Source organism: Streptomyces sp. NPDC050759, assembly GCF_044456945.1.
In the GTDB taxonomy this organism is placed as follows: Bacteria; Actinomycetota; Actinomycetes; order Streptomycetales; family Streptomycetaceae; genus Streptomyces.
This window is the reverse complement of the sequence record NZ_JBITGI010000001.1, coordinates 170,954-227,269: the sequence shown is the minus strand read 5'-3', so window position 1 is coordinate 227,269 and position 56,316 is coordinate 170,954. Positions and strand designations below refer to the sequence as shown.

General features: G+C 70.6%; 54 protein-coding genes and 1 riboswitch (2 of these 55 only partly in view). Of the genes, 31 read left to right on the top strand and 23 right to left on the bottom strand.

Annotated elements, in window-relative coordinates; genetic code table 11:
* Positions 1–425, bottom strand: partial view of a lipid II:glycine glycyltransferase FemX gene (locus tag ACIBJB_RS01030; RefSeq protein WP_398925181.1) — the beginning only. The gene continues 703 nt to the left of window position 1, outside the view; the window shows 425 of its 1,128 coding nt (coding positions 1–425); its start codon is at positions 423–425; its stop codon lies beyond the left edge, outside the window.
* A 159-nt stretch (positions 426–584) separates the two neighbouring features.
* Between ACIBJB_RS01030 and ACIBJB_RS01025 the strand changes: the two genes are divergently transcribed.
* The gene (locus ACIBJB_RS01025; RefSeq protein ID WP_398925179.1) at positions 585–830 is read left to right on the top strand and encodes a hypothetical protein; all 246 of its coding nucleotides are present in this window, start codon (positions 585–587) and stop codon (positions 828–830) included.
* A gap of 35 nt (positions 831–865) precedes the next feature.
* On the opposite strand, the gene ACIBJB_RS01020 is transcribed toward ACIBJB_RS01025, so the two are convergent.
* The 4 genes from ACIBJB_RS01020 to ACIBJB_RS01005 all read right to left on the bottom strand — a co-directional run bounded on the left by ACIBJB_RS01020 (position 866) and on the right by ACIBJB_RS01005 (position 6,208).
* Positions 866–1,384, bottom strand: a complete 519-nt coding sequence (locus tag ACIBJB_RS01020) for a DUF4240 domain-containing protein (protein ID WP_391053213.1) — start codon at positions 1,382–1,384, stop codon at positions 866–868.
* A gap of 56 nt (positions 1,385–1,440) precedes the next feature.
* Positions 1,441–2,439 (bottom strand): helix-turn-helix transcriptional regulator, encoded by a 999-nt coding sequence (locus tag ACIBJB_RS01015; protein WP_398925177.1) that lies wholly within the window; start codon positions 2,437–2,439, stop codon positions 1,441–1,443.
* Positions 2,440–2,620: 181 nt separating this feature from the next.
* Positions 2,621–5,323, bottom strand: a complete 2,703-nt coding sequence (aceE, locus tag ACIBJB_RS01010; protein WP_398925176.1) for a pyruvate dehydrogenase (acetyl-transferring), homodimeric type — start codon at positions 5,321–5,323, stop codon at positions 2,621–2,623.
* A gap of 261 nt (positions 5,324–5,584) precedes the next feature.
* Positions 5,585–6,208 (bottom strand): GntR family transcriptional regulator, encoded by a 624-nt coding sequence (locus ACIBJB_RS01005; RefSeq protein ID WP_398925174.1) that lies wholly within the window; start codon positions 6,206–6,208, stop codon positions 5,585–5,587.
* Positions 6,209–6,421: 213 nt separating this feature from the next.
* On the opposite strand from ACIBJB_RS01005, the gene ACIBJB_RS01000 reads away from it, so the two are divergent.
* Complete coding sequence (locus ACIBJB_RS01000; protein ID WP_398925172.1) at positions 6,422–7,129, top strand: hypothetical protein; 708 nt, start codon at positions 6,422–6,424, stop codon at positions 7,127–7,129.
* Positions 7,130–7,188: 59 nt separating this feature from the next.
* On the opposite strand, the gene sucB is transcribed toward ACIBJB_RS01000, so the two are convergent.
* The 3 genes from sucB to ACIBJB_RS00985 all read right to left on the bottom strand — a co-directional run bounded on the left by sucB (position 7,189) and on the right by ACIBJB_RS00985 (position 12,285).
* Positions 7,189–8,976: a 2-oxoglutarate dehydrogenase, E2 component, dihydrolipoamide succinyltransferase gene (gene sucB, locus ACIBJB_RS00995; RefSeq protein ID WP_398925170.1), complete on the bottom strand. Its 1,788-nt coding sequence runs from the start codon at positions 8,974–8,976 to the stop codon at positions 7,189–7,191.
* Positions 8,977–9,037: 61 nt separating this feature from the next.
* Positions 9,038–10,426 carry a dihydrolipoyl dehydrogenase gene (gene lpdA, locus ACIBJB_RS00990; RefSeq protein ID WP_398925168.1) on the bottom strand — a complete coding sequence of 463 codons (1,389 nt, stop codon included), beginning with the start codon at positions 10,424–10,426 and terminating at the stop codon, positions 9,038–9,040.
* Positions 10,427–10,737: 311 nt separating this feature from the next.
* Positions 10,738–12,285 (bottom strand): leucyl aminopeptidase, encoded by a 1,548-nt coding sequence (locus ACIBJB_RS00985; protein ID WP_398925166.1) that lies wholly within the window; start codon positions 12,283–12,285, stop codon positions 10,738–10,740.
* Between the two features lie 230 nt (positions 12,286–12,515).
* Between ACIBJB_RS00985 and ACIBJB_RS00980 the strand changes: the two genes are divergently transcribed.
* Positions 12,516–13,307 carry an endo alpha-1,4 polygalactosaminidase gene (locus tag ACIBJB_RS00980; protein ID WP_398925164.1) on the top strand — a complete coding sequence of 264 codons (792 nt, stop codon included), beginning with the start codon at positions 12,516–12,518 and terminating at the stop codon, positions 13,305–13,307.
* Here the strand turns inward: ACIBJB_RS00980 and cobS are convergent.
* Entirely contained in the window at positions 13,304–14,086 is a 783-nt protein-coding gene (cobS, locus tag ACIBJB_RS00975) for an adenosylcobinamide-GDP ribazoletransferase (RefSeq protein WP_398926787.1), read from the bottom strand. The genes ACIBJB_RS00980 and cobS overlap by 4 nt on opposite strands.
* Before the next feature lie 73 nt (positions 14,087–14,159).
* On the opposite strand from cobS, the gene ACIBJB_RS00970 reads away from it, so the two are divergent.
* The gene (locus ACIBJB_RS00970) at positions 14,160–14,918 is read left to right on the top strand and encodes a hypothetical protein (RefSeq protein WP_398925162.1); all 759 of its coding nucleotides are present in this window, start codon (positions 14,160–14,162) and stop codon (positions 14,916–14,918) included.
* A gap of 99 nt (positions 14,919–15,017) precedes the next feature.
* Here the strand turns inward: ACIBJB_RS00970 and ACIBJB_RS00965 are convergent, their stop codons facing one another.
* The 3 genes from ACIBJB_RS00965 to cobT form a co-directional block, all read right to left on the bottom strand.
* Positions 15,018–15,710, bottom strand: coding sequence for a hypothetical protein (locus ACIBJB_RS00965; RefSeq protein ID WP_398925160.1), 693 nt, complete (start codon positions 15,708–15,710; stop codon positions 15,018–15,020).
* A gap of 24 nt (positions 15,711–15,734) precedes the next feature.
* Positions 15,735–17,501 carry a phosphatidylglycerol lysyltransferase domain-containing protein gene (locus ACIBJB_RS00960; RefSeq protein ID WP_398925158.1) on the bottom strand — a complete coding sequence of 589 codons (1,767 nt, stop codon included), beginning with the start codon at positions 17,499–17,501 and terminating at the stop codon, positions 15,735–15,737.
* A 61-nt stretch (positions 17,502–17,562) separates the two neighbouring features.
* The gene (cobT, locus tag ACIBJB_RS00955; protein ID WP_398925157.1) at positions 17,563–18,651 is read right to left on the bottom strand and encodes a nicotinate-nucleotide--dimethylbenzimidazole phosphoribosyltransferase; all 1,089 of its coding nucleotides are present in this window, start codon (positions 18,649–18,651) and stop codon (positions 17,563–17,565) included.
* A gap of 126 nt (positions 18,652–18,777) precedes the next feature.
* Here cobT and ACIBJB_RS00950 point away from each other — a divergent pair, with 126 nt between their 5' ends.
* Positions 18,778–19,380 (top strand): MarR family transcriptional regulator, encoded by a 603-nt coding sequence (locus tag ACIBJB_RS00950; protein WP_398925154.1) that lies wholly within the window; start codon positions 18,778–18,780, stop codon positions 19,378–19,380.
* Here ACIBJB_RS00950 and ACIBJB_RS00945 read toward each other — a convergent pair.
* Positions 19,369–20,571, bottom strand: a complete 1,203-nt coding sequence (locus ACIBJB_RS00945) for a bifunctional adenosylcobinamide kinase/adenosylcobinamide-phosphate guanylyltransferase (protein ID WP_398925151.1) — start codon at positions 20,569–20,571, stop codon at positions 19,369–19,371. The genes ACIBJB_RS00950 and ACIBJB_RS00945 overlap by 12 nt on opposite strands.
* A gap of 183 nt (positions 20,572–20,754) precedes the next feature.
* Here ACIBJB_RS00945 and ACIBJB_RS00940 point away from each other — a divergent pair, with 183 nt between their 5' ends.
* Positions 20,755–20,970: a hypothetical protein gene (locus tag ACIBJB_RS00940; RefSeq protein WP_398925149.1), complete on the top strand. Its 216-nt coding sequence runs from the start codon at positions 20,755–20,757 to the stop codon at positions 20,968–20,970.
* A gap of 39 nt (positions 20,971–21,009) precedes the next feature.
* Here the strand turns inward: ACIBJB_RS00940 and ACIBJB_RS00935 are convergent, their stop codons facing one another.
* The 3 genes from ACIBJB_RS00935 to ACIBJB_RS00925 form a co-directional block, all read right to left on the bottom strand.
* Positions 21,010–22,089, bottom strand: coding sequence for a S1C family serine protease (locus tag ACIBJB_RS00935; protein ID WP_398925147.1), 1,080 nt, complete (start codon positions 22,087–22,089; stop codon positions 21,010–21,012).
* A 57-nt stretch (positions 22,090–22,146) separates the two neighbouring features.
* Positions 22,147–22,848 carry a methyltransferase domain-containing protein gene (locus ACIBJB_RS00930; RefSeq protein WP_398925145.1) on the bottom strand — a complete coding sequence of 234 codons (702 nt, stop codon included), beginning with the start codon at positions 22,846–22,848 and terminating at the stop codon, positions 22,147–22,149.
* An 83-nt stretch (positions 22,849–22,931) separates the two neighbouring features.
* Positions 22,932–23,609: a DUF3043 domain-containing protein gene (locus ACIBJB_RS00925; RefSeq protein ID WP_398925143.1), complete on the bottom strand. Its 678-nt coding sequence runs from the start codon at positions 23,607–23,609 to the stop codon at positions 22,932–22,934.
* 218 nt (positions 23,610–23,827) lie between these two features.
* On the opposite strand from ACIBJB_RS00925, the gene ACIBJB_RS00920 reads away from it, so the two are divergent.
* The 7 genes from ACIBJB_RS00920 to ACIBJB_RS00890 all read left to right on the top strand — a co-directional run bounded on the left by ACIBJB_RS00920 (position 23,828) and on the right by ACIBJB_RS00890 (position 29,050).
* Positions 23,828–24,610, top strand: coding sequence for a PspA/IM30 family protein (locus ACIBJB_RS00920; RefSeq protein ID WP_242435893.1), 783 nt, complete (start codon positions 23,828–23,830; stop codon positions 24,608–24,610).
* Between the two features lie 22 nt (positions 24,611–24,632).
* Positions 24,633–24,911, top strand: a complete 279-nt coding sequence (locus ACIBJB_RS00915; protein WP_398925141.1) for a hypothetical protein — start codon at positions 24,633–24,635, stop codon at positions 24,909–24,911.
* A gap of 115 nt (positions 24,912–25,026) precedes the next feature.
* On the top strand, positions 25,027–26,256 hold the full coding sequence (locus ACIBJB_RS00910) for a sensor histidine kinase (protein ID WP_398925139.1): 1,230 nt from the start codon (positions 25,027–25,029) through the stop codon (positions 26,254–26,256).
* Positions 26,253–26,930: a response regulator gene (locus ACIBJB_RS00905; RefSeq protein ID WP_398925137.1), complete on the top strand. Its 678-nt coding sequence runs from the start codon at positions 26,253–26,255 to the stop codon at positions 26,928–26,930. The genes ACIBJB_RS00910 and ACIBJB_RS00905 overlap by 4 nt, the downstream gene beginning before the upstream one ends.
* Before the next feature lie 125 nt (positions 26,931–27,055).
* The gene (locus tag ACIBJB_RS00900) at positions 27,056–27,478 is read left to right on the top strand and encodes a YciI family protein (protein ID WP_398925135.1); all 423 of its coding nucleotides are present in this window, start codon (positions 27,056–27,058) and stop codon (positions 27,476–27,478) included.
* Positions 27,471–28,616 carry an RNA polymerase sigma factor gene (locus tag ACIBJB_RS00895; RefSeq protein ID WP_398925133.1) on the top strand — a complete coding sequence of 382 codons (1,146 nt, stop codon included), beginning with the start codon at positions 27,471–27,473 and terminating at the stop codon, positions 28,614–28,616. Before ACIBJB_RS00900 ends, ACIBJB_RS00895 begins: the two co-directional genes overlap by 8 nt.
* Positions 28,617–28,636: 20 nt before the next feature.
* Entirely contained in the window at positions 28,637–29,050 is a 414-nt protein-coding gene (locus ACIBJB_RS00890; RefSeq protein WP_398925131.1) for a PQQ-binding-like beta-propeller repeat protein, read from the top strand.
* Positions 29,051–29,068: 18 nt separating this feature from the next.
* Here the strand turns inward: ACIBJB_RS00890 and nadA are convergent, their stop codons facing one another.
* Positions 29,069–30,253, bottom strand: a complete 1,185-nt coding sequence (nadA, locus tag ACIBJB_RS00885; protein WP_037719710.1) for a quinolinate synthase NadA — start codon at positions 30,251–30,253, stop codon at positions 29,069–29,071.
* 269 nt (positions 30,254–30,522) lie between these two features.
* Here nadA and ACIBJB_RS00880 point away from each other — a divergent pair, with 269 nt between their 5' ends.
* A complete protein-coding gene (locus ACIBJB_RS00880; protein WP_020137379.1) occupies positions 30,523–30,879 on the top strand; it encodes an iron-sulfur cluster assembly accessory protein in 357 nt (118 codons plus the stop codon).
* Positions 30,880–30,977: 98 nt separating this feature from the next.
* Here the strand turns inward: ACIBJB_RS00880 and ACIBJB_RS00875 are convergent, their stop codons facing one another.
* On the bottom strand, positions 30,978–32,978 hold the full coding sequence (locus tag ACIBJB_RS00875) for a hypothetical protein (RefSeq protein WP_398925129.1): 2,001 nt from the start codon (positions 32,976–32,978) through the stop codon (positions 30,978–30,980).
* A 164-nt stretch (positions 32,979–33,142) separates the two neighbouring features.
* Positions 33,143–33,352, bottom strand: coding sequence for a hypothetical protein (locus ACIBJB_RS00870; protein WP_398925127.1), 210 nt, complete (start codon positions 33,350–33,352; stop codon positions 33,143–33,145).
* A gap of 152 nt (positions 33,353–33,504) precedes the next feature.
* On the opposite strand from ACIBJB_RS00870, the gene ACIBJB_RS00865 reads away from it, so the two are divergent.
* Positions 33,505–34,479: a carbohydrate kinase family protein gene (locus tag ACIBJB_RS00865; RefSeq protein WP_398925125.1), complete on the top strand. Its 975-nt coding sequence runs from the start codon at positions 33,505–33,507 to the stop codon at positions 34,477–34,479.
* 4 nt (positions 34,480–34,483) lie between these two features.
* Here ACIBJB_RS00865 and ACIBJB_RS00860 read toward each other — a convergent pair whose 3' ends face one another.
* Positions 34,484–35,845, bottom strand: coding sequence for a cysteine desulfurase/sulfurtransferase TusA family protein (locus ACIBJB_RS00860; protein ID WP_398925123.1), 1,362 nt, complete (start codon positions 35,843–35,845; stop codon positions 34,484–34,486).
* Positions 35,846–36,092: 247 nt separating this feature from the next.
* On the opposite strand from ACIBJB_RS00860, the gene coxB reads away from it, so the two are divergent.
* The 4 genes from coxB to ACIBJB_RS00840 all read left to right on the top strand — a co-directional run bounded on the left by coxB (position 36,093) and on the right by ACIBJB_RS00840 (position 40,577).
* A complete protein-coding gene (gene coxB / locus ACIBJB_RS00855) occupies positions 36,093–37,052 on the top strand; it encodes a cytochrome c oxidase subunit II (protein WP_398925121.1) in 960 nt (319 codons plus the stop codon).
* Positions 37,049–38,791, top strand: coding sequence for a cytochrome c oxidase subunit I (gene ctaD / locus ACIBJB_RS00850; protein ID WP_398925119.1), 1,743 nt, complete (start codon positions 37,049–37,051; stop codon positions 38,789–38,791). Before coxB ends, ctaD begins: the two co-directional genes overlap by 4 nt.
* Positions 38,788–39,186, top strand: coding sequence for a cytochrome c oxidase subunit 4 (locus ACIBJB_RS00845; protein ID WP_355738163.1), 399 nt, complete (start codon positions 38,788–38,790; stop codon positions 39,184–39,186). The genes ctaD and ACIBJB_RS00845 overlap by 4 nt, the downstream gene beginning before the upstream one ends.
* Before the next feature lie 131 nt (positions 39,187–39,317).
* Positions 39,318–40,577, top strand: a complete 1,260-nt coding sequence (locus tag ACIBJB_RS00840; RefSeq protein WP_398925117.1) for an Ig-like domain-containing protein — start codon at positions 39,318–39,320, stop codon at positions 40,575–40,577.
* Between the two features lie 93 nt (positions 40,578–40,670).
* Here ACIBJB_RS00840 and ACIBJB_RS00835 read toward each other — a convergent pair whose 3' ends face one another.
* Complete coding sequence (locus tag ACIBJB_RS00835) at positions 40,671–41,072, bottom strand: hypothetical protein (RefSeq protein WP_398925115.1); 402 nt, start codon at positions 41,070–41,072, stop codon at positions 40,671–40,673.
* A 145-nt stretch (positions 41,073–41,217) separates the two neighbouring features.
* Here ACIBJB_RS00835 and ACIBJB_RS00830 point away from each other — a divergent pair, with 145 nt between their 5' ends.
* The 7 genes from ACIBJB_RS00830 to ACIBJB_RS00800 all read left to right on the top strand — a co-directional run bounded on the left by ACIBJB_RS00830 (position 41,218) and on the right by ACIBJB_RS00800 (position 50,596).
* Positions 41,218–41,838, top strand: coding sequence for a heme-copper oxidase subunit III (locus ACIBJB_RS00830; RefSeq protein ID WP_062037772.1), 621 nt, complete (start codon positions 41,218–41,220; stop codon positions 41,836–41,838).
* A gap of 60 nt (positions 41,839–41,898) precedes the next feature.
* Positions 41,899–42,708 (top strand): c-type cytochrome, encoded by an 810-nt coding sequence (locus ACIBJB_RS00825; protein ID WP_398925113.1) that lies wholly within the window; start codon positions 41,899–41,901, stop codon positions 42,706–42,708.
* On the top strand, positions 42,705–43,757 hold the full coding sequence (locus ACIBJB_RS00820; RefSeq protein ID WP_398925111.1) for a Rieske 2Fe-2S domain-containing protein: 1,053 nt from the start codon (positions 42,705–42,707) through the stop codon (positions 43,755–43,757). The genes ACIBJB_RS00825 and ACIBJB_RS00820 overlap by 4 nt, the downstream gene beginning before the upstream one ends.
* A complete protein-coding gene (locus tag ACIBJB_RS00815; RefSeq protein ID WP_398925109.1) occupies positions 43,754–45,394 on the top strand; it encodes a cytochrome bc complex cytochrome b subunit in 1,641 nt (546 codons plus the stop codon). Before ACIBJB_RS00820 ends, ACIBJB_RS00815 begins: the two co-directional genes overlap by 4 nt.
* A gap of 236 nt (positions 45,395–45,630) precedes the next feature.
* A complete protein-coding gene (trpD, locus tag ACIBJB_RS00810) occupies positions 45,631–46,695 on the top strand; it encodes an anthranilate phosphoribosyltransferase (protein WP_398925107.1) in 1,065 nt (354 codons plus the stop codon).
* Between the two features lie 71 nt (positions 46,696–46,766).
* Positions 46,767–46,883: riboswitch (SAM riboswitch) on the top strand.
* A gap of 120 nt (positions 46,884–47,003) precedes the next feature.
* Positions 47,004–48,365, top strand: coding sequence for an aminotransferase class V-fold PLP-dependent enzyme (locus tag ACIBJB_RS00805; RefSeq protein ID WP_398925105.1), 1,362 nt, complete (start codon positions 47,004–47,006; stop codon positions 48,363–48,365).
* A gap of 68 nt (positions 48,366–48,433) precedes the next feature.
* A complete protein-coding gene (locus tag ACIBJB_RS00800) occupies positions 48,434–50,596 on the top strand; it encodes a PQQ-binding-like beta-propeller repeat protein (protein ID WP_398925103.1) in 2,163 nt (720 codons plus the stop codon).
* Between the two features lie 3 nt (positions 50,597–50,599).
* On the opposite strand, the gene ACIBJB_RS00795 is transcribed toward ACIBJB_RS00800, so the two are convergent.
* Both ACIBJB_RS00795 and ACIBJB_RS00790 read right to left on the bottom strand, forming a co-directional pair.
* Entirely contained in the window at positions 50,600–50,881 is a 282-nt protein-coding gene (locus ACIBJB_RS00795; RefSeq protein WP_057611794.1) for an Lrp/AsnC family transcriptional regulator, read from the bottom strand.
* 42 nt (positions 50,882–50,923) lie between these two features.
* Positions 50,924–51,682, bottom strand: coding sequence for a rhomboid family intramembrane serine protease (locus tag ACIBJB_RS00790; RefSeq protein WP_398925101.1), 759 nt, complete (start codon positions 51,680–51,682; stop codon positions 50,924–50,926).
* Between the two features lie 171 nt (positions 51,683–51,853).
* Here ACIBJB_RS00790 and ACIBJB_RS00785 point away from each other — a divergent pair, with 171 nt between their 5' ends.
* From ACIBJB_RS00785 to ACIBJB_RS00765, 5 genes are all read left to right on the top strand, one after another.
* A complete protein-coding gene (locus ACIBJB_RS00785) occupies positions 51,854–52,093 on the top strand; it encodes a hypothetical protein (RefSeq protein WP_020137397.1) in 240 nt (79 codons plus the stop codon).
* A 35-nt stretch (positions 52,094–52,128) separates the two neighbouring features.
* Positions 52,129–53,472 (top strand): NYN domain-containing protein, encoded by a 1,344-nt coding sequence (locus tag ACIBJB_RS00780; protein ID WP_398925099.1) that lies wholly within the window; start codon positions 52,129–52,131, stop codon positions 53,470–53,472.
* A 400-nt stretch (positions 53,473–53,872) separates the two neighbouring features.
* Positions 53,873–54,907: an NlpC/P60 family protein gene (locus ACIBJB_RS00775; RefSeq protein WP_311714258.1), complete on the top strand. Its 1,035-nt coding sequence runs from the start codon at positions 53,873–53,875 to the stop codon at positions 54,905–54,907.
* 225 nt (positions 54,908–55,132) lie between these two features.
* Positions 55,133–56,143, top strand: coding sequence for an NlpC/P60 family protein (locus tag ACIBJB_RS00770; RefSeq protein WP_398925097.1), 1,011 nt, complete (start codon positions 55,133–55,135; stop codon positions 56,141–56,143).
* A 34-nt stretch (positions 56,144–56,177) separates the two neighbouring features.
* Positions 56,178–56,316, top strand: the 5' portion of a protein-coding gene (locus ACIBJB_RS00765; RefSeq protein WP_398925095.1) for a hypothetical protein. The gene runs 1,055 nt beyond the window's last position; the window shows 139 of its 1,194 coding nt (coding positions 1–139); the start codon lies at positions 56,178–56,180; its stop codon lies off the right edge, out of view.

Here is a 56,316-nt window from a genome sequence, read left to right as displayed (position 1 = left end):
TCGACGCCGGCCGCGGGCACCTCGCGCACATGGCGTACGTCGGGGTCGGCGATGCCCGCCGTCACCGTCTCGGGGTCCCAGTACCGCACGACGACGGGTGGCCCGATGCGCACGGAGAACGCCCCGCGCTTCTCCAGGTGGGCGACCAGCGGATCCAGCAGGCGTTCCGGGCGCGGGTGGCGCCAGTCGATCGCGGGCCCGTCGGGGAGATAGGCGAGACAGCGCCGGGTGCCGGGCAGCGGCCGGTACAGGACGAGTGCCGTCGCCACCATCGCCTCGCCCTCGAACCAACCGACGCTCTCCGCCACCCAGTCGGGCTTCACGTCGGCCCACTCGGGGATCTGGAGATGGCTCGCGTCGGGATGCAGCCGCAGGTGGGCGAGATGGTCCTCGCGCGTGATCTCGCGCACATAAGGGCTGGTCATGGGCGGGGTGCTCCTGTTCGGGGCGGCCACGGTAAGCCGGGAGTCACGGCAGGGGTCAAGAGGCCTGGCCCTCACAGGTTTCTCGTAGGCGGCTCAAGGACCACTCCGAAACAGCCGCCCTATCGTCATGCACACGCACTGACTGGAGGTGGGGAAGAAATGAACAGCAGTCACATGGACACCACGATCACCACGGAGAAGGGCGCCGGCTGGACCCGGACCGCCCGCGGCCCCTGGGCGGTCGTCTGCGCCGTCGCGGCCGTGATCCTCGGCCCGGCCGCCGTCACCGCGTCCGCGCTCGACCAGGCCAACGCCGCCCCGATGCACCACGCGGTGAGAGCCGACCAGACCCAGGCGTACATCCCGACGGACACGACCCGGCGCAGGGCCACGACGGCGGCCTGAACAAAACGCGAGCGGCCTGACCGCGACCAAGGACCCTAACCCCTGAACCGCTCCCACAGCTTGGGATACCGCTCCGCCAGCACCCGGTCGCTCTCCAGGTCGACCGGTGCGCCGAGCGGCTCGGAGGCCCCGGGCGGGATGCCCAGGTCGGGAGCGACGGCACCGGTGAGCTGCTCGTAGGCCTCGTCGGCCGCGTAGCCCAGTTCCTCGCCGTCGCCGTCGATCTCCTCGTCGAAGTCGGCCAGCAGGTCGGCGAGCGAGTCGGGGTCGTGCACGCCGCCCTCGTAGACCTCGCGCCCCTGGCCGATCAGCCAGCACCGGAAGGAGTCGAAGGCGTCGTCGCTCACCCCGTCCAGCAGGATCCAGGCGGCGCCCCACAGGTCCCAGGTGTACGCACGGTTGAAGCGGGCCTCGAAGTGACGGGCGAAGTCGAGGACCATGTCCGGGTCCAGCGCGAGGAGCCGGTCCACGAGCAGGTCGGCCTGCTCCTCGGGGTCGCCCTCGGCGGCCTCGCGGGTGGCGTCCACCAACTCCCAGAACTCCGTCTCGTCCATCACGGGTCCAGCATCGGGCCTGCAAGGGTGGGACGCACGTGGAGTGCGGCGGATTGTTATGTCCCGAACAGGGTCCCATCCCTGCCGTACAGCTCCGCCAGACGTACGGCGTCCCTCGCGAACCGCGTCCGCAGACTCTCCGGGGCCAGCACCTCGGCCTCCGGCCCCAGCGACGCGAGCTGCGCGTGGGCGACCTCCTCGGACTCCACCGGGAGGGTCACCGTCACCCACCCGTCGTCGTCCGGCGGCCCGGCGGCCGCCAGTGCCTCCCGGGCGGGACCGGCGGGATCGACGGCGTACGGCAGTCCGCGCGCCCCCGCTTCGGACAGCCGTACGACGACCTCGGCCCGCAGGATCGAGCGCGCGAACTGTTCGGCGCGCTCCTCCCAGAAGCCGGGCAGGTCGAACTCCTCGTCCCGCTCGAACCGTTCCCCGGCGGCCGTCACCGCCAGGAACCGGTCGATGCGGTAGACCCGGAAGGAGCCGTTCCCCGGGATCCGCGCGCACAGGTACCAGACGCCCGCCTTGAGCACGAGTCCGTACGGCTCCAGCTCCCGCTCCACCTCGCGCTCCCGGCCGCGGTAGCGGGCGGTGACCCGTCTGTCCTCCCACACGGCGTCGGCGACGGCGGGCAGCAGCTCGGGGGACTTCGGCTCGGTGAACCAGTTGGGCGCGTCGAGATGGAACCGCTGCGCGGCCGTACGGGAGGCGTCGCTGAGGGAGGGGAGCAGCGCGGCGGACACCTTCAGCCGGGCGGCGGAGGCGGCGTCCTCGAGCCCCATCTCGCGCAGCGCCCCCGGCACACCGGAGAGGAACAGCGCCTCGGCCTCGCTGCGGGCCAGGCCGGTGAGGCGGGTGCGATAGCCGCCGATGAGGCGGTATCCGCCTGCCCTGCCCCGGTCCGCGTACACCGGAACCCCGGCCTCCGACAACGCCTGCGCATCCCGGGTGACCGTCCGCTCCGACACCTCCAGCTCGCGCGCCAGCTCGGCGGCGGTCATGGAGGGACGGGACTGGAGGAGCAGCACCATTTTGATGAGACGGGCAGCACGCATGGGGCCATGATGCCGGGGGTTCGTGGTCGGGCGCGGCCCGGATGTGGCCGGTCGCGCAGTTCCCCGCGCCCCTTGAAAGACAGGTCCGCTCAGACGCACCTGTCTTTTAGGGGCGCGGGGCTGCGTCCATGTGCGGCTCCGCCGCGGGGCGCGACCAGCCCCCACCGGACCCGCAGCCGAACTACAACCCGTACTTCTCCCGCGCTTCCTTCACCGCGGTCGCCTTCACCTCACCGCGCCGGGCCAGCTGGGCCAGGGCCGCGACCACGACCGACTCCGCGTCGACGCCGAAGTGGCGGCGGGCGCCCTCGCGGGTGTCGGAGAGGCCGAAGCCGTCCGCGCCGAGCGAGGACCAGTCCTGCTCGACCCACTGGGCGATCTGGTCCGGGACCTGGCGCATGTAGTCGGAGACCGCGAGGACCGGGCCCTCGGCACCGTGCAGCGCCTGACGGACGTACGGGACCCGCTCCTCGCCGCGCAGCAGGCCGGCGTCGGCCTCCAGCGCGTCGCGGCGCAGCTCCGTCCAGGACGTCGCGGACCACACGTCGGCCGCCACGCCCCACTCCTCGGCCAGCATCCGCTGCGCCTTCAGTACCCAGTGGATCGCCGTGCCGGAGCCCAGCAGCTGGATGCGGGGGGCGTTCGCGACCGGGGAAAGCCCTGCGGACTCCGCCGTGTTGAAGCGGTACAGGCCCTTGACGATGCCCTCGTCGACACCGAGGCCGGACGGCTTGGCGGGCTGCGGGAGCGGCTCGTTGTAGACCGTCAGGTAGTAGAAGACGTTCGGGTCCTCGCCGGGGGCCGCCTCGCCGTACATGCGGCGGATGCCGTCGCGCACGATCGTGGCGACCTCGTAGGCGAACGCCGGGTCGTACGACAGCGCCGCCGGGTTCGTCGCCGCGATCACCGGCGAGTGCCCGTCCGCGTGCTGCAGGCCCTCGCCCGTCAGCGTGGTACGGCCCGCCGTGGCGCCGACGAGGAAGCCGCGGCCCAGCTGGTCGCCGAGCTGCCACATCTGGTCGGCCGTGCGCTGCCAGCCGAACATCGAGTAGAAGATGTAGAACGGGATCATCGCCTCGCCGTGCGTCGCGTACGACGTCGATGCGGCGATGAAGTCGGCCATCGAACCGGCCTCGGTGATCCCCTCGTTGAGGATCTGGCCGTTGGTGGCCTCCTTGTAGTACATCAGCTGGTCGCGGTCGACCGGCTCGTACGTCTGGCCCTTGGGGGAGTAGATCCCGAGCGACGGGAACAGCGACTCCATACCGAAGGTGCGCGCCTCGTCGGGGACGATCGGCACCCAGCGCTTGCCGGTCTCCTTGTCGCGGACCAGGTCCTTGATCAGGCGGACGAAGGCCATCGTGGTCGCGACGTTCTGCGTGCCCGAGCCCTTGTCGAAGGAGGCGAAGGCCTTTTCGGCAGAGGCGGGCAGCGGGGCCACGGGGTGCACCCGGCGGGCCGGGGCCGGGCCGCCGAGGGCCGCGCGGCGCTCCTGGAGGTAGCGGACCTCGGGGGAGTCGGCGCCGGGGTGGCCGTAGGGGACCACGCCGTCGACGAAGTCGCTGTCCCTGATGGGCAGTTCGAGCAGGTCGCGCATCGTCTTGAACTCGTCCACCGACAACTTCTTCATCTGGTGGTTGGCGTTCTTCGACGCGAAGCCCTCGCCGAGGGTGTGGCCCTTGACCGTCTGGGCCAGGATCACGGTCGGCGCGCCCTTGAACTCGACGGCGGCCTTGTAGGCGGCGTACACCTTGCGCGCCTCGTGGCCACCGCGGGAGAAGTGGAAACACTCGAGGATCTTGTCGTCGGACAGCAGTTTCGCCATCTCGACGAGCGCCGGGTCCTTGCCGAAGAAGTCCTGGCGGATGTAGGCGGCGTCGCGCGTCTGGTACGTCTGCACCTGCGCGTCGGGTACCTCGCGCAGCCGTCGTACGAGCGCGCCCGTGGTGTCGAGCTGGAAGAGCTCGTCCCAGGCGTTGCCCCACAGCGACTTGACGACGTTCCACCCGGCGCCGCGGAACTGGGCCTCCAGCTCCTGCACGATCTTGAAGTTCGCGCGGACCGGGCCGTCGAGGCGCTGCAGGTTGCAGTTGATGACGAAGGTGAGGTTGTCGAGGCCCTCACGGCTCGCGAGCGCGAGAGCCGCCGTGGACTCCGGCTCGTCCATCTCGCCGTCGCCGAGGAAGGCCCAGACGTGGGACTGCGAGACGTCCTTGATGCCGCGGGCCGTCAGGTAGCGGTTGAAGCGTGCCTGGTAGATCGCGGAGAGCGGGCCGAGGCCCATCGACACCGTCGGGAACTCCCACAGCCAGGGCAGGCGGCGAGGGTGGGGGTAGGACGGGAGGCCGTTGCCGCCCGACTCGCGGCGGAAGTTGTCGAGCTGCTGCTCGTCCAGCCGGCCGTCGAGGAAGGCGCGGGCGTAGATGCCGGGGGAGGCGTGGCCCTGGATGTAGAGCTGGTCGCCGGACCCGTCGGCCTCCTTGCCCTTGAAGAAGTGGTTGAAGCCGGTCTCGTAGAGCCAGGCCGCGGAGGCGAAGGTGGCGATGTGGCCGCCGACGCCGTACTTGGAGCCGCGGGTGACCATCGCGGCCGCGTTCCAGCGGTTCCACGCGGTGATGCGGGCCTCCATCGCCGGGTCACCGGGCAGGCCCGGCTCGGCGGCGGTGGGGATGGTGTTGACGTAGTCCGTCTCGAGGAGCTTCGGCAGCGCGATGCCGTTGCCCTCCGCCCTCTCCAGCGTGCGGCGCATCAGGTACGCGGCACGGTGCGGGCCGGCCGCCTTGGCGACCGCGTCCAGGGAGGCCTGCCATTCGGCGGTCTCCTCGGGGTCCCGGTCGGGGAGCTGGTCGAGCTCGCTCGGCTGGATGGCGATGGGGTCGGTCATGTCGCCGCCTTCCTCAGTCGAAGGGGGTTCCCTCAATCAGGCAGGGTTTCGGGGGTGCCCTTTGTCTTTGGCAGGACAGGGCGGAGGGCCCCGGTAAGGGCCCGTCGAGGACTCTAACTCGCTGATCGATGATCGATCAAAGGGTTGAGAGGCAAAACTTCTCGATGACGAGAAAGTAGGCACGGGGTGCCTCGGACGGAGACACCGGGTGCCTTGTTTTCTAAGGGTTTCCGCAGGTGAGCGCCGGTGTGCTCGGCTGCGTCAGGCCCGCGGCGCGCACCCCAGGACATGCGCCTTCACGATCTCCGGGATCCGCGGGTCCCGGCGCTTGAACGCCGCCACCAGCTCGTCGTGCTCCTCCGCGTACGACTGCTGGACCGTCCCCAGCCAGCGGATCGACAGGGCGGTGAAGACCTCGATGCCCAGGCCCTCCCAGGTGTGCAGCAGCACCGAGTTGCCGGCCGCGCGCACCAGCTCGCGGTGGAAACCCACCGTGTGCCGCACCTGCCCCGTGCCGTCCGAGTCGCGGTCGGCCTCGTAGAGCGCGGCGACATGCGGCTCCAGGGCCGAGCAGTCCCGCGCCAGCCGCTCCGCCGCCAGCTCCGCCGCGATGGCCTCCAGACCGGCCCGCACGGGGTAACTCTCCTCCAGGTCGGCCGCCGTCAGATTCCGCACCCGTACGCCCTTGTTCGGCGCGGACTCGATCAGCCGCAGCGACTCCAGCTCGCGCAGCGCCTCCCGCACCGGCGTCTGGCTGACCTCCAGCTCGGTCGCGATACGGCGCTCCACGATCCGCTCGCCCGGCTGCCAGCGCCCGCTGACGATCCCTTCCACGATGTGCTCGCGGATCTGTTCGCGCAGCGAGTGGACGACGGGCGCGGTCATGAGAGCTCCTTAAGGGCGTTTGACGTTTAGACAATAAGGCCGAGTGCCCGTCCGGGAGGGGCGCACGGGGGCGCTTTCCTGCAGGTGAGACGAGGCTTACACGCTCCCAGCCGCACGACTTCTGTCAAGACACGGAACCCCACGGCTGTGAGCAGTGTCGCGTTGGTCAGGGGTTCCCGCGCGGGGCGCCCCTTCGCACCACAGGGGGACGGCATGAACATCGGGGGACAGCGCGGACTTGCGTTCGCGGCCGTGATCGGCGCGATCGTCGCCGTGACGGGCTGCGGTCAGCAGGCCACACGGGCGACGGCCGACGTGCCAGCGAGCAGTACCGGAACGACCGAAGCGATCACCAACATGGCGGGCGCGACCCGGGGCAGCGGCGCCGCCTGCGTCTTCGTCAAGCCCGACGGGGCACAGAAGTTCGGGCACGTCGGCTGGGGCTTCAAGGTCCCGGGCAGCGGACGCTGGGTCTACGGCGCCGTCGAGAACCCCAGCGAGAAGCTGTACACCCCGCCGGGCGGCGACATCGGGGCCTGGCACGCGGAGGGATCGTACGACCGCATGCTCAGCGACATGTCCACCGACGCCATCCCCCACTCTCGGCTGCGCTCGAGCGGGGGGACCACCATCCCCGGCACCTCCGAGCACCCCTACAGCCGCTACCGCTGCACCGGGTCCTCGACGCACGACGTGAACAACGCCCGGGCCATGATCGGCAAGGTCGAGGCCCGTGGCTTCCTCGTCGGGGTCGACCCGAGGACCGGGAAGCTCACCTCGCGGGACTGTCTGGACGCCACCTACGACGTCCTGAAGGCGTACCGGACGAGGCACCTCACGCCCGCACCCAGGCTCTCCATCCCGAACGTCTGGGTGGAGGAGCTGTGGGGCTGGTCGGACAGGACGCTGACGCCGCGGTGAGACGACGGTGCCCCGGCCGGAGAGCTCCGGACGGGGCACCGTACAGGCACTGCTGAGGATTACAGACCGAGCTCGACCTCGAACTCGCCCGCCTCAAGGATCGCCTTGACCGCGGTCAGGTAACGGGCCGCGTCGGCGCCGTCCACCAGACGGTGGTCGTAGGAGAGGGTCAGGTAGGTCATGTCGCGGATGCCGATGACCGTGCCCTCCTCGGTCTCGATGACCGCCGGGCGCTTGACCGTGGCACCGATACCGAGGATCGCGACCTGGCCCGGCGGCACGATGATCGTGTCGAAGAGCGCACCGCGCGAACCGGTGTTGGAGATGGTGAAGGTCGCGCCGGACAGCTCGTCGGGCGTGATCTTGTTCGCGCGGACCTTGCCCGCGAGCTCCGCCGTGGCCTTGGCGATGCCGGCGATGTTGAGGTCGCCCGCGTGCTTGATGACCGGGGTCATCAGGCCCTTCTCGGAGTCCACCGCGATACCGATGTTCTCGGTGTCGAAGTAGGTGATCGTGCCCTCGTCCACGTTGATCCGCGCGTTGACGGGAGCGTGCGCCTTCAGCGCCTGGGCCGCGGCCTTGACGAAGAACGGCATCGGGGAGAGCTTGACGCCCTCACGGGCCGCGAACGTGTCCTTGGCCCGGGCGCGCAGCTTCATCAGGCGGGTGACGTCGACCTCGACGACCGAGGACAGCTGCGCCTGCTCGTGCAGCGCCTTGACCATGTTGTCGCCGATGACCTTGCGGATGCGGGGCATCTTGACGGTCTGGCCACGGAGGGGGGAGGCCTCCAGGGACGGCGCCTTCTTGGCGGCGGCGGGAGCCGGAGCGGCAGCGGCGGGAGCCGGAGCAGCGGCGGCGGCCTTCGCGGCCTCGGCGGCGGCGATGACGTCCTGCTTGCGGACCCGGCCGCCGACGCCGGTGCCCTTGACGGCGGCCAGGTCGACGCCGTTCTCGGCGGCGAGCTTGCGCACCAGCGGGGTCACGTAGGCGCCGTCGTCACCGGAGGGCGCGGCGGGAGCCGGGGCCGGGGTGACCGGGGCGGGCGCCGGAGCCGGAGCGGCGGGCGCCGGGTCGGGAGCCGGAGCCGTCTGCTGCTGCGGGGCCGGAGCCGAGGGCGCCTGCGGGGCCGGAGCCGGAGCGGGAGCGGGCGCCGGGGCGGGGGCCTCGGCGGCGGGGGCCGGGGCCGGAGCGGCGGGGGCCGGGGCAGCGGCCGGAGCCGCGCCCGGGGCGCCGATGACGGCGAGCTTCGCGCCGACCTCGGCCGTCTCGTCCTCGCCGACCACGATCTCAAGGAGCACACCGGCGGCAGGCGACGGGATCTCGGTGTCGACCTTGTCGGTGGAGACCTCGAGCAGGGGCTCGTCCTCCGCTACCTCCTCGCCGACCTCCTTCAGCCACCGGGTGACGGTGCCCTCGGTGACGGACTCGCCCAGCGCGGGCAGGACGACGTCCGTGCCCTCGGCGGAGCCGCCGCCGGAAGCGGCCTCGGCGGTGGGAGCGGGCGCGGGGGCGGCCTGCTCGGTGGACGGGGCGGCCGGAGCCGGCTCCGGGGCGGGCTCGGCGACCGGCTCGGCGGCCGGTGCCGGGGCAGCGGCGGGGGCGCCGGTGCCGTCGTCGATCACGGCCAGCTCGGCGCCGACCTCGACCGTCTCGTCCTCGGCGACCTTGATGGAGGCCAGGACACCGGCGGCGGGGGAGGGGATCTCGGTGTCGACCTTGTCGGTCGACACCTCGAGCAGCGGCTCGTCGGCCTCTACACGCTCACCCTCGGCCTTCAGCCAGCGGGTGACGGTGCCCTCGGTGACGCTCTCGCCGAGCGCCGGAAGGGTTACGGAAACCGCCATGGTTTCGGTTGCTCCTTACGAATTGCGGAAGTCTGTGATCGTCGCTTCGTCGACCGAGGGATCAGTCGTGCGCGTGCAGCGGCTTGCCCGCGAGGGCCAGGTGCGCCTCGCCGAGCGCCTCGTTCTGCGTCGGGTGGGCGTGGATGAGCTGGGCGACCTCGGCCGGCAGCGCCTCCCAGTTGTAGATCAACTGGGCCTCGCCGACCTGCTCGCCCATGCGGTCGCCGACCATGTGGACGCCGACCACGGCACCGTCCTTCACCTGGACGAGCTTGATCTCGCCCGCGGTGTTCAGGATCTTGCTCCTGCCGTTGCCCGCGAGGTTGTACTTCAGAGCGACGACCTTGTCCGCACCGTAGATCTCCTTGGCCTTGGCCTCGGTGATGCCCACGGAGGCGACCTCGGGGTGGCAGTACGTCACCCGCGGGACACCGTCGTAGTCGATCGGAACGGTCTTCAGACCGGCCAGACGCTCCGCGACCAGGATGCCCTCGGCGAAGCCGACGTGCGCGAGCTGGAGCGTGGGGACCAGGTCACCGACGGCGGAGATGGTCGGGACGTTGGTGCGCATGTACTCGTCGACCAGGACGTAGCCGCGGTCCATCGCGACGCCCTGCTCCTCGTAGCCGAGACCGGCGGAGACGGGCCCGCGGCCGACGGCCACCAGCAGCACCTCGGCCTCGAACTCCTTGCCGTCGGCGAGGGTGACCTTGACGCCGTCCTGGGTGTACTCGGCCTTCTGGAAGAAGGTGCCCAGGTTGAACTTGATGCCGCGCTTGCGGAAGGCGCGCTCGAGCAGCTTGGAGGAGTTCTCGTCCTCGAGCGGGGCGAGGTGCTTGAGACCCTCGATGATCGTGATGTCCGACCCGAAGGACTTCCACGCCGAGGCGAACTCGACGCCGATGACACCGCCGCCCAGGATGATCGCGGACTTCGGCACGCGGTCCAGGACGAGGGCGTGGTCCGAGGAGATGATCCGGTTGCCGTCGATCTCCAGGCCCGGCAGCGACTTCGGCACGGAGCCGGTCGCGAGGAGCACGTGGCGGCCCTGGATGCGCTGACCGTTGACATCGACGGAGGTCGGCGACGACAGCCGGCCCTCACCCTCGATGTAGTGGACCTTCCGGGAGGCGACAAGCCCCTGCAGGCCCTTGTACAGGCCGGCGACCACGCCGTCCTTGTACTTGTGCACCCCGGCGATGTCGATGCCCTCGAAGGTGGTCTTCACGCCGAACTGCTCGCTCTCGCGGGCCTGGTCGGCGATCTCGCCCGCGTGCAGCAGGGCCTTGGTGGGGATGCATCCCCGGTGCAGGCAGGTACCGCCGACCTTGTCCTTCTCGATCAGGGCGACGTCAAGCCCCAGCTGAGCCCCGCGCAGGGCCGCGGCGTAACCGCCACTACCACCGCCGAGGATCACTAGGTCGAAAACGGTGCTGGCGTCGTTCGCCACGTCACGTCCTCCATGCATGTGCGCCGTACGCCGGTCTCCAGTGACCGCGCGGCGGCTGGTGTCCGGCCGCTCTTTCTTCGGCCCTGTGTGGGGGCCCTGTCCTGCCGAGCCCCATCTTCGCACTTGTCAGCCCTGAACGAGACGCCGGGCCGGGGTGTGAGACACCACACGCTCACATGTGAAAGGGAGACCCGGTGAGACTTTCAACCAGGGACGCGATGACACACCCAGGGGCGCGGGGAACTGCGCGACCAGCCACAACCGGCCCGCAGCCGCCCACGCCCCGCAGCGTCCGAGCTATTGGGCGACCGTCACCCCAGGTCACCGGAGCCGACAAGCTCCGCCAGCCGCACCAACGTCCGCACCGCAGACCCCGTCCCACCCTTCGGCGTGTACCCGAACGGCCCACCGTCGTTGAACGCCGGCCCCGCGATGTCGAGGTGCGCCCAGGTGATCCCCTCACCCACGAACTCCCGCAGGAAGAGCCCGGCGACAAGGCCACCGCCCATCCGTTCACCCATGTTCGCGATATCGGCGGTGGGAGAGTCCATCCCCTTGCGCAGGTGCTCCGGCAGCGGCATGGGCCAGGCAGGCTCCCCGACCTCCTCCGCGGCCTCGTACACCGCCGTACGGAACGCGTCGTCGTTGGACATGATCCCGAACGTCCGGCTCCCCAGCGCCAGCATCATCGCGCCCGTCAGCGTCGCCACGTCCACGATCGCGTCCGGCTTCTCCGCCGACGCGGCCCACAGGGCGTCGGCGAGCACCAGCCGCCCCTCCGCGTCGGTGTTGAGCACCTCCACGGTCTTGCCGCTGTACATCCGCAGCACGTCGCCGGGGCGCGTGGCCGACCCCGACGGCATGTTCTCGGCGAGCGCCAGCCACCCGGTGACGTTGACCTCGAGACCCAGGCGCGCGGCCGAGACCACGGCCGCGAACACCGCCGCCGCCCCGCTCATGTCGCACTTCATCGTCTCGTTGTGACCCGCCGGCTTCAGCGAGATGCCGCCCGAGTCGTACGTGATCCCCTTGCCGACCAGCGCGAGGTGCTTCTTCGCCTTGGACGAGGTGTACGACAGCTTCACCAGCCGCGGCCCCGAGGCCGACCCCGCGCCGACGCCGAGGATGCCGCCGTAGCCGCCCTTCTCCAGCGCCTTCACGTCGAGCACCTGCACCTTGAGGCCGTGCTCCTTGCCCGCGGTCTGCACGATCGAGGCGAACACCTCGGGGTTCAGGTCGTTCGGCGGCATGTTGACGAGGTCGCGCGCGCGGTTGAGCTCCTCGGCGACCGCGGTGGCCCGGGCCAGCGCGGCCTTGTACGCGGCGTCCCGCGGCTTGCCGCCCAGCAGCGTGGCCTCGGCCAGCGGAGCCTTGCCGTTCTTCGCCTTGGCGTCGTTCTTCGAAGGCGCATTCTCCTTGTAGGCGGTGAAGGAGTACGCCCCGAGCAGCACGCCCTCGGCGACCGCGCCGAGGTCGGCGGCGTCGCCGATCGGCAGTACGAACACGGCCTTCTTCGCGCCGGCCAGTGCGCGGGCGGCGACACCGGCGGCCTTGCGCAGCGCCTCTGGGTCGAAGGAGGAGTCCTTCTCGGGCTCGGCGCCCAGGCCCACGGCCACCACGAGCGGCGACTTGATGCCGGAGGGCGCCGGCAGCTTCGTCACCTCGCCCTCGGCGCCGGAGGCACCGAGGGTCTCCAGGACGCCGGCGAGCCTGCCGTCGTAGGCCTTGTCCACGGATTCGGCGCCCGGCGCCACTACCAGGTCCCCGGACCTGGACGCAGCGCCCTTGGCGACACCGATCACGATCGCGTCGGCCCGCAGGCCGGGCGCCGCGGAGGAGCTGAGAGTGAGAGCAGTCACGGTGGTGAATTCTCGCTTCCGATGTGAAGTTGCCTGGGTCGAAACGGGTGGGTCGACCGGGCCCGACGGCCGACCCTATTTCGTGTCCGAGCACGGGCCCCGATCGGGGCCTTCACCCCTGTCGGCGACCACCCGGGACGAGCCTACGCTCGGGTCGGCCGAGCGTACCTCCGGCTGCGGCACACGAGATCATCCCTGGCATACGCCGTCGTACTGTCTGGAGCCGTCCGTTGAAGCGCCCTCTCCTGCTCGTCACCCTGCTCCTCCTGTTGACGGGATGCTCGGCCACCCCCGACTCCACCCCCGACTCCGCGTCCGGCGACTCCCGTTGGCGGCCCCGCCCCGGCGTCGCCTGGCAGTGGCAGCTGACCGGCCGTGTCGACACGTCCGTGGACGTGCCGGTGTACGACATCGACGGCTTCGACCAGTCCGAGGCAGTGGTGTCGTCCCTGCACCGCGAGGGCCGCAAGGTCATCTGCTACCTCTCCACCGGCGCGTGGGAGGACTGGCGCCCCGACGCCGGCGCGTTCCCCAAGTCGGTGATCGGACGCGGCAACGGCTGGGAGGGGGAGCGCTGGCTCGACATCCGCGCCACGGACGTCCTGGAACCGCTGATGGCGGACCGCCTCGACATGTGCCGGGAGAAGGGCTTCGACGCGGTGGAGCCGGACAACATGGACGGCTACAAGAACCGCACGGGCTTCGGAATGACGGCGGCGGACCAGCTCCGCTACAACCGCCTGATCGCCCGACTGGCCCACGACCGCGGGCTGTCGGTCGGCCTGAAGAACGACCTCGACCAGATCCCGCAGCTGGTGGGGGACTTCGACTTCGCGGTCAACGAGCAGTGCGCGCAGTACGCCGAGTGCGCGGACATGGAGCCGTTCATCAAGGCGGACAAGGCGGTCTTCCACGTCGAGTACGAACTGCCCACCAGCCGCTTCTGCGCCGAGTCCCGGCGGCTGAAGCTGAGTTCGATGCTGAAGAAGTACGAACTCGGGGTGTGGCGCGAGGCCTGTTAGACGTTGATCGACAGGATCACCAGTGCCGTCGTCGCCGCCGTCTCCGCCAGCCCTCCGAACACGTCCCCGGTCACTCCGCCGAAGCGGCGCGTGCAGTGCCGCAGGAGCAGCTCGGCCGCTGCCACGGCGGCGGCGACCGCCAGGACCGTGCGGACGACGTCGTACGACCCGAGGAGCGCCCCCGCTCCGGCCGCCCCGAGCGTCACCGCGACGGCAACCGGTATCGCACTCCGTACGGGGACCACCCCCGCCACCGCGGCCCCCAGGCCCTCCGGCCTGGCCGGCGGGACCCCGGCGCGGGCCGCCAGCGTCAGGGCCAGACGCGCGGCCGTCGCCGAGACCACGGCCGCCGTCGCACCCCGCGCCCACGAGTCGCCGTACAACTGCGACAGCGCGGCCACCTGGGCGAGCAGCACGAGGACGAGGGTGAGCACCCCGAACGGTCCGATGTCCGACTGCTTCATGATCCGCAGGGCGTCCTCGGCGGGCTTGCCGCTGCCCAGCCCGTCGGCGGTGTCCGCGAGGCCGTCGAGGTGCAGGCCCCGCGTGAGGACCGCCGGTACGGCGACCGTGGCGACCGCGGCGAGCGGTGCGGAGGAGCCAAGGGCCAGGAGCAGGAGGCCCAGCGCGGCGGACGCACACCCCAGGACCACCCCGACCAGCGGAGCGCACAGCATTCCGCCGCGTGCCGCCTCCCGGTCCCAGCGGGTCACCTTCACGGGGAGCACGCTGAGCGTGCCGAAGGCGAAGCGGAGACCGTCGAGCGGGGGTGGGGTCATGGACACGTCGGCAGGGTAGCCCGGACGCCGTGGCCGCCGGGCGGCCCACCCCTGCCGGTCGGAGACTGGGGACATGGGTCACTGGCTGGAGCGCAACATCGTGGAACCGGGCAAGCTGCCGTTGCTTCTCACCCTGACCGCGTTCGTCCTGACCTTCCTGATCACGCGGGTCGTCACCCGGCTCATCCGGGCGGGCAAGGGCCCCTTCGGCAACGTCAGCACCGGAGGGGTGCACATCCACCACGTGGTCCCCGGAGTCGTCCTCACCGTCGTCGGCGGCTTCGGCGCGGTCGGGAGCGGGCGGCACGGCTTCGTGGCGGGGCTGTGCGCGGTCGTCTTCGGCATGGGCGCGGGTCTGGTGCTGGACGAGTTCGCGCTGATCCTGCATCTCGACGACGTCTACTGGACCGAGGAGGGCCGCAAGAGCGTCGAGGTCGTCGTCCTCACCGCGGCGCTGGTCGGCCTGATGCTCGCGGGATTCTCGCCGTTCGGCGTCAACGACGTGACACAGGAGGAGGCCCAGGACCGCGGCGGCGTGATCACCAGCGTGGTGGTCAACTTCCTCTTCGCGATGCTCGTCCTGTTCAAGGGCAAGACCCGGATGGCGATCTTCAGCGTGATCGTCCCGCTCGTCGGCCTGATCGGTGCCATGCGCCTGGCCCGCCCGGGTTCCCCCTGGGCCCGGCGCTTCTACCGGCGCCGCCCGCGCGCCCGCGCCCGCGCCACCCTGCGCGCCTACCGCCGCGACAAGCGCTGGTCGGGCCCCCGCCGGAAGTTCCAGGACCTGATCGGCGGCAAACCGGACCCGACCCCGTCACTGGAACGCCGCTGACGCGCGGCGGGGAACTTGGTCAGAGGTACGGAGCGGTCGGCGTCAACGCCGGTTTCCGGGGCCCGAGGGCCGCAGCCCCGACCGGCATCGGGATGAGTCTCAGGGCTCGCCGGGCGGCAGCCCAGACCCCGCCCCTTCCCTCGCGCACCGCCGGCGTGCCGCCGGGATTCCGCACAGGATCAGCATCGCCGCGATCGCCGCCAGGTGCTCCTTGCCGGCGAGGTTCTCCTTCATCAGCACCTCCGCCACCATCGACGCGATGACGGCACCCGCGGTGAGCCGGGCGCCGTAGCGCAGGCCGAGGAAGACGGCGAGACCCACCACGGCCGCCGACGGGCCGGTGTCGACGACGTGCGCGTCCGCGGCGGACAGGCCGAGTGGGCTGTCGGGGCCCAGCCAGACGCCCACGCGCGCGTACAGCGTTCCGGCGAGCGTGGCCGCGTAGGCCAGAGCGAGCGTCCGCCACCGGCCCAGACAGACCTCGGCGATCCCGAACACGAACAGAATCTGCGCCAGCGCGCCCCACACTGGCAGGTCCAGGGCCGGTACGAACAGGGAGAGAGGAGTGCGGAGCAGGGCGAGCCACAGCGGGTCCGCGGCGCGTACGGCACCGACGTCCTGGACGAAGCCGTAGCCCCACGACTGGTTGTGCACGACGTGCAGGGCCGCCGTCAGACACACGGCCGTCAGGGCCAGGGGGACCGCCCGCCACCCCCGCCGGAGCAACGGCCCGCGCACGGTGACGTACAGCGGCCCCCACTCCGCGCGGGCCCAGCGGGCGAGCGTCTTCATCCCACGGCCCTCATCCCCTGGTTCTCATCTGTGCGTACTCAGGTGCTCCCGCCGCCGTAGCCATCCCGGCAGTCCCGGCACCTCCAGGAACCCCTCCGCGCGGGCCGAGGCGATGCCGATGCGCGGCAGGTCCGCGCTCTTCTCGAAGAGCAGGAACCGCGGTTCCCAGATGGGCCGGTACTTGGCGTTGGCCCGGTACAGGGACTCGATCTGCCACCAGCGCGAGAAGAAGCTGAGCAGCGACCGCCACAGCCGCAGCACCGGCCCCGCACCAAGACGCGCACCACGTTCGAAGACCGAACGGAACATGGCGAAGTTGAGCGAAACCTGGGTGATCTGAATCTCCTGGGCCCGGTTCAGCAGCTCGATGACCATGAACTCCATGAGGCCGTTCTCCGCGTCGCGATCCCGGCGCATGAGGTCGAGGGACAGCCCGTGCGGCCCCCACGGCACGAAGGACAGCACCGCCTTCAGCTCACCGTCGCCGGCCCTGCACTCCAGCGCGACGCACCGGCCGTCCGCCGGATCCCCGAGCCGCCCCAGCGCCATGCTGAACCCGCGCTCGGTGGCCCCGTCCCGCCAGTCGTCCGCATGCCGTACGAGAGCCGCCATCTCCTCGGCCGGGATCTCCTCGTGGCGCCGGATCCGCACGGTGTACCCGGCCCGTTTGACCCGGTTGAAGGCCTGCCGGACGGTCCGCATCGCCCGCCCCTCCAGCGTGAACTCGGAGACCTCGACGATCGCCTCGTCACCCAGCTCCAGCGCGTTCAGGCCGTGCCGCGCGTACACCGTCCCCGCGTCCTCCCCCGCGCCCATCACCGCCGGCAGCCACCCGTGCGCCCGCGCCTCGGCGAGCCACGGCCCGATCGCCCCCGGCCAGGCCTCCGGGTCGCCGATCGGATCGCCGGAGGCCAGCGAGACCCCGCTGACGACCCGGTAGGTCACGGCCGCCTTCCCGGTCGGCGACCAGACGACGCTCTTCTCCCTGCGCAGCGCGAAGTACCCGAGCGAGTCCCGCTCCCCGTGCCGCTCCAGCAGTTCCCGCAGGCGCCGCTCGTCGTCCTCGCTGAGCGGGTCGACGGCACGCCGGGAGCGGAAGGCGGCGTAGAGGACGGCGAGGACGAGGATCGTGCTGAGGACGTTGATGACGACGTTGACCCAGTTCGGCGTCAGGATCCCGTCGAAGCGGGAGTCGTCGGCGGCGACGGAGACCAGCCGCAGCGTGCCGTACCACCACCGCTCCGTGAAGGCCGACGACCTGGACGCCTGGTTGGTGACGGTCACCAGCAGCGCGGCCAGCAACGAGGACACGAGCAGTCCGCCCACGGCCACGGCGGCGGCGAGCCGCGGATTGGACCGGTCACCCTTGGCGTAGAACTCCCGCCGGCCGACGAGCAGGGCCACCACGAAGGCGGCGGTGAGGACCAGCGAGATCCAGTTCTGCGCGTACCGCCGGATCTCCGGGAACGCCATCGCGAGGACGAACAGCGCGAGGAACGCCCCCGACAGCACCAGGTTCAGGATCCACGCCGCCCGCTTGCGCCGCCGCATGGTGATGGCGAGGAAGGCCGTGAACACCCCGGAGGCGAAGCCCGCCGTCAGCAGATACGGCGTGAAGAAGTCCTCCTGGTTGTGCCGCCGCACGTCCTGCCCCAGCGAGACCCACACCGCGCTGAGGAAGTTGACGAACGCGACGACCCTCAGGTACCAGACGGCGAAACCGGCGGCCCGCCGCGAGGCGACGGTGGACCGGCGGACATTCCGAACAGGTGCAACTCGGACATCTCCCATGAAGGGCGATCATGCCCCTTGCGCCGGCGATTCTGCCGCAAGGGCACCCACCTGTCCTGGACTACTCCTCGTCGGCCACCTTCTCCGGCTCCTCCTCGGTAACCGCGGGCCTCTCCGGCAGCTCGGCGGCCAGCGCCGCCGCGGCCTGCACCAGCGGCAGCGCCAGCAGTCCGCCCGCACCCTCCCCGACCGTCACACCGTGGTCGAGCAGCGGGTCCAGGGCCATCCGGTCCAGCGCCTTCGTCTGTCCCGGCTCACCGCTGTTCTGCCCGGCCAGCCACCAGTCCGGCGCCCGGAACGCGATCCGCTGACCCACCAGCGCACAGGCGGCCACGACCACCCCGTCCAGCACGACGGGCAGCTTGCGCACCGCGCTCTGCAGGAGAAAGCCCGTGATCGCGGCGAGGTCGGCGCCGCCGACGGTCGCCAGCAGTTGCAACTGGTCCCCGAGCACCGGCCGCGCCCGCCGCAGCGCGTCCCGGATCGCCGCGCACTTGCGCATCCACGCCAGGTCGTCGATCCCGGTCCCGCCCCGCCCGGTCACCACGGAGGCGTCGGTCCCGCACAGTGCCGCGACCAGCACCCCGGCCGCCGTGGTCCCGCCCACGCTCACATCGCCGAGCACCACGAGATCGGTACCGGAGTCGGCCTCCTCGTCGGCCACCGCGACCCCGGCCCGGAACGCGGCCTCCGCCTCCTCGAGGGTCAGCGCGTCCTCGACATCGATACGACCGCTCCCGCGCCGCACCCGATGCCGTACGACCTCCTCCGGCAGCTCGGCCGGATCGCAGTCCAGCGCCATGTCGACGACCCGCACCGGCACACCCAGCCGCCGCGCGAGGATCGACACCGGACGGCCGCCCTCGAGGACCTCCCGCACCAACTCCGAAGCGCTGCCCGCGGCCCGCCCCGAGACGCCCAGTCCGGCGACCCCGTGGTCACCGGCGAACAGCACGACCCGCGGCCGTTCGACCGGCCGTACCGGTACCGCCGACTGTGCCGCCGCCAGCCACTCACCCAGTTCGTCGAGGCGGCCCAGCGCCCCGGGCGGCACGATCTGACGCTCCCGGCGTGCCTCGGCGTCGCGACGCACCCCGCCGTCGGGGCGCTCGATCAGATCGGTGAAGTCGTCGAGATTAAGCGAGCTCATTCGCCGAACAGTACCGGCCCTGATCGAACACGGCGGCGCCACGTGGCCATGACGTCATTGCACCCAGGATCGCGATCCCATACGTTCCGTTTTGCAACGAATTGCCGTACGTCCTCGGGAGGCCGCATGCCCGCACCAACCGCCCCTTCCGTACGGCGTCTTCGCTCCACCGCCCGCGCGATGCTGCCGTTCCCCGAACCGGAGAGCTGGCTGGACGTGGAGACGGGGGACGCGGACTTCCCGGAGGCGGCGAGAGCGTTCTTCCCCTACACGGCCTTCGACGGCCTGGACCTCAGCCACCGCGTCCTGCACGCCCAGGCGGTAGAACGCCTGGAGGAAGGCCACCTCGGCCGGCTGACGGACCCGCAGATCACCGCCCGTCTCCGCGCCCGCTACGACGTGGTCAGCCTGCTGAACCAACGGCCCCGCACCAGGGATGTGCAGGCCGCCCTCGCCGTCCTGCGCCCCGGCGGCCACCTCCTCGTGGAATGCCCGGACGACCCCCGCGCCGAGTTGGAGTCCCAGGGCTGCACGATCGTCACCACGGCCCGCAGATCCGCGCACATCCCGGGCCGCCTGACGACCCGCCTGCCCCCGACGGCGACCGGACCGCTGGCCTCCGCCGCGAGAGCGCTGGACCACGCCCTGGCCCTCCTCCTCGCCGGCACCCGCTTCGCGAAGGCGTACCGGGTGATCGCCCGCAAGAACGCGGCCACCTCAGCCCCGTAGCACCATCGCCTGCCCCGCCACCACCAGCACCACCTGCTCGCACTCGCCCGCGAACGCCGCGTTCAGCCGCCCCAGCTCGTCCCGGTACCGGCGCCCGGACGCGGTGGCCGGCACGATCCCCGACCCCACCTCGTTGGACACGGCCACCACGGTCCGCCGCGCGCCCCGCACCGCCTCCGTCAACTCCCGCACCCGCGCCCGCAGTTCGCGCTCCCCGCCGTCGGCCCACTCCGCGTCGTCCCACGCTCCCACGGCGTCCATCGCGTCCGTCAGCCACAGCGACAGACAGTCGATCAGCAGCGGCGCCCCGTCGTCCTTCAGCAGCGGCACCAGATCGCACGTCTCGGTCGTACGCCACGACCCGGGCCGCCGCTCCCGATGCGCTGAGACCCGCGAGGCCCACTCGGTGTCCCCGTTCCGCGACCCGCCGGTCGCCACGTACAGCACCTCGGGGAAGGCCTCCAGCCGCCGCTCGGCCTCCACCGACTTCCCGGACCGCGCCCCGCCCAGCACCAGCGTCCGCCGCGGCACATCCGGTACGTCCTCGTAGACCCCGGCGAACACCGTCGTCCCGTCGGGCACGGCCCGCGTCCCCGCCGCGGCCAGCCGCCGCCGCAACTCGGCCCCCGGCGGCACGTCGTGATCGATATGTACGGCGACCACATCCGTCGTGGGCCCGACAGCGCCCACGGCCCGCAGCCGGGCCAGCGCGTCCGGCCGCCGTACGACATCGACGAGCACCACGTCGTACGACTCGACGGCCCCTTCCTCCAGCCCGGCGGGAGAACCCCCCGGCGGCAGATACAGCGCCCGCTGCCCGTCGGGCCCGGTGACGGCGTACCCGGTCCCCGGCGCGTCCATCGCCACGGCCCGCACCCGATGCCCCGTCAGCAACGTCAACTCCCGCCCGTCCGGCACCCGCCCCGGCTGTGGAAGCCCGGCGGGCACCTCGACGGGGGGCCCGTCATGGGGGTGCGACAGCAGCACCTGCCGTACGCCACCGAGCGAGTGCCCGGCACGGGCGGCCGCGAAGGCGGCGCCGGGGGTGAGGTCGAGCAGCAGGGTCTCGTCGATGAGCACGGAGGTGGCAGCCCGGGCGTCCGCGCCGAGCGCGGTCGCACAGGCGGCACAGGGGCAGGAGGGCTTGGGCAGGCCCGCAGGGGCACCGGTGCCGAGCAAAGTCAGTTCCACACGACGATTCTCGCCGGTGCCTATTGATCATGCGCGCGCAGAGGCGCCCCGACAGGGGCGCGGGGAACGGCGCGACCAGCCGCCACGCGCCCGCAGCCAACGAACTGGCGCGATCTTGTTCCGTCGCACCCAGCGGAGCGCATAGGCTCGGCCACGGAACGTGCCCACACAAGGGAGGCCTGCATGGCAACGTGGACGTGGCGATTCGAGAAGGCCGACGGCACAGAGGTCCAGCCCGCCGTGGAGCCCGAGGAGTTCACCACGCAGGGCGATGCCGAGTCCTGGCTCGGCGAGTTCTGGAAGGAACTGCTCGCCGGTGGCGCCGAACAGGTGCGGCTCTCCGAGGACTCCACGGAGATCTACGGCCCGATGAGCCTGCGGGCGGCCGAGGAGGCCTGACGTGGAAGGGCGGGGGTGGCACGCCCTCGCCCACCCGCGCTACTGCTCACCCAGCGTCACCCGCACGGTCTTCGCCCTGCCGTCCCGTGTGAAGGTCACGGAGGTCTGCTGACCCGGCCGGTCCGCCGCGAGCGCCTCGGAGAGCGAGGTGATGGTCGTGATCCCGGTGTCCCCCAACTTGGTGATGACGTCCCCGGCCTCGATGCCGGCCTTGTCCGCGGCCCCGCCGTTCTTCACATCCACGACCGCGACCCCGACGGCCCGGAAGCTGTCGTCGACGACCGTGCGGCCGGTGATGCCGAGCGCGGCCCGGCCCGAGTCGGTGACCCTGCCGTTCTCGATGATCTGATCGGCGACCGTCTTCACCATCGACGCGGGGATCGCGAACCCGATCCCGGGCACCGCGCTGTCCCCGAAGTTGGGGTCGATCGCGGCGAGCGTCGGGATGCCGATGACCTGGCCGTCGAGGTTGACGAGGGCGCCACCGCTGTTGCCGGGGTTGATGGCCGCGGAGGTCTGCACCATGTTGGCGATGGTGGCGCCGGCCCCGCCCCCGCCGTCCTCGCTGACGGTCCGTCCGGTCGCCGAGACGATGCCCTGCGTCACGCTCGACGACAGACCGAGCGGCGAGCCCATCGCGAGGACGATCTGACCGACCGCGACCTTCGCGGAATCCCCGAAGGCCGCCGCCCTCAGCCCGTCCGGCACCTTGTCCAGCTCGATGACGGCGAGGTCCTGTTCGGGATAGGCGTACACGAGCGTGGCGGTCAGCTCGTTCTCGCTGTTCGGGATCGTCACTTTGAAGGTCTTCTCGTCGCCCAGGACATGCGCGTTGGTGACGATGTGGCCCTTGTCGTCGTACACCACGCCGGACCCCAGATCACTGCCGGCCTGGATCTGTACGACCGACGGCAGAACGTCCCTGATCACCTTCTGGTAGTCGCTCTGCAGGTCGGTGTCGGCCGCGGGAACGGCAGGCTGGGCGGGCTGTGCGGCCTGTGTGGTCGAGGCCTCCCGCCGGCCGGGGGAGCCGGAATCCGAACAGCCGGACAGGAGCACGACGGAACACACGAGCGTCGCCACCGGCAACCGCAGAGCACGGGTACGCGAAGCATTCATGCCCCGAGTCTCATGTCGGGGCGAATGCCCGGGCCTGCGCTGTTCGCCCGAACGGGCTCAGCCCCGCACGCCGCACAGGTGCAGCAGCGCGGCGACCCCCCGATACGGATCCGTCCGCCCTGCCCGCTCCTCGCAGGCAAGCAGCGCCTCCACATCGGCCGGTGCCTCGGTGTCGTCCGCCGCCGTGTCCGTGAACACCCGCACGCCGTACCAGGCCTGGAGCGGTGCCCCGATGCCGGCGAGCGTCGCGGTCAGCGTGCTCAGCCGGTCGGCCCGCACATCGAGGCCCAGCCGGTTGCGGTAGGCGGTGGTGTCGAAGGCACCCAGCGCGCCGGCCCAGTCCCCGGCCAGCCCCGGCCGCATCGCCAGCGCGTCGGCGTTGCGCACGAGCAGCGACAGCAGTCCGCCCGGTGCCAGCATCCGGGCCAGCCCGGCGAGCAACGGGTCCGGCTCCTCGACGTACATGAGCACACCGTGGCACAGCACCACGTCGAAGCTGCCCGGCAGAAAGTGCACCCCGGTGTCCCGGCCGTCGCCCTCGACGATCCGCATCCGCTCCCGGATGCCCTCGGGCTCGGCGGACAGGGCCTCACGGGCCGCCGCGACCATCCTGGAGTCCTGTTCGAGCCCGGTCACCTGGTGCCCGGCCCGGGCCAGCCGCAGCGCCTGGGTGCCCTGGCCCATGCCCACGTCGAGCACCCGCAGCCGCTGCCCGACGGGGTACCGCCCGACTATCTGCTCGTCGAGCTGCCGGGCCACCAGCTCCTGTCGTACGACATTCCGCAGCCCGCCCAGCTTGTTCAGCCAGGCATCCGCCGCGCCCCCGGAGAAAGACGTCGTACTCAGGGCCGCTCTCCGCGCTTGACCTGCGGCTTCGGCAGCCGGAGGCGACGCATCTGGAGGGAGCGCATCAGGGCGTAGGCGACCGCGCCCTTGCGGTTCTGGTCCGGGAAGCGCTCGGCGAGCCGCTTCTTCAGACGGAAACCGGTGAGGATCGAGTCGAGCACGATGAGCACGATCACGACGAGCCACAGCAACAGCGCGATGCTCTGCAGCGCACCCACCTGCACCAGGCTCAGCACGAGGATGACCACGGCCATCGGCAGGAAGAACTCCGCCACGTTGAACCGCGCGTCGATGGTGTCGCGGGCGAACTTGCGCACCGGGCCCTTGTCCCGCGCGGGCAGATACCGCTCGTCACCGCCGGCCAGCGCCTGGCGCTGCCTCTCCAGCGCGCTGCGGCGCTCCTCGCGCTGGCGCTTGGCGGCGTCCTTGCGCGTCAGCGACGTATTGGCGACGCTGCGGCGCTGGGACTGGGCCTCACTGCGCTTCGGCGTGGGCCTGCCCTTGGGGGCCTGCGGGTCGCGGGGCTGCTTGGAGTCGGTCAGCTGCGCCTTGTCGGCGACGGCGGCCTTCTCTTCCTTGGTGGCACGGCTACGGAACACAAAACCCAAGGGTAAGGGGTGTCCGGGGTTGGACCCCAGCCCGGTGGGGAACGATCCGGCAACGCCAGTCGTCATGTAGGGGGACAGAGGGGACGTCCGGTGACTGGTTGCTCACCCTGAAGGTCACCTACTCCTCACGCGGGAGCAAGGGATTGGTCAGTCGTCCTTGGGGATGAGCGCATCCGTCCCGGAACAGTGCGTCAATGGATGCAGGGCCCGTACTGTGGGTTCTGTCGCAGAGCTGGAGCTGGAAGTCCGTCAGAAGGGGGCGCGCGAAGCCCATGAGCGGTGTCATGAAGCGTATGGGGATGATCTTCCGCGCGAAGGCGAACAAGGCCCTTGACCGGGCCGAGGACCCGCGCGAAACCCTCGATTACTCGTATCAGAAGCAGCTGGAGCTGCTCCAGAAGGTGCGCCGGGGAGTCGCCGATGTGGCGACCAGCCGCAAGCGCCTGGAGCTTCAGCTCAATCAGCTGCAGTCCCAGTCGGGCAAGCTGGAGGACCAGGGCCGCAAGGCCCTCGCACTGGGCCGTGAGGACCTGGCCCGCGAGGCGCTCTCGCGCCGGGCCGCGCTCCAGCAGCAGGTGACCGACCTCGAGACCCAGCACTCCACGCTCCAGGGCGAGGAGGAGAAGCTCACCCTTGCGGCCCAGCGCCTCCAGGCCAAGGTGGACGCCTTCCGTACGAAGAAGGAGACCATCAAGGCGACGTACACCGCGGCCCAGGCCCAGACCCGTATCGGTGAGGCGTTCTCCGGCATCTCCGAGGAGATGGGCGACGTCGGCCTGGCGATTCAGCGGGCCGAGGACAAGACGGCACAGCTCCAGGCCCGGGCCGGCGCGATCGACGAACTGCTCGCCTCCGGCGTCCTGGACGACCAGTCCGGCATGCACAAGGACGACATCCAGGCCGAGCTGGACCGGCTCTCCGGTGGTACGGATGTAGAGCTGGAACTGCAGCGCATGAAGGCGGAGCTGGCGGGAGGCTCGTCGTCGCAGCAGGCCATCGAGGGCGGCACCGGCCAGTCGCAGTCCCAGCAGCAGCCGCAGGACACCCCACGCTTCGACAAGCAGTAGGGCCCACGCCGAGGAGGGCGACATGATCGTACGGATCATGGGGGAGGGGCAGGTGAGGCTGGCCGAGAGCCACCTCGCCGACCTGAACAAGCTGGACGACGAGCTGCTGGCCGAGATGGAGAACGGCGACGGCCCGGGCTTCCGCCGCACCCTCCAAGCCCTCCTCACCAGGGTCCGCGACCTGGGCGAGCCCCTCCCGGACGACTCCCTGGAACCTTCCGAACTGATCCTCCCGTCCCCGGACGCCACCCTGGAGGAGGTCCGGGACCTGCTCAGCGACGACGGCCTCATCCCGGGGTGACCGGGCGGACGGTGCGCTCCCGGGGACGACCGTCACCGCGTCACCGGCCCGGCCGCCCGGGACGTACAGGCAGCCTCCGTTCCGCCCCCGCCAGGGCACCCGTACGGTTGCGGACGTGAGCACTCTCCAGCGCGCCAGACAGCAGCTCAAGGCGCATCCCCTGGCCCTGGACGCCCTCCTCGCGGCGGGCGTCCTCGTCTGCATGATGGCCGGCTCCTTCGTGGCGCCCCATGAGAAGGACGCCGTCAGCTGGAGTCTGCGCACCCCGGCCCCCCTCAGCCTCGTGCTCATGGTCCTCGCGGCTCTGGCCCTGGTTTTCCGTCGCCGTGCCCCGCTCACGGTCCTCGCCCTCACCGGCACCGCCTCCATCATCGAGTGCGTCACCGGTGATCCCCGTGCCCCCGTCGCCATGGCCGCCGTCATCGCCCTGTTCACGGTCGCCTCCGCCACCGACCGCCCCACCACCTTGCGGGCCGGCCTGCTCACCATGACCGTGCTCACCGGCGCCGCGATGCTCGCAGGGCCGCTGCCCTGGTACGCCCAGGAGAACCTCGGCATCTTCGCCTGGACCGGTATCGGTGCCACCGCGGGCGACGCCGTCCGCAGCCGCCGCGCCTTCGTCCAGGCCATAAGAGAGCGCGCGGAGAAGGCGGAACGCACCCGTGAGGAGGAGGCCCGCCGCCGCGTCGCCGAGGAACGCCTGCGGATCGCCCGCGACCTGCACGACGTCGTCGCCCACCACATCGCCCTGGTCAACGTCCAGGCGGGAGTCGCCGCGCACATCATGGACAAACGCCCCGACCAGGCCAAGGAAGCCCTCGCCCACGTCCGCGAGGCCAGCCGCTCCGCGCTCAACGAACTCCGCGCCACCGTCGGCCTGCTGAGACAGTCCGGCGACCCCGAGGCCCCCACCGAACCCGCCCCCGGACTCGCCCGCCTCGACGAACTCGTCGGCACCTTCCGCAGCGCGGGCCTCCATGTCGAGGTGGCCCGCACCGACCACGGCACCACCCTCCCCGCCGCCGTCGACCTCGCCGCCTACCGGGTCATCCAGGAAGCCCTCACCAACGTCCAGAAGCACGCCGGCACGGAGGCCAAGGCCGAGGTCAGCGTCGTACGCGTCGGCCCCAATCTGGAGATCACCGTCCTCGACAACGGCGCCGGCGAGGACGACGACCCCGACAGCGGCGGCGGCCACGGCCTGCTCGGCATGCGCGAGCGGGTCACCGCCCTGCGCGGCACCCTCACCACCGGGCCCCGCTACGGCGGCGGGTTCCGCGTCCATGCGATCCTGCCGGTCAAGACCCGAACCACCGCGAGGGACAAGCCGGGAGAGCCCGTATGACGATCCGTGTCCTGCTCGCCGACGACCAGGCACTGCTGCGCAGCGCGTTCCGTGTGCTCGTCGACTCGGAGCCCGACATGGAGGTGGTCGGCGAGGCGTCCGACGGCGCCGAGGCGGTCCGGCTGACCAGGCAGGAGCGCGCCGACGTCGTCCTCATGGACATCCGGATGCCCGGCACGGACGGCCTCGCGGCCACCCGCATGATCAGCGAGGACCCCGGCCTCGCCCATGTCCGTGTGGTCATCCTGACCACCTTCGAGGTCGACGACTACGTCGTGCAGTCCCTGCGGGCCGGTGCCTCCGGCTTCCTCGGTAAGGGCAGCGAACCCGAGGAACTCCTCAGCGCCATCCGGGTCGCGGCCGGCGGCGAGGCACTGCTGTCCCCGGCCGCCACCAAGGGCCTGATCGCCCGCTTCCTCGCCCAGGGCGACGCGGACGACAACGACCCGGTGCGCTCCGAACGCCTCGCCGCCCTCACCGTCCGCGAGCGCGAGGTCCTCGTCCAGGTCGCCGGTGGCCACTCCAACGACGAGATCGCCGAGCGCCTGGAGGTCAGCCCGCTCACCGTCAAGACCCACGTCAACCGGGCCATGGCCAAGCTGGGGGCCCGGGACCGGGCCCAGCTCGTGGTGATCGCGTACGAGTCGGGGCTGGTACGGCCGAGGGTGGAATGACCCGACGGGGGCCGTCGAAGTGGCCGCAAAAGAAATTCCGCGGTGATGTCGAGAACCCGTGCCCCGCTCCGTCCCCGTGGTGAGAGCGACCAGAATGGGTCGCATCGGGACCGAGGAGAGACACCATGGCCAAGTACCTGCTGCTGAAGCACTACCGTGGCGCTCCGGCTCCGGCCAACGACGTGCCCATGGAGCAGTGGACGCCCGAGGAGATCTCGGCACACATGCAGTACATGCGGGACTTCGCGGACCGGCTGGTGAAGACCGGGGAGTACGTCGACGGGCAGGCGCTCGCTCCCGAGGGGACGTGGGTGCGGTACGACGGCGAGGGGCGCCCGCCCGTCACCGACGGACCGTTCGCCGAGACCAAGGACCTCATCGCCGGCTGGATGGTCATCGACGTCGACAGCTACGAGCGGGCCCTCGAGCTGGCCGGGGAGCTGTCGGCCGCCCCCGGCGCAGGCGGGAAGCCGATCCACGAGTGGCTGGAGCTGCGCCCGTTCTACGCGGCGTCGCCCACCGACCCGGAGTGCCACCCCGGTGGATGAGGCGCTGCTCAGAAGCCTCACGCCGAGCGTGCTCACCGTCCTCGTCCGCCGCGGAGCCGACTTCGCGGCGGCCGAGGACGCCGTCCAGGACGCGCTGGTCGAGGCGGTCCGGGTCTGGCCGGCCGACCCGCCGCGGGACACGAAGGGCTGGCTGGTCACCGTGGCCTGGCGCAAGTTCCTCGACGCGACCCGCTCGGACACCGCTCGCCGCCGGCGTGAGGAACGTATCGAGGAGGAACCGACGCCCGGCCCCACGCCCGCCGTGGACGACACCCTCCAGCTCTATTTCCTGTGCGCCCACCCCTCGCTCACCCCGTCCTCCGCCGTCGCCCTCACCCTGCGCGCCGTCGGCGGACTCACCACCCGCCAGATCGCCCAGGCCTACCTCGTCCCCGAGGCGACCATGGCCCAGCGCATCAGCCGCGCCAAGCGGACCGTCTCCGGTGTCCGCTTCGACCAGCCCGGCGACGTGGCCACCGTGCTGCGCGTCCTGTACCTGGTCTTCAACGAGGGCTACTCCGGCGACGTCGACCTCGCCGCCGAGGCCATCCGGCTCACCCGGCAGCTCGCCGCCGCGATCGACCACCCCGAGGTCGCGGGGCTGCTCGCCCTCATGCTGCTCCACCACGCCCGCCGCGCCTCCCGCACCGCGCCCGACGGCGGTCTGGTGCCGCTCGCCGAGCAGGACCGCACCCGCTGGGACACCGCGGCGATCGCCGAGGGCGTCCGGATCCTGCAGTCCGCCCTCGCCCGCGACCGGCTGGGCGAGTTCCAGGCCCAGGCCGCGATCGCCGCCCTGCACGCCGACGCGCCCACCGCCGAGGAGACCGACTGGGTGCAGATCGTCGAGTGGTACGACGAACTCGCCCGCCTCACCGACAGCCCCGTCGTCCGCCTCAACCGGGCGGTCGCCGTGGGCGAGGCGGACGGCCCCCGCGCGGGCCTGGCCGCCCTGGCCGCTGTCGAGGACTCGCTGCCCCGTCACACCGCGGCCGCGGCCTATCTCCACGAACGCGCCGGCGACCCGACGACCGCGGCCCGCCTGTACGCCGAGGCCGCCCACAAGGCCCCCAACCTCGCCGAACGCGACTACCTGACCCGCAAGGCGGCCCGGCTCAACTCCCGTACACGGCACTGACGGAGCGGCCCGGGACCTTCATGAGGCGGGGCCGGGTACCCCTGCCGGCCGAGGAGTTCGAGGGCACCGCGACGACGGCGGACGGCACCCTGTGGTTCACCGGCACCTCCGGCCGGGTGACCGCCGTGTCGGTCCGCACCGGCAAGCAGCTGTGGCAGACCCCGACGAGCCTGGAGCAGCCGGGCGGTGTCACCCCCGCTCCGCGCGCCCGCGTGGTGTATCTGTCCAGCGCCGGCGGCCGGGTCGCGGCCCTGGACGCCAAGAAGGGCACGCTGCTGTGGGAAACCCTGCCGCGTGCCCGGTGGGTGAACGCCCTGAACGAGCGGCTGCCCAAGGTGCTGCTCCACAAGGGCGCCCTGATCGTCACCACCCCGTCCGGCGACGTCTTCACCCTCGACCCCGCCCACCCCGAGCGGACCTCCGCATCGGGGTGAGCGCTCCTGACGACGGTGCTACGGCAGCGCCAGCATCCGCTCCAGGGCCAGCTTCGCGAACGCCTCGGTCTCCTTGTCGACCTCGATCCGGTTGACGAGCTTGCCCTCGGCCAGCGACTCCAGGGTCCAGACCAGGTGGGGCAGGTCGATGCGGTTCATGGTCGAGCAGAAGCAGACCGTCTTGTCGAGGAAGACGATCTCCTTGCCCTCGGGGGCGAAACGGTTCGCGAGCCGTCGTACGAGATTGAGCTCCGTGCCGATGGCCCACTTCGAGCCGGCCGGGGCCGCCTCCAGCGCCTTGATGATGTACTCGGTCGAGCCGACGTAGTCCGCCGCGGCCACGACCTCGTGCTTGCACTCGGGGTGCACGAGGACGTTCACCCCGGGGATCCGGGCGCGGACGTCCTCCACCGACTCCAGCGAGAAGCGGCCGTGCACCGAGCAGTGGCCGCGCCACAGGATCATCTTCGCGTCCCGCAGCTGCTCGGCGGTCAGGCCGCCGTTCGGCTTGTGCGGGTTGTAGAGGACGCAGTCCTCCAGCGTCATCCCCATGTCCCGCACGGCGGTGTTGCGGCCGAGATGCTGGTCGGGCAGGAACAGCACCTTCTCGCCCTGCTCGAAGGCCCACTCCAGAGCCTTCTTGGCGTTGGACGACGTGCAGATCGTGCCGCCGTGCTTGCCCGTGAACGCCTTGATGTCCGCCGAGGAGTTCATGTACGACACCGGCACGACCTGCTCGGCTATGCCGGCCTCGGTGAGCACGTCCCAGCACTCGGCGACCTGCTCGGCCGTCGCCATGTCGGCCATGGAACAGCCGGCGGCGAGGTCGGGGAGGACCACCTTCTGGTCGTCGGACGTGAGGATGTCCGCCGACTCGGCCATGAAGTGCACACCGCAGAACACGATGTACTCGGCCTCCGGGCGCGCGGCCGCGTCGCGGGCCAGCTTGAAGGAGTCGCCCGTGACGTCGGCGAACTGGATGACCTCGTCACGCTGGTAGTGGTGGCCGAGGACGAACACCTTGTCGCCGAGCTTCTCCTTGGCCGCGCGGGCGCGCTCGACCAGGTCGGGGTCGGAGGGCGAGGGCAGGTCGCCGGGACACTCGACGCCCCGCTCGCTCCTCGGGTCGGCCTCGCGGCCGAGCAGCAACAGGGCGAGCGGAGTCGGCTGTACGTCGAGCTCCGTGGTCTGGGCGGTGGTCACGACACGCACCCTTTCTACTTTTCGTCGAACTGACGTTATCTATCATAACCCGGTTCACGTCACTTTGACGACGTCTATAACGTCGATGTGACGTGAATCCCGGTCATCCCGGGGCGGGCCGGTCATCGGGCCGCTGTTCGCTTCGTCGCGGGTGTGCGAGCATGAAGAGGACAGGCGAAAAGACAAGTTGCTCGGCCCGGAATGAATCCGCGGCCCCGGCGGTTGCAATCGTCGGTAAGCAGTCTCCGTACAACCCGGGAGAGATGTAGATGTCCGTATCGGACGAGACCGGCACCGTCACCGACGGCATCATCCTGTCCGACGCCGCCGCGGCGAAGGTCAAGGCCCTGCTCGACCAGGAAGGCCGTGACGACCTGGCCCTGCGCGTCGCCGTTCAGCCCGGCGGCTGCTCCGGCCTGCGTTACCAGCTCTTCTTCGACGAGCGTTCCCTCGACGGGGACGTCGTCAAGGACTTCGGTGGCGTCAAGGTCGTCACCGACCGCATGAGCGCCCCGTACCTGGGCGGCGCGTCCATCGACTTCGTGGACACCATCGAGAAGCAGGGCTTCACGATCGACAACCCGAACGCGACCGGCTCCTGCGCCTGCGGCGACTCCTTCAGCTAAGCCTCGGGTTCAGCTGAGCATCGGCTTCGGCCAAGGCTCGAGCGACAGAAGGCGGCGGCCCCCTCCGACGGGGCCGCCGCCTTCGCGCATCTCCAGGGCTACCGGGCCCCGGAGGTCTCCGGCAGCCGTGCCCCCGCCTTCTTCAGCGGGATCTCCTTGCCGTCCGAGCCCACGACCTTGCGGTCGCCGAGCGGCCCGTCGAGCGGCACGGTCTTCTGGATCTCCTTGGCGATCATGATGCAGACCTTGTCCGGCCACGGCGTATAGGTCACCTTGGCCGTCACCTCGTCCGAGGTCTCGCTCGCCGTCGCCGTGTAGTCCCCGCACACCCCGCCCGTGAAGCTCAGGGTCAGCTCGTCGCCCTCGGCCGAGTAGCCGTCCACCTTGACGTCCCGCGTCTTCGGCGCGGAGGTCGGCTGGTCCGACGGCGCCGTGGGGGTGGCGGGTGACGTGGGCGTCGCCGTGGCTGGGGAGGCGATGTACGTCGGGTCGACCGCCGGATACGTCACCGTGAAGGCGTCCTTCGCGCCCGCCGCCCGCACCTCGAACAGCCAGGACGGCACGAGCGCAGACCGGCCGGCCACGAGATGCGACGCCAGCCCGAACGCCGCCTTCTCGACGGTGAGCGTGCTCTTGGCGGGGCTCGCCGTCGACTCCCCGCAGGGCGCCTCCAACCGGTCCTTCAGCGGTACGGGACTGGCGCAGCCGCCGATCCCCATGCGGTGGTCGGCCGCGGGCACCTTGTTCAGCAGGCCCAGCGTCTTCTCGGCGCTCAGCACGGGATACGTGTCGCTCTTCACCGGCGCCTTCAACTGACCGGTGCCGCCGACCACTTCACCCTGGCCGTTCACGGTGACGCCGGTCGTCCAGCCGTACGTGGGCAGCCCGCCCACGACCGGATCGGCGTTCACGACCCGCTGGGCGCCCATGACCTGGCTCGCGTCCAGCTTCGCGCCGTCCTGACCCGCCGCCTTCAGCACCGGCGCGGCGGCCTTCTCCGCGACCGCCACGCTCACCGGGGCGCCGGTGGGGGTCTGCTCCGCACCGCACACGGTGGCGCTGTCACAGTGGTCGATGACGCGGGAGTAGCGCTGGAAGGTCCAGGCGCCCGGCGCCTGCCGGTTCACCTGGAGACTCGGCCCCGAACCGTCCTTGGCCCCGACCCGCCAGACCTGCCCCTGCGCCACCGGCGTCCCGTCGACCCCGAGCGACTCGGCGAGCCGCACCACGTCGTCCTCGGTGACCTGCCCCTGGGTCCGGTAGACCGGCGCCGAGCGGGGCCCCTCCGGGAGACTGCCGTCGACGCGGTACGTCACGCCGTACGGATTCGGCTCCCCGGGCGCGATCCCGGTCCCCGCCCCGTCGCTCACGCTGTAACCGTCGAGCGCGAGGGGCGGGGGAGTGCCGTCCCCCGACGCACCGGAGGCCGTGCCGTCGCCGGACCCTCCGGTGGTACTGGCGGCGAGGTACGCCCCACCGCCCCCGACCAGCAGGACGGCGGCCGCGACGGCGGCGATGACGACGGGGGAGCGGTGCCGGCCGGAACGGGGGGCGTCGGGGTGGGGGAGGGCGGCAACGGCGGGAACGTGATCGTCGTCGGAACCCGCCCCGGCGACAGCGGTATCCAGGGCGGCGGGCTCAGGGGTGTCCACGCTCACGGGCTGATCAGGGCCGGCATCGGCGTCGGGCGCCGGAAGCTTGCCGAGGCCGGTGCGGCTGGGAATCGCCGAGCTGTCGCCATCGGCGGGAGCCTGTGGCGTGTCAGAGTCGGCACGAGCGTCGGGGGCCGCGGGGTCGTCCGGCTCGTCGGCGTCGGCGTCGGCGTCGGCCGCGGGTGCCGGTGCGGTGTCGGAGGCCGGGGAGTCGTCCGCGGCTCCCTCGGCGTGCTCCGCCGAGCTCGAGCCTCCGCCGGCACCGGAAGCCTCCTCGGTGCCCTCGGCTCCACCGGGGCTCGGCTCGTCGCCGGGAGCGTCGGACCCCCGCGTCACCTCGGCACGGCTCACGTCCTCGGCGCCCAGCGCCCCCGCACCGCGCGCTTCCGCAGAGCTCCCGTCCCCGCCGCCGGAGGCCTCGTCGTTGTCGGGTCGCTCGGTGTTCACCGCATCGCTCCTTCTGCTGCGCAACTGTCCCTCGACCCTGACCCGGCCCTGTCAAAAAGGTCGGCACACGGGTCGTATCCCGCATCCCCTTTCCAGGGGACGGCGATGGGACGCAGCGGGGGAGCGCGCGGTTCCCTCGAACGCGCCGACGCGAGCGCCGTGACTCAGTCGCCGTACTCCGACATCGCCTCCAGCAGCCGCGCGGACCCCTCCGGAACCGTCACACCGTGGATGAGTGAGGGAGAAACCGGAAGAGGCACGATCCGGTCGGGAACCGCCCAGTGCGGGGCCATCCGGGCGCAGTCACCGAGCAGCGACGCGAGGCCCCCGTCCAGGTCGGCCGGGGCGGAGACGTACAGCTCAAGGTTGGTCATGACGGCACCGTATGCACGCCGGAGCCCGCGAAGAAAGATCTACTATCGGGTAGTTTTACCTGCTTCACCGTGCCGTCGGCCGCCTCGCAGTACCCCATACGGACCCGATAGCGTTAACCGTCAACACACCCTCCCCCCAGGAGAGCCACGCCGTGCGCATCGCAGTCACCGGCTCCATCGCCACCGACCACCTCATGACCTTCCCCGGCCGCTTCGCCGACCAGTTCGTCGCGGACCAACTGCACACGGTCTCGCTCTCCTTCCTGGTCGACAACCTCGACGTACGCAGGGGAGGCGTCGGCGCGAACATCGCCTTCGGCATGGGCCAGCTCGGCACCCACCCGATCCTCGTCGGCGCCGCGGGCTTCGACTTCGACGAGTACCGCGCCTGGCTGGACCGGCACGGCGTCGACACCGCGTCCGTCCGCATCTCCGAGACGCTGCACACCGCCCGGTTCGTGTGCACCACCGACGCCGACCACAACCAGATCGGCTCCTTCTACACGGGCGCGATGAGCGAGGCCCGGCAGATCGAGCTCAAGACGGTGGCCGACCGGGTCGACGGCCTCGACCTCGTCCTCATCGGCGCCGACGACCCCGAGGCGATGCTCCGCCACACCGAGGAGTGCCGGTCGCGCGGCATCCCCTTCGCCGCGGACTTCTCCCAGCAGATCGCCCGGATGAACGGCGACGAGATCCGGATACTGCTGGACGGCGCCACGTACCTCTTCTCCAACGAGTACGAGAAGGGGCTCATCGAGTCCAAGACGGGCTGGTCCGACGCGGAGATCCTGGCGAAGGTGGGCCACCGGGTCACCACGCTCGGCGCGCAGGGCGTGCGGATCGACAAGGCGGGCGAGGAGCCGATCGTCGTCGGCTGCGCGGAGGAGGAGCGCAAGGCGGACCCCACGGGGGTCGGCGACGCGTTCCGCGCCGGGTTCCTGTCCGGGCTGGCCTGGGGGGTCTCGCTGGAGCGGGCGGCTCAGGTGGGCTGCATGCTGGCGACGCTCGTCATCGAGACCGTGGGGACCCAGGAGTACCGGCTGCGGCGGGGGAACTTCATGGAGCGGTTCACCAAGGCGTATGGGGACGAGGCCGCCGACGAGGTCCGCACCCACCTCAAGTGACCGGCTAGGAGATACGGCGGACCACGTAAGCGGAACCCCGGTCCGCCGGCTCTTCTCCCACGTACTCCTGCTCCCGCATCTCGCACCATGCCGGGATGTCGAGCCGGGCCGCCTCGTCGTCCGACAGGACCCGGACGGTCCCGCCCACCGGAACGTCTGCGATCACCTTGGCCAGTTCGATGACCGGGATCGGGCACCGCTTGCCGAGGGCGTCCACGACAAGTGAGTCCTCCCGCACCACGGCCGAAGGCGTCGGTGCGCCCAGCTTCTCCCGCACCGCCGCCACCGCCCCCGGCAATACCTCCAGGAACCGGTCGACCTCCTCGGAGACCGCCCCGAACGGCAACGACACCCGCACATTCCCCTCACTCAGTACCCCCATCGCCTTCAGCACATGGCTCGGCGTCAGCGTGCTGCTCGTGCAGGACGAACCGGAGGAAACGGAGAACCCCTCCCGGTCCAGCTCGTGCAGCAAGGTCTCTCCGTCGACATAGAGACAGGAGAAGGTGACGATCCCCGGCAGCCGCTTCTCGGGATCGCCCACCACGTCCACGTCCGGCACCAGCCGCGGCACCCGTGCCCGGATCCGCGCCGTCAGCTCCCTCAGTCGTACGGCCTCTTGCGCGGCCTCGGCCCGCACCGCCCGCAGCGAGGCCGCCGCCGCGACGATGGCCGGCAGGTTCTCGAACCCCGGCGCCCGCCCCGACTCCCGCTCGTCGGCGGGTCCCTGGGGGGAGAACCGGACACCTTTCCTTACGGCGAGCAGGCCGACCCCCGACGGACCGCCCCATTTGTGCGCGCTGGCGGTCAGCAGCGACCACTCGCCCTCGACCGGCCCCCACCCGAGCGACTGCGCCGCGTCCACCAGCAACGGCACGCCCGCCTGACGGCACACGGCGGCCACCTCGGCCACCGGCTGCACGGTCCCCACCTCATGGTTGGCCGACTGGAGACACGCCAGCGCGGTGTCGGGGCGAAGAGCATCGGCGTACGACTGCGGGCTCACCGCTCCCGTCCGGCTCACCGGAACCTCGGTCACCTCGAACAGCTCCGCCGAATGAAGTACCGAGGAGTGTTCGACGGCTGACACGATCAGGTGACGTCCGACGCGACGACGACCGGCAAGCGCCCCCGCGATCCCGTCCTGCACGGCCCGCGTCCCGGAGGACGTGAAGGTCAGCTCGTCAGGCCGGCACCCCACCGCCTCCGCAGCGGCCTCCCGAGCCGCATCCAACAACAGCCGAGCCCGCCGCCCTTCCCGATACAACCGAGAGGGATCAGCCCACCCTTCATCCAGAGAGGCCAACAGCGCCTGACGAGCAACGGGGTGAAGGGGCGCACTGGAAGCAGCGTCGAAATATGACACACGGCAACGCTAACCTCCCCTGGGGCGCGGGGAACTGCGCGATCAGCCACAAAGCACCCGCAGCCGCCAATCAAGCGAACCCACCGAGTGACTAGGCACCCCTCCCGCTGAACCCCCGGAGGGCGTCGGCTAGGGTTTGGTCCGCATAAACATCCAAACCCCTGCCCGACGCAGGGCGGCGACCGACCACCGAGTAAGGGCAGGCCGCAGCCAATCCGCGCGGGCGAGACTCTCGGGAAGGCGCTACGTGAGTCCCAACGGCTCCGACCGCTCGCCGCGGCGCCCGATGCGGCGGAAGCTGCTGCAGGCAATGACCGCGGGCCTGGTCCTGGCGACCGCCACCGGCTGCACATACAAGGACTTCCCCCGCCTTGGTATGCCCACCCCGACCACGGAAGAGGCTCCGCGGATCCTCTCCCTCTGGCAGGGCTCCTGGGCAGCCGCGCTGGCCACCGGCGTGCTGGTGTGGGGCCTGATCCTGTGGAGCACGATCTTCCACCGGCGCAGCCGCACCAAGGTCGAAGTTCCTCCGCAGACCCGGTACAACATGCCCATCGAGGCGCTGTACACGGTCGTTCCGCTCGTCATCGTCTCGGTCCTCTTCTACTTCACGGCCCGCGACGAGTCGAAGCTCCTCAGCCTCAAGAAGGAGCCCGACGTCACCATCAACGTCGTCGGCTACCAGTGGAGCTGGGCCTTCAACTACATCGAGCCCGTCGCGGGCTCCACGGGCGACGCGAAGACCGACAAGAACCTGGACGCGATTCCGACCCGGTTCAAGGATGACTTCCCGGCGAACGCCGGCGGTGTCTACGACTTCGGCACGCCCGCCACGAGGAACCCGCAGACCGGCAACCCCGGCCCGACCCTCTGGCTCCCCAAGGGCAAGACGGTCCGCTTCGTCCTCACCTCCCGTGACGTCATCCACTCCTTCTGGGTGGTGCCGTTCCTGATGAAGCAGGACGTCATCCCGGGCCACACCAACGCCTTCGAGGTGACCCCCAACAAGGAGGGCACCTTCCTCGGCAAGTGCGCCGAGCTCTGCGGCGTCGACCACTCGCGGATGCTGTTCAACGTGAAGGTCGTCTCTCCCGAGCGCTACGAGCAGCACCTCAAGGACCTCGCGAAGAAGGGGCAGACCGGTTACGTTCCCGCGGGCATCGAGCAGACCGCCCACGAGAAGGACCGGGAGACGACGAACCTGTGAGCATCCTCAACGAACCCCAGGGTGCCGCCGAAGCAGGGTCCCACTACGAGGACGAACTGCCGGTCCGGCGCCAGAACCGCGGCAGCGTGGTCATCAAGTGGCTCACCACCACTGACCACAAGACGATCGGCACGATGTACCTGGTCACGTCGTTCGCGTTCTTCCTCATCGGCGGCGTGATGGCGCTCTTCATGCGCGCCGAGCTGGCCCGGCCGGGTCTGCAGATCATGTCGAACGAGCAGTTCAACCAGGCGTTCACGATGCACGGCACGATCATGCTGCTGATGTTCGCGACGCCGCTGTTCGCCGGCTTCACCAACTGGATCATGCCGCTGCAGATCGGCGCGCCCGACGTGGCGTTCCCGCGGCTGAACATGTTCGCCTACTGGCTGTACCTGTTCGGCTCGACGATCGCGGTCGGCGGCTTCCTCACCCCCTCGGGTGCGGCCGACTTCGGCTGGTTCGCCTACTCCCCGCTCTCCGACGCCGTCCGCTCGCCGGGCATCGGCGCCGACCTGTGGATCATGGGCCTGGCCTTCTCCGGCTTCGGCACCATCCTCGGCGCGGTCAACTTCATCACCACGATCATCTGCATGCGCGCGCCCGGCATGACCATGTTCCGCATGCCGATCTTCGTGTGGAACGTGCTGCTGACCGCGGTGCTGGTCCTGCTCGCCTTCCCCGTTCTCGCCGCCGCGCTGTTCGCGCTGGAGGCGGATCGGAAATTCGGGGCACACGTCTTCGATGCCGCGAACGGCGGAGCGTTGCTCTGGCAACACCTCTTCTGGTTCTTCGGCCATCCAGAGGTGTACATCATCGCCCTGCCGTTCTTCGGCATCATCTCCGAGGTCATCCCGGTCTTCTCCCGCAAGCCGATGTTCGGCTACATGGGTCTGATCGCGGCGACCATCGCGATCGCGGGTCTGTCCGTGACGGTGTGGGCGCACCACATGTACGTCACCGGCGGTGTACTCCTGCCGTTCTTCTCCTTCATGACGTTCCTCATCGCCGTCCCGACGGGCGTGAAGTTCTTCAACTGGATCGGAACGATGTGGAAGGGGTCCCTGAGTTTCGAGACCCCGATGCTCTGGGCCACCGGCTTCCTGATCACCTTCACCTTCGGTGGTCTGACCGGTGTCATCCTGGCCTCGCCCCCGCTGGACTTCCACGTCTCGGACTCGTACTTCGTGGTGGCGCACTTCCACTACGTCGTCTTCGGCACCGTCGTCTTCGCGATGTTCTCCGGCTTCCACTTCTGGTGGCCGAAGTTCACCGGCAAGATGCTCGACGAGCGCCTCGGCAAGATCACGTTCTGGACGCTGTTCATCGGCTTCCACGGCACCTTCCTGGTCCAGCACTGGCTGGGCGCCGAGGGCATGCCGCGCCGGTACGCCGACTACCTGGCGGCCGACGGCTTCACCGCCCTGAACACGATCTCGACGATCAGCTCCTTCGTGCTCGGCCTGTCGATCCTGCCGTTCCTCTACAACGTGTGGAAGACGGCCAAGTACGGCAAGCCGGTCGGCGTCGACGACCCGTGGGGCTACGGCCGCTCGCTCGAGTGGGCGACCTCCTGCCCGCCGCCGCGGCACAACTTCCTCACCCTGCCGCGGATCCGCAGCGAATCCCCGGCGTTCGACCTGCACCACCCCGAGATCGCCGCTCTCGACCAGCTCGAGAACGCCGGTCACGGTGAGAAGGCTCTCGCCGGCAACGGCGGCAAGGAGGCCGGGAAGTGAAGATCCAGGGACGGATGTTCTTCTGGCTGAGCATCTTCATCCTCGCCATGGCGATCGTCTATGGCGTGTGGTCGAAGGAGCCGGCCGGTACCACCGCGCTCTTCCTGGCCTTCGGTCTGTCCATCATGATCGGCTTCTACCTGGGCTTCACGGCCAAGCGGGTGGACGCCGGCGCGCAGGACAACAAGGAGGCCGACGTCGCGGACGACGCCGGCGAGGTCGGGTTCTTCAGCCCGCACAGCTGGCAGCCGCTCGCCCTCGGCTTCGGCGGCGCCCTCGCCTTCCTGTCGGTCGCGATCGGCTGGTGGCTGCTGTACTTCTCGGTGCCGGTGATCCTGATCGGCCTGTACGGCTGGGTCTTCGAGTACTACCGCGGTGAGAACCGCACGCAGTAACACGAGCGGAGCTCAACAGGAGCCCGGACACTCCGTCAGGAGGGTCCGGGCTCCTGCTTCTGCCGCAATCCTTGTCCCTCGTACGAGTCACCCAGCGCGCCGTTCTTGACGTGGCTTCCTAGCGTGAAGTCATGAACCACGCACCGCGTACCCGCATCGTCGTGAGCTGCACGCTGCTGGTGATCGCCCTCGGCGCGAGCGCCGCCGCCTGCGGGTCCGACGGGAACCCGCTGGCGGCCACGCCGTTCGACGCGGCGGACCAGATCGCCTTCAACGCGCCCACCGGCGACGGCAAGAAGGCCGACCCGGACAAGCCGCTCGAGGTCAGGGCCGAGGACGACGGCCGCATCACCGACGTCACGGCCACGGACGCCACAGGCCGCTATGTCGCGGGCGAACTCTCCGCCGACGGCACCCGCTGGCGCAGCACCTCCCCGCTGGCCGCAAACGCCCACTACACCGTCCGGGTGAGCATCGAGGACGAGGACGGGGCACCGGGCCGCAAGGTCCTCGACTTCGACACCAGCAAGCCGCTGGGCAAGAAGCGCCTGAAGGTCACCTTCGGCCCCAAGTCGGGCGCGTACGGCGTCGGCCAGCCCGTCACCGCCAAGCTGGACAGACCCGTCAAGGACAAGGCTCAGCGGGCCGTCATCGAGCGCGCCCTCCGAGTCGACTCCACACCCGCCGTACCGGGCGCCTGGCACTGGGTGGACGACAAGGAACTCCACTACCGGCCCAAGGAGTACTGGCCCGCCCACGCCACGATCCAGGTCCGCAGCGACCTGGAGGGCATCAAGATCGGCGACCGGCTCTGGGGCGGCAAGTCGAAGCCCCTGAAGCTGACCACCGGGGACCGCATCATCGCCGTGACGGATGCCTCGTCACACTCGATGAAGGTCTACAAGAACGACGAGGTCATCAAAGAGCTCCCGGTCACCACCGGCAAGCCGGGCTTCGAGACCCGCAATGGCGTCAAGGTCGTACTGGGCAAGGAGTACTTCGTACGCATGCGCGGCACCAGCATCGGGATCGCCGAGGGCTCCTCGGAGTCGTACGACCTCCCGGTCTACTACGCCACCCGCGTCACCTGGAGCGGTGAGTACGTCCACGCCGCTCCCTGGTCGGAAGGCTCCCAGGGCTACGCCAACGTCAGCCACGGCTGCACCGGCATGAGCACGTCCAACGCCGAGTGGTTCTTCGACACCGTCCACGAGGGCGACGTGGTCCAGGTCGTCAACTCGGACGGCAACACGATGGAACCCTTCGGCAACGGCTTCGGCGACTGGAACCTCGACTGGAAGAAATGGCGCAACGGCAGCGCCCTGGTAGCCGGCACCCCGGACGCCCCGAGCGCTGAGCAGGTGGCGAGGCTGAGGCCGCAGAGCATCTAGAGCGACCTCGGGGAGTCCCACCAGGGGCGCGGGGAACTGCGCGACCAGCCACGGACGGTCTGCAGTCGCCCCAACACAGAAGCCCGCGAGCTCTTAGGCGCTCAAAGCCTTCCGATCGCGCAGCAAAGAAGCCAGCGCCGTCGCGAACTCCACCGGATCCACCGGATGCGTCACCGCGGCCTCCGCCCGGCTCCACGTCGCCAGCCACGCGTCCTGCGGCCGCCCGATCAGCAGCAGCACCGGCGGGCAGTCGAACACCTCGTCCTTGATCTGCCGGCAGAGCCCCATGCCCCCCATCGGCACGGCCTCCCCGTCCAGCACACAGACGTCGATCCCGCCCTTGTCCAGCTCCTTCAGCACCGCCGCGGGCGTGGCGCACTCCAGGAACTCGACCAACGGGACGTCGGGAGCCGGTCGACGGCCCGCCGCGAGCCGTACCTGCTCGCGGGTGTTGGAATCGTCGCTGTAGACCAGCACCGTGGCGGTCGGCTGCATTGTTCCTCCGTGACGTCAGCGTCGTAAGGACAGGCCCGTTGGGCCGGATGCTACTCCCTTGCACCCCACGTCAACACCGGTCCGGAACAGGGAGACACTCCGAACGGCACCCCCCGGGGTGAGGGCGGGATAAGCGACCGACATAATGTCGGTCGTGGCGACAGCAACGACAGAGACAACCGGGCACGCGCACCCGTCGGTCAACCGGCCGAACCTCACCAGCGTCGGAACCATCATCTGGTTGAGTTCCGAGCTGATGTTCTTCGCGGCCCTCTTCGCGATGTACTTCACCCTGCGATCGGTGACGGGTCCTGATCACTGGAAAGAGATGGCGCACGCCCTGAACGTTCCGTTCTCGGCGACGAACACCACGATCCTGGTGCTCTCCTCTCTCACCTGCCAGCTGGGCGTTTTCGCCGCTGAACGAGGTGATGTGAAGAAGCTCCGGGGCTGGTTCATCATCACCTTCATCATGGGCGCGATCTTCATCGGCGGTCAGATCTACGAGTACACCGAGTTGGTGAAGAAGGACGGGATCTCCCTCTCGTCCGATCCGTACGGGTCGGTCTTCTACCTGACCACCGGCTTCCACGGTCTGCACGTGACAGGCGGCCTCATCGCCTTCCTGTTCGTCCTCGGCCGTACGTACGCGGCGAAGCGGTTCACCCACGAACAGGCCACCGCGGCCATCGTCGTGTCCTACTACTGGCACTTCGTCGATGTCGTCTGGATCGGCCTCTTCGCCACGATCTACCTGATCAAGTAGCCGGGCCCGCTCCCGACATCGCAAGCATCGACGCAGAAGATCCTGACACCGGGGTAATCCGTGAAAAAGCTCTCCGCACGACGACGCCATCCGCTGGCGGCGCTCGTCGTCCTACTCCTCGCGCTGGCATGCACCGGGGGGCTGTACGCCGTGTTCGCACCCGCGAGCAAGGCGCAGGCAGATGAAACCGCCCAGTCCCTGGCCATCGACGAGGGCAAGAAGCTCTTCGCCGTAGGCTGCGCCAGTTGCCACGGCACCGGCGGTCAGGGGTCCTCCGACGGTCCGAGCCTGGTGGGCGTGGGCGCCGCGGCCGTCGACTTCCAGGTCGGCACCGGCCGTATGCCGGCCCAGCAGCCGGGCGCGCAGGTTCCGCGCAAGAAGGTCATCTACACGCAGGCCGAGATCGACCAGCTGGCCGCGTACGTCGCCTCGCTGGGCGCTGGTCCGAGCATCCCGACCACCGTGCAGTACGGCCCCGACGGTGCCGACATCGCCAAGGGTGGCGAACTGTTCCGTACCAACTGCGCGCAGTGCCACAATTTCACCGGCAAGGGTGGCGCGCTCACGCACGGCAAGTTCGCACCGGACCTCGAGGGTGTCTCCGCGAAGCACATCTACGAGGCCATGCAGACCGGCCCGCAGAACATGCCGTCCTTCCCCGACAGCACGCTGTCGGAGCAGAACAAGAAGGACATCATCGCGTACCTGAACGCGGTCAACGGTGACGACAGCGTGAGCCCCGGCGGCCTTGAGCTGGGCGGTCTCGGCCCGGTCTCCGAGGGCCTGTTCGCCTGGATCTTCGGCCTCGGCGCGCTGATCGCGGTCGCCGTCTGGGTCGCCGCTCGGACCGCAAAGGCCAAGAAGTCATGAGTAGCCAAGACATTCCAGAGAACCTGCCCGCAGAGCAGGACGCGCACGGCGCGGTAGGCGTCGCGGACGAGAAGAACCCCTTCGCGGACCCCGGCCTCCCGCCCCACGAGCACCGGGTGCAGGACATCGACGAGCGGGCCGCCAGGCGGTCCGAGCGCACGGTGGCCATGCTGTTCACGGTGTCGATGCTGGCCACCGTCGGGTTCATCGCCTCGTACGTGGGCATCCCCCACGACAAGACGGTCTTCGTCTTCCCGATCGGTCACATCAACGCGCTGAACTTCGCGCTGGGCCTGACGCTCGGTCTCGCCCTCTTCTCGATCGGCGCGGGTGCGGTCCACTGGGCCCGCACCCTGATGTCCGACGAGGAGATCGCCGACGAGCGCCACCCGATCGAGGCGTCCCCCGAGGTCCGTTCGAAGGTCCACGCGGACTTCAAGCAGGGCGCCAAGGAATCGGCGCTCGGCCGTCGCAAGCTGATCCGCAACACGATGTTCGGCGCGCTGGCCCTGTTCCCGCTCTCCGGCGTCATGCTGCTGCGCGACCTCGGCCCGCTGCCCGGCACCAAGCTCCGCCACACCATGTGGCGCAAGGGCCTCCAGCTCGTCAACATGAACACCAACCAGCCGCTGCGTCCCTCCGACGTCGCGGTCGGCTCGCTGACCTTCGCCAAGCCCGAGGGCCTGGAGGAGCACGACGAGGAGTTCCAGACCGAGATCGCCAAGGCCGCCCTGATGATCGTCCGCATCCAGCCGGACAACATCAAGGACAAGCGCGAGCTCGAGTGGTCGCACGAGGGGATCGTCGCGTACTCGAAGATCTGCACCCACGTCGGTTGCCCGATCTCCCTGTACGAGCAGCAGACGCACCACGTGCTCTGCCCCTGCCACCAGTCCACCTTCGACCTCTCCGACGGTGCCCGGGTGATCTTCGGCCCCGCCGGTCACGCCCTGCCGCAGCTGCGCATCGGCGTGAACGACCAGGGTTACCTCGAAGCGCTCGGCGACTTCGAGGAGCCCGTCGGTCCTGCATTCTGGGAGCGCGGATGAGCACTGAGACGACCACCACGGACTCGCGCTCGCGCGAGAAGGCACCCGCCGGCGAGCGCGTCGCCGACTGGGCCGACGGCCGGCTGGGGATCTACTCCCTGGCCAAGTCCAACATGCGCAAGATCTTCCCCGACCACTGGTCGTTCATGTTGGGTGAGGTCTGCCTCTACAGCTTCATCATCATCATCCTCACGGGTGTGTACCTGACGCTGTTCTTCCACCCGTCGATGAACGAGGTGGAGTACCACGGCAGTTACGTCCCGCTGCAGGGACAGCTGATGTCCGAGGCGTTCAACTCGACCATGCACATCTCCTTCGATGTGCGCGGTGGTCTGCTGATCCGGCAGATCCACCACTGGGCGGCGCTGATCTTCCTCGCCGGCATGTTCGTGCACATGATGCGCGTGTTCTTCACGGGCGCGTTCCGCAAGCCGCGTGAGGTCAACTGGCTGTTCGGCTTCCTGCTGTTCGTCCTGGGCATGTTCACCGGCTTCACCGGCTACTCGCTCCCGGACGACCTGCTCTCCGGCACCGGTGTCCGCTTCATGGAGGGCGCGATCCTGTCCGTGCCGATCGTCGGCACGTACCTGTCGTTCTTCCTCTTCGGCGGCGAGTTCCCGGGCGGCGACTTCGTGGCCCGCTTCTACTCGATCCACGTGCTGCTGCTGCCGGGCATCATGCTCGGCCTGGTCGTCGGCCACCTGATCCTGGTCTTCTATCACAAGCACACGCAGTTCGCGGGTCCCGGAAAGACGAACAACAACGTCGTCGGCATGCCGCTGCTGCCGGTCTACATGGCCAAGGCCGGAGGCTTCTTCTTCCTGGTCTTCGGCGTCATCGCGGCCATCGCGGCGATCGCCTCCATCAACCCGATCTGGGCGATGGGCCCCTACCGTCCCGACCAGGTGTCCACGGGCGCCCAGCCGGACTGGTACATGGGCTTCTCCGAGGGCCTGATCCGTGTCATGCCGGGCTGGGAGATCAACTTCTGGGGTCACACGCTCGTCCTGGGCGTGTTCATCCCGCTGATGATCTTCCCGCTGGTCCTGGTCGCGATCGCGGTCTACCCGTTCATCGAGTCCTGGGTCACCGGGGACAAGCGCGAGCACCACATCCTGGACCGCCCGCGCAACGCCCCGACCCGTACGGCCTTCGGTGTCGCGTGGATCACCTGGTACATGGTGCTGCTGATCGGTGGTGGCAACGACCTGATCGCCACCCACTTCCACCTTTCGATCAACTCCATCACCTGGTTCGTCCGGGTCGCGTTCTTCGTCGCCCCGGTCCTCGCGTTCATCGCCACCAAGCGGATCTGCCTCGGCCTCCAGCGCCGCGACAGGGAGAAGGTGCTGCACGGCCGCGAGTCCGGCATCATCAAGCGCCTGCCGCACGGTGAGTTCATCGAGGTGCACGAGCCGCTCAGCCAGGAACAGCTGCACACGCTCACGGCGCACGAGCAGTACGAGCCGGCCGCGATCGGTGCCACGGTCGACGAGAACGGCGTCGAGCGCAAGGTGAAGGGCTCCGAGAAGCTGCGCGCCAAGCTGAGCGAGGCGTACTACGGCGAGGAGTCCCAGATCCCCAAGCCCACCGTCGAGGAGTACAAGGAGATCACGAGCGGCCACGGCCACCACTGATCGCTGCGCTCGCCACGCGCGGTAGAAGGGCCCGTCCGACACCCCGGACGGGCCCTTCGCCGTGCCACGAGGAGGGGCGGGTGCGGGTCGGTGGGGGCTGGTCGCGCAGTTCCCCGCGCCCCCAGGCGGAGGGGCCGAGGTGAAGGGCCCCGTCCGAACACCGGACGGGGCCCTTTGCCGTGCCCTGGGCTGGATAGGGTGGGAGCACCTTGTTCTACGACATCTGGAGCGGCCCCATGAGCGCTGTGACCCCCGCTGGAGGCGACACCGCGGCGGGCCGTTCCTGGCCCGCTCTGCTCAACGGCCTGCTGGACGGCCGTGACCTCTCCGCCGACGACACCGCGTGGGCGATGGACCTGATCATGCGCGGCGAGGCCACGGACGCGCAGATCGCCGGGTTCGCGGTGGCGTTGCGCGCCAAGGGCGAGACCGTCCAGGAGATCACCGGGCTCGTCCGGACGATGTACGAGCACGCGAACGTCATCGAGGTGCCGGGCCGGACCGTCGACATCGTCGGCACGGGCGGCGACGGGGCGAAGACGGTGAACATCTCCACGATGTCGGCGATCGTCATCGCCGGCACCGGCGCGAAGGTCGTCAAGCACGGCAACCGGGCCGCCTCCTCCGCCTCCGGCGCCTCGGATGTCCTGGAGAAGCTCGGTGTCAATCTGGAGCTGACGCCGAAGCGGGTGGCCGAGGTGGCCGAGGAGGCCGGGATCACCTTCTGCTTCGCGATCAAGTTCCACCCGGCGCTGCGTCATGTGGCCGCCGCACGAGGGCAGTTGGGGATCCGGACCACCTTCAACGCGCTCGGTCCGCTGACCAACCCGGCCAAGGTGAAGGCGCAGGCCGTGGGCGTCGCCGACCCCCGCCTGGCGCCGCTCATCGCCGGCGTCCTGGCCGAGCGGGGCAACTCCTCCCTCGTCTTCCGCGGCGACGACGGTTTCGACGAGCTGACCACGACGTCCACGTCCCGGGTGTGGGTCGTGCGCGACGGCAAGGTCACCGAGCAGAGCTTCGACCCGCGGGACGTCGGCCTCGAGCTGGTCCCGGTGGAGGCACTGCGGGGCGCGGACCCGTCGTACAACGCGGAGGTCGCGCGGCGGCTGCTGGACGGCGAGAAGGGCCCGGTCCGGGACGCCGTACTGCTGAACTCGGCGGCGGCGCTGGTGGCGCTGGACCCGGGTTCGGGGACGCTGGCCGAGCAGATCGGCGCCGCGATGACGAGGGCCGCCGAGTCGATCGACTCCGGGTCCGCCAGGCGCACGTTGGATCGCTGGGTGGCCGCGAGCAACGCGTAGCGGGCATCGCGGTCCCGTCATCCGGACACGGGTTGCGGGACCGCGATCACCTCACGTACGTTTCTGAACCAGGTCATGAGTGACAGTCATGAGGCCCCGGCCGACTGTCCGGCAACCCTCCGTCCGTGGCGGGGTGCCCCGGGTGAAGACCAGGCCGTAGGCAGCGAGGTCTACGGCAAGCGCGGGCCCCTCTCGAAACCAGGGGTCCTGGTCATTCGAGGGAGTCTTCCGTGAGCAAGCGAATGCGATAGGGCGCCGAGCCCCGCCTCCGCACACCCATCTCACCTTTCTTGTCACGGGAGTTCCCCATGTCTGTCTCCACCGCTGCCCCCGCCCGGACCATTTGTGCCCAGCTGCCCGTTCTGGGCCGGGATGTCACCGTCCCGCTCGTCACCGGCGGCGAGGTCACCTACGCGGCCCTCGACTACGCGGCCAGCGCCCCCGCCCTCCAGCGGGTCTGGGACGACGTGGCGGCCTACGCGCCCTACTACGGCAGCGTGCACCGCGGCGCCGGCTACCTCTCGCAGCTGTCGACCGACCTCTTCGAGAACGCCCGCAGGACCGTCACCGAGTTCCTCGACTGCCGCGACGACGACCAGCTGGTCTTCACCCGGTCGACCACCGACTCGCTCAACCTCCTCGCCGCCGCCCTCCCCGCCGACTGCCAGGTCTTCGTCTTCGAGACCGAGCACCACGCCTCGCTGCTGCCGTGGCAGGACGCCCGCGTCACCTACCTCGACGCGCCGCGCACCCCGCGGCAGGCCGTCGAGACCCTGGAGAAGGCCCTCGCCGACCGCGACCCCCAGGGCCCGGCCCTGGTCTGCGTCACCGGTGCCTCCAACGTCACCGGTGAGCTGTGGCCCGTACGGGAGCTTGCGGCGGCCGCTCACTCCCACGGCGCCCGCATCGTGCTCGACGCGGCCCAGCTGGCCCCGCACCACCCGCTGAGCGTCCGTGACCTCGACGTCGACTGGGTCGCCTTCTCCGGCCACAAGCTCTACGCCCCCTTCGGCTCGGGCGTCCTGGCCGGCCGCGCCGACTGGCTGCAGGCCGCGGATCCCTACCTCGCGGGCGGCGGCGCCAGCCGCAAGGTCACACGGCGCGAGGACGGGGGAGTGGACGTGGAGTGGCACGAGAGCGCCGCCCGCCACGAGGCCGGCTCGCCGAACGTCATCGGCGCCTACTCCATCGCCTCCGCCTGCCGGGCGCTCACCGAGGCCGGCTTCGACACCCTGGTCGCCCGCGAGCAGCACCTGATCGAGAAGGTGCGGGCGGGCCTCGCCGAGGTCCCCGAGGTCCGCGTGCTCTCGCTCTTCGGCGACGACGCCCCCCGCGTCGGCGTGCTCTCCTTCGTCGTCGAGGGCTGGAACAGCTCCCACTTCGCCGCCGCCCTCTCCGCCGAGTACGGCATCGGCGTCCGCGACGGCCTCTTCTGCGCCCACCCCCTCGTCCGCACCCTCCTCGGCAGCGACCCGCAGTCCCAGGGCGAGTGCGGCGCCCCCGAGGCCGCGCCCGGCGAGAAGTCGCTCAACGCGATCCGGGTGAGCTTCGGCGCGGGCACACCGGACGAGCACGTGGAGCGGTTCGTGCGGGCCGTGAAGGAACTGGTCGAGGACGGTGCGAAGTGGACGTACCGCACCGAGGACGGCCGCTGCGTCCCGGCCGTCTGACGTACCGGCGTCCGGCGCGCGTATACGCTCCCCCTGAGCGGCCGTACGGAAAGCAGGGGGAGCACGGGGTGCAGGAGCTGCGTGAGACGGACCCGCGGACCATCGGGCCCTACCAGGTCCTGGGCAGACTCGGGTCCGGCGGCATGGGCGAGGTGTATCTCGCCGAGGCGCGGGGCGGGCTGCGGCTGGCCGTGAAGGTCGTACGGGCCGAGCACGCCGAGGACCGCACCTTCCGCGCCCGGTTCCGGCACGAGGTGCGGGCCGCGCAGACCGTCGGCGGGGCGGGCACGTACACCGCGCGGGTCGTGGACGCGGACACCGAGGCCGCGCGGCCGTGGATGGCGACCGAGTTCGTGGCGGGGCCCAACCTGCGGGACGCGGTGCTCGACCGGGGACCGTTGCCCGCGGACGCGGTACGGCTGCTGGCGGCCGCGCTCGCCGAGGCGCTCGCCGCGATCCACGCCAAGGGGCTGGTGCACCGGGACCTCAAGCCCTCCAACATCCTGCTCTCGCCGGACGGGCCCAGGGTCATCGACTTCGGGATCGTCAGGGCTCTGGAGGGCACGGCACTGACCCGGACCGGCGTGGTCGTCGGGTCGGTCGGCTATCTCTCGCCCGAGCAGATCCGCAACGGCGCCCAGGTGGTGCCGGCCAGTGACGTCTTCTCCCTGGGCGCGGTCCTCGCGTACGCGTCCGGCGGCAAGGAACCCTTCGGCGAGGGGCAGGATTCGGTCGTTCTGCTGCGGATCCTGACCGGGGACGTCGACCTGTCCGCCGTACCGGAGGAACAACTGCCGCTGGTGGAGGCGTGTCTGCGGGACGAGCCCGGCGCGCGGCCGACGCCCGCGGAGCTGGTCGCGGCCGCGGGGCACACCGCGGGATCGCTGCGCGAGGGACTGCGGGCGGGATGGTACGGCCCCGGTGCCGCGAAGGAGCCCGAGGCCGCGCGGAGCGGTGCGCGCTGGGTCCCCGGGCACGACTCGGGGGAGCGGGAGAGCCGCGTCGAGTACGTGGCGCCCGTGACCGTCACGGACGTCCCCGCGGTCACCCATGTCCCACCGACGCCCGCTCCGCCGTCCCGGCGCCGGCTGCTGCGGGCCGCGGTGGGCGGCGCCGGGGTCGTGGCGGCCGGCGGTGCGGGCGGGTGGCTGTGGCTGCGGGACTCCTCGGACGGCTCCGCGACGGGCGTGAGGGGGGCCGGGGCGACCGGTACGGGGTCCGTGACGGGCACGCCCGCGACGGGCTGGCAGTACAAGGTGCAGGGGCTCGGCGGGCGGCGCGGCCCCTGCGCCGCCCTCTCGCCCGACGGCACGCGGGTGTACGTCGGCGGCGCGGACGGCTCGCTGCACGCGCTGGACCTGGACGGGCGGACCGTCTGGCACACCGCGCTGGGCGGCGAGGCCATGTCCCCGCTCGCCACCGCGCAGGGCGTGTACTGCCTGCTGGAGGACGACCAGGAGGGCGCCTCCAAGCTCTGCGCGCTCGGCCGCGGCGGCAAGGTCCGCTGGACCAGGGCGTTCGCCTCGAACAGCCAGTTCCTGGTCACCGCGGGACAACTGATCCTGGTGTCCTACGGCGACGGCTCGGACGCGGGCGGGGTGCGGGCCTACGCCCCCGACGGCAGCGTCCGCTGGTCCACGCCGACCGGTCCTGCGCCCACCGGTGAGCCCATGGTGGCCGACGGGGTGGTCTACGTCGGCACGTTCGGGGACCAGGTGCAGGCGCTGGACGCGAAGACCGGCAAACGGCTCTGGGCGACGGCGGCCGGCCTCGACACCGGGCGGCCGGCGCTGGTCGGCGACACGCTGGTGGTCGGATCGGGCGGCGAGCAGATGCTGCACGGCATCGGCCGCAAGGGCAAGCCGCTGTGGAATACGACCAACGACAAGGTGTACGGCAGCCGCTACTTCACCTGCGTGCCCTTCGGCGGCCTGGGCGTCACCGCGTCCGACTACGAACTCGTCGCCCTGAACCCCGCCGACGGGTCGACGGTGTGGTCCTTCCAGTTCACCGACGACGGAACCCAGTACAGCAACCCGACGGTCTTCGGCGACACCGTCTACGTACGCCACGGCTCGACGCTCTACGGCGTCAACCGCAAGGGCAAGCAGATCTGGCAGAAGCGCGTCGAGGGCGGCGCCTCCGTCGGCACCCAGTCGCCGGTCGTCCGGAACGCCCGCGTGTACGTCGCGACCGCCGACGGCATCACCGTGCTCGCGCTCGACTCCTAGGGTCTAGCCGTCGAGGCCGATCGCGAACGCGGCCTCCAGGTCGTGCTGGGAGTAGGTCCGGAACGCCACGTGCGTGTCCGTCCCCTCCACGCCCGGGATCTTGCTGATGCTGCCGGGGATGACCTCGGCGAGGTCCTCGTGCTGCTTGACCCGGACCATGGCGATCAGGTCGTACGTGCCCGTGACGGAGAAGACCTCGCTCACGGACTCCAGCGCGGCGATCCGCTCCGCGATCTCGGGGATCCGGTCCACGCTGGTCTTGATGAGGACGATCGCGGTGATCACGGCTGGGTCTCTCCCTCGGGGGACGGTGGCAGGGCTCTCACCCTACTCGCGGTCCGGCCGGCCTGGTTTTTCTGCCGGGGGTCCGGGGGTTGGCCCCCGGGAAGACACCGCAGTCCTACGGCCGAAGCGCACCCACGCGAAGACCAGGCCCAGGCCGAAGCCCACCAGGTGGGCCAGATAGGCCACCCCGGGGCCGTCGGAGGCGCGGCCCGCCGCCAGCCACTGCAGCGCCGCCCAGAAGGGGAGGACGACCCAGGCCGGGAAGCGCAGCGGGAGGAAGAAGAGGAACGGCAGAAGACTGGTCACCCGGGCCCGGGGGAACAGGAACAGGAACGCGCCGAGGACCGCCGAGATCGCCCCGGAGGCACCGACCAGGGACTGCTCGGAGTCGGCGTTGGCGGCCGCGTAGCCCAGCAGGGCGAGATAGCCGCAGCCGACGTAGAAGAGGAGGAACTGCGCCCGGCCCATCCGCTCCTCGGTCATCACCCCGAAGACGTAGAGGAAGAGCATGTTGCCCAGCAGATGCACCCAGCTGCCGTGCACGAACAGCGCGGTGGCCGGGGTGAGGGCGGCACCGGGGGAGTCGGCGAAGAGCTCGGCGGGGACCACGCCCCAGTGGTGGAAGTAGGCCCGCTGGGCGGCCAGGGCCGCGTCCCCGGTGCCGTACGCCGGATCGAGACCCGAGGCGGGGCCGACCAGGAAGACCAGACAGCACAGCGCGATCAGGCCGTAGGTGACCGGTGCCGGTCCCCACAGCGACCTGCACGCTCCACCGACCGTCACCCTCCAGTTACTGATCACGAACACAGAGCATGGCGTAACGGGACGCAACCGCACAGACCGCCTCGCCGTCGGGGAGGCCCTGTGGACGCCCGAGCGGCGAGTACCCGCCAGGCCTTAGGGTTACGAGCCACACGCACCGGGCCGCCGGTGTGTCACGGACAATGGCTAGTAGGAAAGAGCACAGTCACGATGACGGTTCCCCTCCCGACCGCCTCGACGCGGTGGCGCTGCACCCTCTGCGGCAACCTCACGCGCTTCGACGTGACCCGCTCGTCGAAGGTCGTCGAGTACGTCCACCTCGACCTGGCCGGAGAGCCGAAGGTCGAGGAGCGCGAGGTGGTCAGTGAGACCATCGAGTCGGTGCGGTGCCGCTGGTGCAACGCCGTGGACCAGGTGGAACTCGTGGACAGGCCGGGCGCCGACTCCTGACAGAGCCGGCCCCGCACAGTGATGGGGTGTGACGGATGGTGGAGACACAAGGCGGGGAGCCGGGCGACGGCGCCGCCGAGGTGCTCGACCGTCCGCTGCCCGACGGTGTGCGGCGCAGGGTCGTGCACATCGTCTCGGAGGGCTTCGGCGGGCTGACCGTCGGCGAACTGCCCGCACAGCTCAGGCAGTACGCGCGCTTCGCGCCGAACCGGCGGGCCAAGTTCGCGGGCAACGCCATGGCGGCCGCCCTGGAGACCGATCCGCTGTTCCGCCAGCGGATCGGGGAGAAGTTCAGAGAGGGCCAGCCGGAGCTGGCCGGCGCCCTCGACTCCGGTTCCCCGCCCCCGGCCGCGGATCCGCTCGATGTGGCGGCCGCGGCCTATGTTCTGCGGCCGACCGGCTGGGTCAAGCTGGTCACCGCGGCCGGCGAGGAGGCCCTGCGGGCGGACGCCGAGCGCGCCGACGAGGAGAACCGCGCCGAGCTGGAGCGGCTGCGCGAGGAGCTCACGGCTGCCCGCGACCACACGCGCGCCGAGACCGAGCGGCTGCGCACCGAGCTGGAGTCCGCCAAGAAGGAAGCCGAATCGCTTCACCGCAAACTGCGCGCGGCACACAGTGACGTCAAGCGCGGTGAGGCGGCCCTGCGCAAGCTGCAGGCCGAGATGGAGACGGTACGCACCGAGGGGCAGGCCCAGGTGTCCGCCGCCGAGAGCGAGTCCCGGCGCCTGAAGGCGCGCCTCGGGGAGTCGGAGGCCGCCCTGGAGGCCACGCGCAGAGCGGCGCGGGAGGGGCGCAGTGTCGAGGACATGCGCGTGCGTCTGCTTCTGGACACCGTTCTGGACGCGGCCCAGGGGCTGCGGCGGGAGCTGGCGTTGCCGCCGGTCTCCGTGCGGCCCGCCGAGACGGTGGACGCGGTCGAACCGGGCCGCATGACCCCGAAGGACATCGCGGCGCGGGCGCTGTCCGAGAACGACCCCGCGATCCTGGACCAGCTTCTCGCCCTGCCCCAGGCGCACTTGGTGGTCGACGGCTACAACGTCACCAAGACCGGCTATCCCCAGATGCCGCTGGAGAAGCAGCGCCTGAGGCTCCTCGGGCAGCTCTCCCAGCTCGCCGCGCAGACGGGGGCGGAGGTGACCTGTGTCTTCGACGGCGCCGAGCTGGCCGCACCCGTGCTGCTCGCGCCGCCGCGCGGGGTGCGGGTGCTGTTCTCCAAGGCGGGCGTCACCGCCGACGAGTTGATCCGCCAGCTGGTACGCGCCGAGCCGCCCGGACGGCCGGTGATCGTCGCCTCGACCGACCGCGAGGTCGCCGACGGCATCGCCAAGGCGGGGGCGCGGCCGGTCGCTTCCGCGGTGCTTCTGAAGCGGCTGTCCTGAAGCGGGAGGTTGGGGGCTGCCGTGACGCGGATGACCGAGACAGCGGCGGCAAGGGCAGTGTTTCGAGGGTGGGTTGAATCGCGGTACGCCGTCGCCGGGTCGGTCGAAGGCTTGGGCGAAGAGTCCGCCGCTCTGGGTGCCCGTGCCGGTCCCGTGGTCCGAGTCGTCTTTCTGCTGGGGGTCCGGGGGTTATCCCCCGGGAAGGCGCAGCGTGCCCGAATTGGCCGTATCGTCACGCAACGTAGCGTCAAGTTGACCTCACTGCATGTGAGTTATGTGCAAAGAATGCAGGGCGTGACGAGATTTTGCTCCTGAGGATTTGAATGATCACGGGAAGGTCACTAGGGTCTGGGCTCGAACCTCCAAGCGGGTGATCACTCAAAAGAAGGAGTTCACCTCCGTGGCGTCCCACCGTCGACCCAAGCAGCCGAGCCGTACGCGCGTGACCGTGCTCACGACCGCAGCTGCTGCCGCCGTGGCCCTCAGTGCCAATGCCGCCAACGCCGCGCCCAGCGAGAAGCCGAGCAAGGACGAGGTCAAGGCGAAGGTCGACGCCCTGTACGAGCAGGCCGAGCAGGCCACCGAGAAGCTCAACGGCGCCAAGGAGAAGCAGGAGAAGCTCCAGAAGGAGATCTCCACCATCCAGGACAACGTGGCCCGCGGCCAGGACGACCTGAACGAACTGCGGGACTCCATAGGCCTCGCGGCCGCCGCGCAGTACCGCAGCGGCACCATCGACTCCTCGCTCCAGCTCTTCCTGTCCTCCAACCCGGAGGACTACCTGGACAAGGCGTCCACCGCGGACCAGCTCAGCTCCCAGCAGGTCGAGGCGCTGAAGAAGATCCAGGAGAAGCAGCGCGAGCTGGCCCAGGACCGCGCCGAGGCCTCCGAGAAGCTCAAGGACCTCTCGAGCACCCGCACCGAACTGGCCAAGCAGAAGAAGGCCGTTCAGGGCAAGCTCGCCGAGGCGCAGAAGCTCCTCAACACGCTGACGGCCGCCGAGAAGGCCGCCCTCGCCGCCGCCGACGCCCGTGCCAGCCGCTCCGCGAGCGAGCGCGTGGACCTCGGTGACGCCCCCGCGTCCTCCGCCCGGGCCCAGGCGGCCTTCAACGCCGCCCAGACCCAGCTCGGCAAGCCGTACGTCTACGGCGCCACCGGCACCGCCTCCTACGACTGCTCGGGCCTGACCTCCTGGGCCTACGCCCAGGCCGGCATCACCATCCCGCGCACCTCCCAGGCCCAGGCCAACGCCGGCACGCGCATCTACAGCATGAGCGACCTCAAGGTCGGCGACCTGGTCATCTTCTACGGCGACCTGCACCACGTCGCCCTGTACGCGGGCAACGGCCAGGTCATCCACGCCCCGCGCACCGGCACGGTCGTGCGCTACGAGTCGATCAACAACATGCCGTTCCAGTTCGGCGTGCGGATCTGAGCCTCCCGGCCGTTCAAGATCGCGACGACTCGCCGCCCGTTCGGGCGAATTGCGAGCAGCGCAACTGACTCCACACCCCGCCCATGACCTGCGTCATAGGCGGGGTGTCACGTTGTGTGCCCACGGAGGTCGTTGGATGTGCCTCCGCCGCGGGGCTACTGTCGGCCGCGTTTCCCCCTCGCCGGGGAACGTCTCTGTCCGTCAGTGGAAGGAGCGCGGCTTCCCGTGGGGTCCCATCGCCGCCTTGTCCAGACGTCCGGGTTCAACCGGGGCGCCGGTGCCGCCCTGTCCGTGCTGGCCGCGGCGGCCGCCGCGCTCGGCGCCGTACCGGCCGTCGCCGCCCCGTCCGACGACACCCGGGCCGAGGTGGACCGTCTCTACGAGGAGGCCGAGCACGCCACCGAGGCCTACAACAAGGCCGACGAGCGCGCCGATTCGCTGCGCGAGGAGGTCAGCACCGCGCAGGACAGGATGGCGCGGCAGCAGGAGCGCATCAACTCCATGCGGGAGGCGCTCGGTTCGCTGGCCGGCGCCCAGTACCGCTCCGGTGGCCTCGACCCGTCCCTCGCGCTGCTGTTCTCCGACGACCCGGACGAGTACCTCGACAAGGCCGCCGTCCTCGACCGGATCAGCGCCCACCAGGCGGGTGAGCTCAAGGACCTCCAGGAGGCCATGCGCGAACTCGCCCAGGAGCGCGGCGAAGCGGCACACAAGCTCGGCGAACTGGAGAAGAGCCGCAAGGCCGTCGCCTCCCACAAGCGGACCGTCGAGAGGAAGCTCGCCAGGGCGCGCGAGCTGCTCAACTCCCTGCCGTCCGACGAACGCGCCGCCTACGACCGGGCCTCCCGCTCCGGCCGGCTGCCCGACCTCTCGGGTGCGGTGGCGCCCTCGGGCCGGGCGGCAGCCGCGGTGGCCGCCGCGCAGTCCGCGCTCGGCATGCCGTACGTGTGGGGCGCCAACGGGCCCACCGGCTTCGACTGTTCGGGCCTGATGCAGTGGGCCTACGCCCAGGCCGGCGTCGCCCTGCCCCGCACGTCCCAGGCCCAGCGCTACGCCGGCCGCCAGGTCCCGCTCTCCCAGGCGATGCCCGGCGACCTGGTCACCTACCGGGGCGACGCCAGCCATGTCGGCATGTACGTCGGCAACGGTCAGGTCGTCCACGCCCCCTATCCCGGCGCCCCGGTGCGCTACGACCCGGTGGGCATGATGCCGGGGGCGACGGTCACACGCCCCTGACCGACGGCATCCGATACCCGTACGATCGGGAAACATGGCTGGTCGAAGGCGGGCGTCGAAACACGGTGTCGTGGTGCTGTGCCTGCTGCTGACCTCCCTGGTGGCCTGCGGCGGGAGGCCGACGGCCGGCGACACCGCGAAGGCCGACGTCCAGCGCCTCCTCGACCGGCGGG

Bases quoted from the DNA above. Each gene is read 5' to 3' on its own strand.
- ACIBJB_RS01025 (WP_398925179.1), top strand. From the start codon at position 585: ATGAACAGCAGTCACATGGACACCACGATCACCACGGAGAAGGGCGCC.
- ACIBJB_RS01020 (WP_391053213.1), bottom strand. From the start codon at position 1,384: ATGGACGAGACGGAGTTCTGGGAGTTGGTGGACGCCACCCGCGAGGCC.
- ACIBJB_RS01015 (WP_398925177.1), bottom strand. From the start codon at position 2,439: ATGCGTGCTGCCCGTCTCATCAAAATGGTGCTGCTCCTCCAGTCCCGT.
- aceE (WP_398925176.1), bottom strand. From the start codon at position 5,323: ATGACCGACCCCATCGCCATCCAGCCGAGCGAGCTCGACCAGCTCCCC.
- ACIBJB_RS01005 (WP_398925174.1), bottom strand. From the start codon at position 6,208: ATGACCGCGCCCGTCGTCCACTCGCTGCGCGAACAGATCCGCGAGCAC.
- ACIBJB_RS01000 (WP_398925172.1), top strand. From the start codon at position 6,422: ATGAACATCGGGGGACAGCGCGGACTTGCGTTCGCGGCCGTGATCGGC.
- sucB (WP_398925170.1), bottom strand. From the start codon at position 8,976: ATGGCGGTTTCCGTAACCCTTCCGGCGCTCGGCGAGAGCGTCACCGAG.
- cobS (WP_398926787.1), bottom strand. From the start codon at position 14,086: ATGACCCCACCCCCGCTCGACGGTCTCCGCTTCGCCTTCGGCACGCTC.
- ACIBJB_RS00970 (WP_398925162.1), top strand. From the start codon at position 14,160: ATGGGTCACTGGCTGGAGCGCAACATCGTGGAACCGGGCAAGCTGCCG.
- ACIBJB_RS00965 (WP_398925160.1), bottom strand. From the start codon at position 15,710: ATGAAGACGCTCGCCCGCTGGGCCCGCGCGGAGTGGGGGCCGCTGTAC.
- ACIBJB_RS00960 (WP_398925158.1), bottom strand. From the start codon at position 17,501: ATGGGAGATGTCCGAGTTGCACCTGTTCGGAATGTCCGCCGGTCCACC.
- cobT (WP_398925157.1), bottom strand. From the start codon at position 18,651: ATGAGCTCGCTTAATCTCGACGACTTCACCGATCTGATCGAGCGCCCC.
- ACIBJB_RS00950 (WP_398925154.1), top strand. From the start codon at position 18,778: ATGCCCGCACCAACCGCCCCTTCCGTACGGCGTCTTCGCTCCACCGCC.
- ACIBJB_RS00940 (WP_398925149.1), top strand. From the start codon at position 20,755: ATGGCAACGTGGACGTGGCGATTCGAGAAGGCCGACGGCACAGAGGTC.
- ACIBJB_RS00935 (WP_398925147.1), bottom strand. From the start codon at position 22,089: ATGAATGCTTCGCGTACCCGTGCTCTGCGGTTGCCGGTGGCGACGCTC.
- ACIBJB_RS00925 (WP_398925143.1), bottom strand. From the start codon at position 23,609: ATGACGACTGGCGTTGCCGGATCGTTCCCCACCGGGCTGGGGTCCAAC.
- ACIBJB_RS00920 (WP_242435893.1), top strand. From the start codon at position 23,828: ATGAAGCGTATGGGGATGATCTTCCGCGCGAAGGCGAACAAGGCCCTT.
- ACIBJB_RS00915 (WP_398925141.1), top strand. From the start codon at position 24,633: ATGATCGTACGGATCATGGGGGAGGGGCAGGTGAGGCTGGCCGAGAGC.
- ACIBJB_RS00905 (WP_398925137.1), top strand. From the start codon at position 26,253: ATGACGATCCGTGTCCTGCTCGCCGACGACCAGGCACTGCTGCGCAGC.
- ACIBJB_RS00900 (WP_398925135.1), top strand. From the start codon at position 27,056: ATGGCCAAGTACCTGCTGCTGAAGCACTACCGTGGCGCTCCGGCTCCG.
- ACIBJB_RS00890 (WP_398925131.1), top strand. From the start codon at position 28,637: ATGAGGCGGGGCCGGGTACCCCTGCCGGCCGAGGAGTTCGAGGGCACC.
- ACIBJB_RS00880 (WP_020137379.1), top strand. From the start codon at position 30,523: ATGTCCGTATCGGACGAGACCGGCACCGTCACCGACGGCATCATCCTG.
- ACIBJB_RS00870 (WP_398925127.1), bottom strand. From the start codon at position 33,352: ATGACCAACCTTGAGCTGTACGTCTCCGCCCCGGCCGACCTGGACGGG.
- ACIBJB_RS00840 (WP_398925117.1), top strand. From the start codon at position 39,318: ATGAACCACGCACCGCGTACCCGCATCGTCGTGAGCTGCACGCTGCTG.
- ACIBJB_RS00835 (WP_398925115.1), bottom strand. From the start codon at position 41,072: ATGCAGCCGACCGCCACGGTGCTGGTCTACAGCGACGATTCCAACACC.
- ACIBJB_RS00830 (WP_062037772.1), top strand. From the start codon at position 41,218: ATGTCGGTCGTGGCGACAGCAACGACAGAGACAACCGGGCACGCGCAC.
- ACIBJB_RS00820 (WP_398925111.1), top strand. From the start codon at position 42,705: ATGAGTAGCCAAGACATTCCAGAGAACCTGCCCGCAGAGCAGGACGCG.
- ACIBJB_RS00815 (WP_398925109.1), top strand. From the start codon at position 43,754: ATGAGCACTGAGACGACCACCACGGACTCGCGCTCGCGCGAGAAGGCA.
- trpD (WP_398925107.1), top strand. From the start codon at position 45,631: ATGAGCGCTGTGACCCCCGCTGGAGGCGACACCGCGGCGGGCCGTTCC.
- ACIBJB_RS00805 (WP_398925105.1), top strand. From the start codon at position 47,004: ATGTCTGTCTCCACCGCTGCCCCCGCCCGGACCATTTGTGCCCAGCTG.
- ACIBJB_RS00785 (WP_020137397.1), top strand. From the start codon at position 51,854: ATGACGGTTCCCCTCCCGACCGCCTCGACGCGGTGGCGCTGCACCCTC.
- ACIBJB_RS00780 (WP_398925099.1), top strand. From the start codon at position 52,129: ATGGTGGAGACACAAGGCGGGGAGCCGGGCGACGGCGCCGCCGAGGTG.